At 47.6% G+C, this 57,671-nt stretch carries 44 protein-coding genes (2 of these 44 only partly in view); 21 read left to right on the top strand and 23 right to left on the bottom strand.

Annotated elements, in window-relative coordinates; all coding sequences use genetic code 11:
* Positions 1-3,286: the 5' portion of a PAS domain S-box protein gene (locus NDI48_02655; GenBank protein ID MEP0830102.1), read on the bottom strand. The gene continues 1,463 nt to the left of window position 1, outside the view; only the first 3,286 of its 4,749 coding nucleotides appear in the window; its start codon is at positions 3,284-3,286; its stop codon lies beyond the left edge, outside the window.
* Positions 3,287-3,562: 276 nt separating this feature from the next.
* Between NDI48_02655 and yidD the strand changes: the two genes are divergently transcribed.
* Positions 3,563-3,853 (top strand): membrane protein insertion efficiency factor YidD, encoded by a 291-nt coding sequence (gene yidD / locus NDI48_02650; GenBank protein ID MEP0830101.1) that lies wholly within the window; start codon positions 3,563-3,565, stop codon positions 3,851-3,853.
* A gap of 292 nt (positions 3,854-4,145) precedes the next feature.
* On the opposite strand, the gene NDI48_02645 is transcribed toward yidD, so the two are convergent.
* The 3 genes from NDI48_02645 to NDI48_02635 form a co-directional block, all read right to left on the bottom strand.
* Positions 4,146-5,648 carry an aminotransferase class V-fold PLP-dependent enzyme gene (locus tag NDI48_02645; GenBank protein MEP0830100.1) on the bottom strand — a complete coding sequence of 501 codons (1,503 nt, stop codon included), beginning with the start codon at positions 5,646-5,648 and terminating at the stop codon, positions 4,146-4,148.
* Positions 5,649-5,790: 142 nt separating this feature from the next.
* Positions 5,791-6,330 carry a gamma-glutamylcyclotransferase gene (locus NDI48_02640; GenBank protein MEP0830099.1) on the bottom strand — a complete coding sequence of 180 codons (540 nt, stop codon included), beginning with the start codon at positions 6,328-6,330 and terminating at the stop codon, positions 5,791-5,793.
* 699 nt (positions 6,331-7,029) lie between these two features.
* Entirely contained in the window at positions 7,030-7,407 is a 378-nt protein-coding gene (locus tag NDI48_02635; GenBank protein MEP0830098.1) for a hypothetical protein, read from the bottom strand.
* 424 nt (positions 7,408-7,831) lie between these two features.
* On the opposite strand from NDI48_02635, the gene NDI48_02630 reads away from it, so the two are divergent.
* A complete protein-coding gene (locus NDI48_02630) occupies positions 7,832-10,588 on the top strand; it encodes a bifunctional acetate--CoA ligase family protein/GNAT family N-acetyltransferase (GenBank protein ID MEP0830097.1) in 2,757 nt (918 codons plus the stop codon).
* Between the two features lie 201 nt (positions 10,589-10,789).
* Here NDI48_02630 and dtd read toward each other — a convergent pair whose 3' ends face one another.
* The 3 genes from dtd to NDI48_02615 form a co-directional block, all read right to left on the bottom strand.
* Entirely contained in the window at positions 10,790-11,245 is a 456-nt protein-coding gene (gene dtd / locus NDI48_02625) for a D-aminoacyl-tRNA deacylase (GenBank protein ID MEP0830096.1), read from the bottom strand.
* Between the two features lie 163 nt (positions 11,246-11,408).
* Positions 11,409-15,029 (bottom strand): PAS domain S-box protein, encoded by a 3,621-nt coding sequence (locus NDI48_02620; protein ID MEP0830095.1) that lies wholly within the window; start codon positions 15,027-15,029, stop codon positions 11,409-11,411.
* Between the two features lie 711 nt (positions 15,030-15,740).
* On the bottom strand, positions 15,741-16,880 hold the full coding sequence (locus tag NDI48_02615) for a GTP-binding protein (GenBank protein MEP0830094.1): 1,140 nt from the start codon (positions 16,878-16,880) through the stop codon (positions 15,741-15,743).
* A gap of 334 nt (positions 16,881-17,214) precedes the next feature.
* On the opposite strand from NDI48_02615, the gene cysS reads away from it, so the two are divergent.
* The 3 genes from cysS (at position 17,215) to NDI48_02600 (ending at position 19,808) form a co-directional block, all read left to right on the top strand.
* Positions 17,215-18,678, top strand: a complete 1,464-nt coding sequence (gene cysS / locus NDI48_02610; GenBank protein ID MEP0830093.1) for a cysteine--tRNA ligase — start codon at positions 17,215-17,217, stop codon at positions 18,676-18,678.
* 110 nt (positions 18,679-18,788) lie between these two features.
* Positions 18,789-19,142, top strand: a complete 354-nt coding sequence (locus NDI48_02605; GenBank protein MEP0830092.1) for a hypothetical protein — start codon at positions 18,789-18,791, stop codon at positions 19,140-19,142.
* A 21-nt stretch (positions 19,143-19,163) separates the two neighbouring features.
* On the top strand, positions 19,164-19,808 hold the full coding sequence (locus NDI48_02600) for a Fic family protein (GenBank protein ID MEP0830091.1): 645 nt from the start codon (positions 19,164-19,166) through the stop codon (positions 19,806-19,808).
* 264 nt (positions 19,809-20,072) lie between these two features.
* Here the strand turns inward: NDI48_02600 and NDI48_02595 are convergent, their stop codons facing one another.
* The 4 genes from NDI48_02595 to NDI48_02580 form a co-directional block, all read right to left on the bottom strand.
* A complete protein-coding gene (locus tag NDI48_02595; protein MEP0830090.1) occupies positions 20,073-20,906 on the bottom strand; it encodes a DUF3153 domain-containing protein in 834 nt (277 codons plus the stop codon).
* A gap of 239 nt (positions 20,907-21,145) precedes the next feature.
* Entirely contained in the window at positions 21,146-21,676 is a 531-nt protein-coding gene (locus NDI48_02590) for a hypothetical protein (protein MEP0830089.1), read from the bottom strand.
* A gap of 229 nt (positions 21,677-21,905) precedes the next feature.
* Positions 21,906-22,796 (bottom strand): metal ABC transporter permease, encoded by an 891-nt coding sequence (locus NDI48_02585; protein MEP0830088.1) that lies wholly within the window; start codon positions 22,794-22,796, stop codon positions 21,906-21,908.
* A gap of 66 nt (positions 22,797-22,862) precedes the next feature.
* Entirely contained in the window at positions 22,863-23,612 is a 750-nt protein-coding gene (locus NDI48_02580; GenBank protein MEP0830087.1) for a metal ABC transporter ATP-binding protein, read from the bottom strand.
* Positions 23,613-23,663: 51 nt separating this feature from the next.
* Between NDI48_02580 and NDI48_02575 the strand changes: the two genes are divergently transcribed.
* The 6 genes from NDI48_02575 to NDI48_02550 all read left to right on the top strand — a co-directional run bounded on the left by NDI48_02575 (position 23,664) and on the right by NDI48_02550 (position 33,424).
* Entirely contained in the window at positions 23,664-24,713 is a 1,050-nt protein-coding gene (locus NDI48_02575; protein ID MEP0830086.1) for a zinc ABC transporter substrate-binding protein, read from the top strand.
* Between the two features lie 206 nt (positions 24,714-24,919).
* Positions 24,920-25,108: a hypothetical protein gene (locus tag NDI48_02570; GenBank protein MEP0830085.1), complete on the top strand. Its 189-nt coding sequence runs from the start codon at positions 24,920-24,922 to the stop codon at positions 25,106-25,108.
* Positions 25,109-25,111: 3 nt separating this feature from the next.
* A complete protein-coding gene (locus NDI48_02565; GenBank protein ID MEP0830084.1) occupies positions 25,112-30,913 on the top strand; it encodes a PAS domain S-box protein in 5,802 nt (1,933 codons plus the stop codon).
* 234 nt (positions 30,914-31,147) lie between these two features.
* Positions 31,148-31,384: a hypothetical protein gene (locus NDI48_02560; protein MEP0830083.1), complete on the top strand. Its 237-nt coding sequence runs from the start codon at positions 31,148-31,150 to the stop codon at positions 31,382-31,384.
* A 46-nt stretch (positions 31,385-31,430) separates the two neighbouring features.
* Entirely contained in the window at positions 31,431-31,766 is a 336-nt protein-coding gene (locus tag NDI48_02555) for a divalent-cation tolerance protein CutA (GenBank protein MEP0830082.1), read from the top strand.
* Between the two features lie 338 nt (positions 31,767-32,104).
* Positions 32,105-33,424, top strand: a complete 1,320-nt coding sequence (locus NDI48_02550; protein ID MEP0830081.1) for a serine hydrolase — start codon at positions 32,105-32,107, stop codon at positions 33,422-33,424.
* Between the two features lie 733 nt (positions 33,425-34,157).
* Here the strand turns inward: NDI48_02550 and NDI48_02545 are convergent.
* The 4 genes from NDI48_02545 to NDI48_02530 all read right to left on the bottom strand — a co-directional run bounded on the left by NDI48_02545 (position 34,158) and on the right by NDI48_02530 (position 36,720).
* Positions 34,158-34,451 (bottom strand): hypothetical protein, encoded by a 294-nt coding sequence (locus tag NDI48_02545; GenBank protein MEP0830080.1) that lies wholly within the window; start codon positions 34,449-34,451, stop codon positions 34,158-34,160.
* A 487-nt stretch (positions 34,452-34,938) separates the two neighbouring features.
* A complete protein-coding gene (locus tag NDI48_02540; GenBank protein MEP0830079.1) occupies positions 34,939-35,301 on the bottom strand; it encodes a transposase in 363 nt (120 codons plus the stop codon).
* A gap of 195 nt (positions 35,302-35,496) precedes the next feature.
* Positions 35,497-36,000 (bottom strand): winged helix-turn-helix domain-containing protein, encoded by a 504-nt coding sequence (locus NDI48_02535; GenBank protein ID MEP0830078.1) that lies wholly within the window; start codon positions 35,998-36,000, stop codon positions 35,497-35,499.
* A 441-nt stretch (positions 36,001-36,441) separates the two neighbouring features.
* Positions 36,442-36,720 carry a hypothetical protein gene (locus NDI48_02530; protein MEP0830077.1) on the bottom strand — a complete coding sequence of 93 codons (279 nt, stop codon included), beginning with the start codon at positions 36,718-36,720 and terminating at the stop codon, positions 36,442-36,444.
* Positions 36,721-37,036: 316 nt separating this feature from the next.
* Between NDI48_02530 and NDI48_02525 the strand changes: the two genes are divergently transcribed.
* Positions 37,037-37,354 (top strand): hypothetical protein, encoded by a 318-nt coding sequence (locus tag NDI48_02525; protein MEP0830076.1) that lies wholly within the window; start codon positions 37,037-37,039, stop codon positions 37,352-37,354.
* Positions 37,355-37,443: 89 nt separating this feature from the next.
* On the opposite strand, the gene NDI48_02520 is transcribed toward NDI48_02525, so the two are convergent.
* Both NDI48_02520 and NDI48_02515 read right to left on the bottom strand, forming a co-directional pair.
* Positions 37,444-38,004 (bottom strand): single-stranded DNA-binding protein, encoded by a 561-nt coding sequence (locus tag NDI48_02520; GenBank protein MEP0830075.1) that lies wholly within the window; start codon positions 38,002-38,004, stop codon positions 37,444-37,446.
* A 375-nt stretch (positions 38,005-38,379) separates the two neighbouring features.
* The gene (locus NDI48_02515; protein ID MEP0830074.1) at positions 38,380-40,926 is read right to left on the bottom strand and encodes a mannose-1-phosphate guanyltransferase; all 2,547 of its coding nucleotides are present in this window, start codon (positions 40,924-40,926) and stop codon (positions 38,380-38,382) included.
* A 558-nt stretch (positions 40,927-41,484) separates the two neighbouring features.
* On the opposite strand from NDI48_02515, the gene NDI48_02510 reads away from it, so the two are divergent.
* Positions 41,485-41,673 carry a hypothetical protein gene (locus tag NDI48_02510; protein MEP0830073.1) on the top strand — a complete coding sequence of 63 codons (189 nt, stop codon included), beginning with the start codon at positions 41,485-41,487 and terminating at the stop codon, positions 41,671-41,673.
* A 32-nt stretch (positions 41,674-41,705) separates the two neighbouring features.
* Positions 41,706-42,518: a cobalt-precorrin-6A reductase gene (locus NDI48_02505; protein ID MEP0830072.1), complete on the top strand. Its 813-nt coding sequence runs from the start codon at positions 41,706-41,708 to the stop codon at positions 42,516-42,518.
* Between the two features lie 125 nt (positions 42,519-42,643).
* Here NDI48_02505 and NDI48_02500 read toward each other — a convergent pair whose 3' ends face one another.
* The 5 genes from NDI48_02500 to tig all read right to left on the bottom strand — a co-directional run bounded on the left by NDI48_02500 (position 42,644) and on the right by tig (position 48,664).
* A complete protein-coding gene (locus NDI48_02500) occupies positions 42,644-43,696 on the bottom strand; it encodes a hypothetical protein (protein MEP0830071.1) in 1,053 nt (350 codons plus the stop codon).
* 315 nt (positions 43,697-44,011) lie between these two features.
* On the bottom strand, positions 44,012-44,869 hold the full coding sequence (locus tag NDI48_02495) for an alpha/beta hydrolase (protein MEP0830070.1): 858 nt from the start codon (positions 44,867-44,869) through the stop codon (positions 44,012-44,014).
* Positions 44,870-44,988: 119 nt separating this feature from the next.
* Entirely contained in the window at positions 44,989-46,329 is a 1,341-nt protein-coding gene (clpX, locus tag NDI48_02490; GenBank protein ID MEP0830069.1) for an ATP-dependent protease ATP-binding subunit ClpX, read from the bottom strand.
* A gap of 10 nt (positions 46,330-46,339) precedes the next feature.
* Positions 46,340-46,945, bottom strand: a complete 606-nt coding sequence (gene clpP, locus NDI48_02485; protein ID MEP0830068.1) for an ATP-dependent Clp endopeptidase proteolytic subunit ClpP — start codon at positions 46,943-46,945, stop codon at positions 46,340-46,342.
* A gap of 270 nt (positions 46,946-47,215) precedes the next feature.
* Positions 47,216-48,664 carry a trigger factor gene (gene tig / locus NDI48_02480; GenBank protein ID MEP0830067.1) on the bottom strand — a complete coding sequence of 483 codons (1,449 nt, stop codon included), beginning with the start codon at positions 48,662-48,664 and terminating at the stop codon, positions 47,216-47,218.
* Between the two features lie 759 nt (positions 48,665-49,423).
* On the opposite strand from tig, the gene NDI48_02475 reads away from it, so the two are divergent.
* The 7 genes from NDI48_02475 to NDI48_02445 all read left to right on the top strand — a co-directional run bounded on the left by NDI48_02475 (position 49,424) and on the right by NDI48_02445 (position 57,197).
* Positions 49,424-50,467, top strand: coding sequence for an aspartate-semialdehyde dehydrogenase (locus NDI48_02475; GenBank protein MEP0830066.1), 1,044 nt, complete (start codon positions 49,424-49,426; stop codon positions 50,465-50,467).
* Between the two features lie 168 nt (positions 50,468-50,635).
* Positions 50,636-51,520, top strand: a complete 885-nt coding sequence (dapA, locus tag NDI48_02470; protein ID MEP0830065.1) for a 4-hydroxy-tetrahydrodipicolinate synthase — start codon at positions 50,636-50,638, stop codon at positions 51,518-51,520.
* Between the two features lie 349 nt (positions 51,521-51,869).
* A complete protein-coding gene (locus tag NDI48_02465) occupies positions 51,870-53,630 on the top strand; it encodes a ribonuclease J (protein ID MEP0830064.1) in 1,761 nt (586 codons plus the stop codon).
* 710 nt (positions 53,631-54,340) lie between these two features.
* The gene (locus NDI48_02460) at positions 54,341-54,718 is read left to right on the top strand and encodes a Mo-dependent nitrogenase C-terminal domain-containing protein (GenBank protein ID MEP0830063.1); all 378 of its coding nucleotides are present in this window, start codon (positions 54,341-54,343) and stop codon (positions 54,716-54,718) included.
* Positions 54,719-54,777: 59 nt separating this feature from the next.
* The gene (locus tag NDI48_02455; protein MEP0830062.1) at positions 54,778-55,548 is read left to right on the top strand and encodes a hypothetical protein; all 771 of its coding nucleotides are present in this window, start codon (positions 54,778-54,780) and stop codon (positions 55,546-55,548) included.
* Positions 55,549-55,612: 64 nt separating this feature from the next.
* Positions 55,613-55,864: a hypothetical protein gene (locus NDI48_02450; GenBank protein MEP0830061.1), complete on the top strand. Its 252-nt coding sequence runs from the start codon at positions 55,613-55,615 to the stop codon at positions 55,862-55,864.
* 76 nt (positions 55,865-55,940) lie between these two features.
* Positions 55,941-57,197 carry a murein transglycosylase A gene (locus tag NDI48_02445; GenBank protein MEP0830060.1) on the top strand — a complete coding sequence of 419 codons (1,257 nt, stop codon included), beginning with the start codon at positions 55,941-55,943 and terminating at the stop codon, positions 57,195-57,197.
* On the opposite strand, the gene NDI48_02440 is transcribed toward NDI48_02445, so the two are convergent.
* Positions 57,187-57,671, bottom strand: partial view of a recombinase family protein gene (locus tag NDI48_02440; GenBank protein MEP0830059.1) — the end only. The gene runs 826 nt beyond the window's last position; only the last 485 of its 1,311 coding nucleotides appear in the window; the start codon falls outside the window, past its right edge; the stop codon is at positions 57,187-57,189. The genes NDI48_02445 and NDI48_02440 overlap by 11 nt on opposite strands.

Below are 57,671 nucleotides of genomic sequence, written 5' to 3'. Positions count from 1 at the left end.
CCTTCAATCTAAAATTCTCAGGCGGATTTCCACCGATTGCACCCCCACTTTCCACCCACATTCTGCCACCCATCATTTCTGCAAGGCGTTTACTAATCACCAGACCCAAACCGGTCCCCCCATATTGGCGAGAAGTCGAGGAATCAACTTGACTGAAAGACTTGAACAAGCGGTCTAGGCGATTGGTGGGAATGCCAATTCCCGTGTCTTTAACGGCGAATTGGATTTCGTGGAAGGTTGCAGGTGGCACATTCGCAGATTGATGGGAATGTTCAATCTCAGCGACACTTCGGCTGGTTTCGCTAACGTCCCCCGGCGCTAACAAGAGTTTAGCTGTTACCGAAACCATGACTTCCCCAGCCTGGGTAAACTTCACAGCATTAGAAAGTAAATTTACTAAAATTTGGCGCAGTCGGGTGACATCTCCAATACTCGTGTGCGGAGTGCTGGGGTCGAGCAAATAGGCTAATTCTAGATTTTTCTCAGCGGCGTTAGCTGTTACTAAGTCGAGGGATTCCTCAATACAGGTTCTGATGTCGAAAGGTTGTTCCTCCAAATCCAGCTTGCCGGATTCGATTTTAGAAAAGTCCAGAATATCGTTAATGATGGTGAGTAAAGCATCACCACTACTGCGGATGGTTTCGGCAAAGTTGCGTTGCTGAGGCGTCAGTTCTGTATCGAGTAACAATCCGGTCATGCCAATTACGGCATTCATCGGTGTGCGAATCTCGTGGCTCATGATTGCCAAAAATTCGCTTTTTGCCTGAGTAGCTGCTTCGGCAGTTCGTCTGGCTTGCTCTAAGGCAATATTTTGTTGGGTTAATTGTTCTCGTTGGCGAGTTTCTTGCTGTAGGAGATTCGCCTGAGCTAAAGCAATTCCCACTTGGTCAGCAACAGCTTCAAGTAACTTGATTTCCTCTTCACTCCAGTAGCGGTAAGAGTCGCACTGATGGATTGAAATAGCACCATTCGGTTGCCCCTGATAGGAGGTACGAATGGCCAGCATAGATTTTACTTCTAGTTGACAATAGGTAGGAACAACGGCTTGCAACCTTGGATCGGCGCAGATATCATAAACCGGAAGTGCGCGGTCTCGTAGTAGCAATTCTTCAAAATAGGGGGTGCCAGCAATCGGAATTTTCACATTAAGACCCGATCTATATGCAGGTTCTAAGTACTCAGCGACGGCAGGAATTTCTGGGGAAGGGTCGGCAATATAAGTCCGAAGTATACAGCGATTCACGCCAAATGCCTGACTGATTTGAGTGGCGGTTGTCTGAAAAATTTCTTGGCTATCTAAGCTTTGACGAATTTTTTGAGTAATTTGCTTAAGCAGTAAGGCTCCCTGAAATTGCTGCTGCAAAGCAAGTTCTGCCTGCTTGCGTTCAGTAATATCAATGGATACACCTAGGACAGCGACCTCTTGAGAACCCGCGACAAAAAAGGGGATTTTTGTAGTTTGAATAATCCGAATATGCCCTTGATCATCCGTCAGGAATTCTTCAGGAATATGTTTGGGCTGTCCGCTTTGGATGACATGCAAGTCCGCTTCTCGAAACTGGTGAGCTTCTTCAGGGGATTGGGCAAAGTCTTCATCCTTGTGCGTCAGTAATTCCTCGACTGAAGTACCGTAAGCGTCTGCCAGCGCTTTGTTGGCAAGAATAAATTGTCCGTTTTTGTTTTTAGCAAAAATCAAATGGGGTACTAAATCAATCACTTGACGCAGCTTTATTTCACTCTCTTGTAACTGTGTCTCTGCCCATTTGTTATTAGTAATATCTCTTAGGGTGCCAGAGGTGCCAGTAATGGTGTGATCAGAATCTAAGGTTAATTGAGCATGAACTTCGATCCAACGAAAGCCACCATCTTTAGTGAGATATCTAACTTCATGCCGACAAAACTCTTTTTTACGCTCAATTAGGGGTTGAAAGAGTTCAATATTCCGTTGGCGATCTTCAGAATGGATATACTCAATAAAATTAGTGCCAAGGCTCTCTACTATCGAGAAGCCAGTAATTTCTGTCCAAGCCGGATTGAGAAATGTCCACAAACCAGTGGCGTCGGTTTGAAAAATGACTTCTGTAACATTGTCAATTACAGAGCGATATTTCTCCTCACTTTCCCTTAGTGCAGCTTCGATTTGCTTACGTTCGGTAATATCGCGCTGAACGGAAACCCAATGGGTAAAACAACCCCGCTCATTGGCAATCGGTACAATATTTAGCTCCACCCAGAACTCAGAGCCATCCTTGCGGTAGTTGATCAGCTCAATTCTGACCGGTTTTCGCTGGGAAAGTGCCGTGTGAATACAATCAAGCTGAGAGCGATCTGTGTTGGGGCCTTGAAGGATACGTGGTGTCTTGCCAATCACCTCTTGGGGCTGGTAGCCCGTCATGCGAGTAAAGGCTTCGTTGACATATACGATACAAGGGCCTGGTAGATTGATTGGCTCCGTATCCGTAATAATAATCGCGTCGTTCGCGTTGACAACAACCGACTCCAACAAACGTAGGCGCTCCTCTGACAACTTGCGATCGGTAATGTTTTCGACGGAGCCTTCGTAGTATAGTAACGTTCCCTGAGCATCGCGAACAGCACGGGCATTTTCTAAAGTCCAAATGATGCTGCCGTCTCGACAATAAACCTTTTTTTCAAACCTCGATACTGTGTCATGGGTCTCCATCAAGCGAATAAATTCGCTGCGAGTCTCCGGCTCAACATAAATTTGCCTTGCAATGTCCGTGATCGACGATACTAATTGTTCAGGAGAGGAGTAACCATAGATTTGGGCTAATGCTGGATTAGCACTAATATAGTGCCCATCCGGTGTAGTTTGAAAAATGCCCTCTATAGCATTTTCAAAGATGCTACGGTAATTCGCTTCAGCTTTTTGTTGAGCTTCCTCAGCTCTTTGGCGTTCAGCAATCTCCTGCTGTAAATATTCATTGGCTTTGGTTAATTCTGCTGTACGCTCTTCTACAAATTCCTCAAGATGGCGGCGGTATTGTGTTAATTCCTTTTCGGCTTGCTGACGTTGAGCAATTTCGCTTTCTAGTTTTCGATTAGCCGCTTCCAGTTGTGCGTTGAACAGAAAGTTTTGTCGCTGGCAAACCCAATAGACCAGGATGAGCGCAATTGAATAGTAAGCTAGGTCTATGAGTAAGTCTGATGTGAGTGGCATCCCCACGAGCTTGGGATTCCAGAGGACGCACATCTTGTGGAGCATAGAAGCTACCTCTAAATCCGTGTGTCCATAAACAAAAAACGAGATTGAACTAAAAACCATATTTCACCTTTCCCTGATCAGAACTTCGTTTTGTCAAAGGTCAATTGTGTTGAGCACAACAGATGTGTTGACTTTACACAAAGGTCAATGGTTTGCAAGACCGTATTTTCACGGATTTTGGCGATGGCTCGTCTCCTAATTTCTAGAAGAAATACGGTGGTCAAAAAGAAGCGACTGTACTAAAGCCGCTTGGCAAAGATAAATAATCCTTTGGATAGAGATGGCAGAATTTTTTTTGGGATATAACGTCACGGTAACGTTTTTCAAAAAAACTGCGTGATTAGTAGTAGCGTTGAACCTCTAGCCCAAAAATTGGCGATAGACTCTATCTCCCTGTATCAGACTTATATTTCTCCTCGCAAGGGCTTTTCTTGTCCCCATCGCCTTTTAAACAATGGCGAGTCTTGTTCGATGTACATTAAGCGCTTGCTGGGTGAGGAGAGTTTGATGTCCGCGATTCAACTCTCCCGTCAACGTTTCAAGGCTTGTGTTGCAGCGAGTCAAACGCTTAAAACAACCAACGCGAGTTCAGGGTGTATCATAGTTCCCTGCTGTTTACCGATATGAATGACTCTAATCCTACCCTCGCTGTTAAAACACGACGGAGCTGATGAGGGAAAGGTAAAAATTAATGTTCTATTAGTTTTTATCGCAATAGCCAGATAGAGCTGTGAGCCTATCAAATTAGCCGACCATGACTTTTCATTAACACCAAGAAAGCATCCCTAATAAGTCATGCCTTTAATCCCTCTCTCGCATGACCTATTTAGGGATGCACCTTACCCAAGAATTAATACAGAATTAGGCTGGCGTTAGCCCCAAGAGTTGTCAATAACGCCCCGTTGCCAGCCACTGTAACCTACAGCAGGCCATGGACGACTTTTAAGTGCCGCTCACCCGTGGAGCTGTTAGTCGTTGGCTCTGTGTCAAAACCCGGCAGATCAGAGAAGTCGAAGCGGAAACCGCGAGGCAAATAATCGCCTGTATTGGCATCTTGCTCGTAGTCGCCCTGCCACTGCTTCTGGGCAATGCGGGAAACGGCTTCTACCAGAGTTTCCATTTCCTGTTCCGTGTTGTGGATTCCCAGACTGGCGCGGACAGCCCCTGGAACATTGTGGCGATCGCCCCGTACTGTTGTGTCTTCTTCCGAAGGACAGGAGCAAGTTTCTTCTACTCCCAGAAGGCGCTTCATTAGGGGTTGGGCGCAGAAGCAACCATTGCGTACTGCAATGCCCCACTCGTAGGAGAGAATGGCAGCCACTAAACCATGAGGAACTCCATCGACGGTAAAGGTGACAACGCCCACGCGCTTGTCTGTCCCATTGGGGTCGCGGGAGCCTAAGATTTTAACTTGGGGAATGTGAGACAGCTTTTCTAAGAGGACAGAGGTGAGATGACGCTCGTGAGCCTCTACTTTATCCATCCCCACCGCTTCGAGTACCTGAACGGTGCGCGCTAGCGCTAACATTCCTAAGATGTTGGGCGTTCCTGCCTCATTGCGATCCGGGGGCGCAGCCCAAGTAACGGTGTTAGTACTGACTGAAGCCACAGTTCCACCACCGGGTTGGTAGGGTGCAGCGGCGGCGAAGATATCGCGCCGTCCGACAACGGCTCCGACTCCTCCAGGAGCGTTCATTTTGTGACCACTGAACACCAGGAAGTCAATGTGACCTGGATCGGTATGGGGTCTCATGTTCACGCGGCGGTGAGGCACCAACTGAGCACCATCCACAACCATTAAGGCTCCATACTTGTGAGCTAAGGCGGCAATTTCGTGGATTGGCAGCACGGAGCCGAGGATGTTGGAGGCACCGGTCATCGTCACAACCCGGACTCTGCCCTTGGCGGGGTCTAAGCGGCGTTCTAGCTCTTGGAGGTCAATTTGTCCCTCAGCGTTGATGGGGAGGTGTTCCACCTTGGCTTTGTTACGCCAGGGGAGGTCGCTGCTGTGGTGTTCGAGGATTGTGGTGAGGACGCGATCGCCAGGAGCAAAGGAGATGGTGTTCGCCAGAAGGTTCATTCCTTCAGTGGTGTTACGCACAGGGATAACCACATCCCGCTCACAATCCCAACCGACAAACTCTCCCACAATGCGCCGTGCCTGTTCGTAGCGCTCTGTACAAAAATGGGAGTCAAAACCGGTACCGCGATGAATGTTGGAGTAGTAGGGTTCAATGTCTCGGATAAAATCGCTAACCACTCGGAAGGGTTTGGTGCTGGCTCCATTATCCAAGAAGATTTGAGTAATATGGCGACCATCGAGCAGAGAAACAAAGTGGTTCGCACCTAGCACTTCTGGGCATTGAAAAGCCTCGCTTTTGGGTTCGATAGCCTTGATGTCCTGTCTCTGGATTAACTGCATTGAATACTCCTTGGTCGTTTTTCTTGGGTAAATGAAAGACGGTCAATCTTATGAGAAAACGGTCAGCGATTCTAAAGGCAGTTTGTGCGATTGGGACAGAGGCACAAGGCTAGAACTGCCTACACTACAGTTCAAGAACTGATTAAGCGGCTTGCAACCTCCGGCTTCCCAATTGCTGCTGTTGTAGCTGGTGCATGTGGTTAAACAACTTCCAGCAATATTGCTCTGGCAGTCCAGAGGTAACCGCCCCCCGGAGAACAACGTTGAAGTACCAATCGCCCGGAGCAACTTCTTCCGAGAGTTTGTCAATCACCACGTAGGTACGAACAGTTTTGTAAAGTTGACCTTGGCATACGACCTCAATCATTTCGTGCTTATATCGACCTTCGTGGACACATTCGCGCCGATCTAGATTAATACTTTGTCGCCAAGGCAACTGATAGAGAACTCCTTCCACAGAGCTATTGGGGTCTTCGACAACATCGAGTACACCACAATCGCGCTTTTCACAGTAGCAATAGAAACCCAGTCGATAGCCTTTGAGGGTTGCAGGACCCACTACATAATCATGTGTGTTCTCGCCCAGTGAGCGCTTGAGGTCTACCGGACACATGCAGGAGCCATAAGCAAAATAGTAGAACGTTGCCATATTCTTTTTGCTCAAAATTTTTAGGTCCGACATAGTTTTTTGAGTGTTAGGAGAAACAACAAACATTGGTTATGGCAAATCTTCGACTGGTGCCTTAGTTGCTACTCTGGAATTTCATTGCCTAAGTTCTTGTGTAGATATTGGCATAGTCTCCCTATAGCTTGTCTAGCTTCAGCGGCGCTATTTACCGAAGTTTTATATTGCCCCTCTTAGCTTTGAACCTCAGGATATGGCTGGATGGCTGAATCTAGCTAACGTTTCGTCTCTGTTTAAACCCAGCCATTTATCAAGTATTTGTAAAGGCATTCTAGGGGTTTAGGATTTTCTATTTTGAATCGAACCAAACCTTTTCTCCCTTGAGCCGGAATTAATTTTGGCCACTAAAAAATGACACGACGGCGGCGAAGCTATACGGCATCACATCGCTGTCTCCGTGTCATGATTTGACTGGCAAGTATTGAATTGATCAACTAAATAGATGAGATAGATTAGCGTTACTGAGTCAAAGGCTATCTAGCTGATCAATAATACGAAGAGTCTGTGTAAAAAGACCTCTGAGAAATGGCGGAAAAATTTGGGCCAAATGGCTGAACTTTAAGAATTAGGGAGGGATCAGGTAAAAATGTAGCAAAATACACTGAATTCCGGGAAGGGAGGTGGATTTGCTGTCCTGGATTTGAGTCGAGAAATTCTGTTCCTTTCCCTACAAAAGTATCGTGACAGCGAAGAAATTCAGAATTGAGAATCCAACGGTTCACAAAAATCGTTGATGTCTTGGCTAACAACATACATCAGCACAGGCGTTGCCAGGATTGACGGTAGCAGAGGTGTCTCTGTTAAGTATCGAATCATCGGTGCATAAGAGCCATTGAGCAAGTCGCCGCGAAATTCCTTCTGGCAAATCACAGCACGGCATTTCCGAGCTAAAGCGTCTAACCACTCGGCATTATCTCTTTGGGGTTGCTGTCCGGCGCGGATGGCTAACGCGATCGCAGCATCTTCTAAATCTCCCTCGCAATCTTCAATCGCATCCAGTGCTTTCATGGCTTCGGGATTATTGGCTAACTCAGTGCGAAACTGGGCAATTTGTTGAGAAGTAACGGTCGTCATAGAGTCTTAGTGACAATAGGCTAGGGATTGAGGATTGTGGAACAACCGGAGATGAGAGCGAGGAGGGAATCGGGTAGCTCAAAGCTACTGTGATAGCGGAGGGGGACATCGTCCGGTGGTAAACCTTTGTTGATAATTCTAGGTTTAACTGGGCAAATTCGCCTGATTTTACCTGATCACTCAAGCTCCAGTCCTGACTTTTGCGATCCTCTTCTCTAACTTGTCCACGGCGTAAATGCCGTTTTCTCCAAGATGATGCGCCATTACTCTTGCCAAGGCGAAGTAAGCATTTTTACTGGCCTGGATAGAAACTGGGAGTAAATTAGAAATAGGACAGCGCTACACAGAATCAATGATCCGTCACTAGGGCAGGTACAGAATCGAACCTTACCGACTGACTGAGAAACAAGTTCAGGTATGAACGATGTCAAAAACCTTAATGCAAACTACCGATCCAGCTCATGACGTTCTGCGCTATGAACGTCAACCTCTCGATGCAATCTTTGCCCCCAAGCACGTCGCTGTGATTGGTGCGACGGAAAAAGCAGGCAGTGTTGGACGTACTCTCTTATGGAATTTGATTAGCAATCCCTTCGGAGGAACCGTTTTCCCTGTTAATCCCAAACGCCCTAGTGTTCTGGGAATCAAAGCTTATCCCAGCATTGCAGCGGTGCCTGAAACCGTCGATCTAGCCGTCGTGGTCACACCGGCCCCAACGGTGCCTGGTGTGATTGGCGAATGCGTAGCCGCAGGGGTCAAGGGAGCGATTATCATCTCGGCTGGCTTTAAGGAAGTCGGAGAACAAGGAATTCAATTAGAGCAGGACGTTCTTAAACAGGCACGTCAGGGCAGAATGCGAATTATTGGCCCCAATTGCCTGGGTGTGATGAGTCCCGTCAGCGGTCTGAATGCCACCTTTGCCAATGCGATGGCACGACCGGGTAACGTGGGGTTCATCAGTCAAAGTGGCGCTCTGTGTACATCGATTTTGGATTGGAGCTTCCGGGAAAATGTAGGCTTCAGCGCCTTCATGTCCATCGGCTCCATGCTGGATGTTAACTGGGGTGACCTGATTTATTACTTGGGCGATGATCCCGCCACCCACAGCATTGTCATTTACATGGAATCCATCGGCAATGCGCGGTCATTTTTATCCGCCGCACGGGAAGTGGCGCTCACGAAACCGATTATTGTGATTAAAGCCGGTCGGACTGAAGCAGCAGCCGCCGCTGCCGCTTCTCATACGGGGGCGCTAACTGGCAGTGATGAAGTGTTAGAAGCCGCGTTCCGTCGCTGCGGCGTATTGCGGGTCAACATGATTGACGATTTATTTAACATGGCGGAGGTATTAGCCAAAGCGCCACGCCCCAAAGGCAAACGCTTAACCATTATCACGAATGCAGGTGGCCCTGGGGTATTGGCAACCGACGCGCTGATTTCGGAAGGGGGTGAACTTGCGCCCTTATCACCCCAAACCATGGACGAACTCAATCAGCTATTGCCAACCCATTGGAGTCACAGTAACCCTATTGATGTTTTAGGGGATGCCGACCCCAATCGCTATGCCAAAGCCTGCGAGATTGCCCTGAAAAATCCTGACAGTGATGGACTCCTCGCCATCCTCACTCCGCAAGCCATGACTGACCCCATCCAGACAGCGAAGCAGTTTGTGGAACGGTTGCAGGGAAGTACTCTTCCGGCGAAACCCATCCTTGCGAGTTGGATGGGGGGAGCTGAGGTGGCAGGGGGGGAAGCAATGCTCAACGAGGCGAGGATTTTCACCCTCCCTTTCCCGGATACCGCCGCCCGTGTGTTCAACTACATGTGGCGCTACGCTTATAACCTGCGGGGTATCTACGAAACACCCGTCCTAGAAGGAAGAGCTGATGACAAGGCTCCAGACCGAGTTCGGGCGACAGAGATTATACAATCGATCCGAGCATCGGGTCGGACTCTGCTGAGTGAGTTTGAATCGAAGCAACTCCTGAAAGCTTATGGCATTCCCACGGTTGAAACTCACATTGCCCAATCTGAAGCGGAGGCGGTACAGTTAGCCCAGGAGATGGGCTACCCAGTGGTCTTGAAGCTATATTCCGAAACCATCACCCATAAAACCGATGTCGGTGGCGTGAAGCTCAACTTGGCGGATGCCGATGATGTGCGTAAAGCTTATCAGGCGATTGAGTCAGCGGTACTTCTGAAAGCTGGCGCTGAGCATTTCTTGGGTGTGACGGTGCAGCCGATGTTGAAGCTGGAGGGCTATGAACTAATCCTCGGCAGTAGTCCAGATCCTCAATTTGGGCCTGTACTCCTGTTTGGCACGGGTGGGCAGTTGGTTGAAGTTTTTAAAGACCGAGCTTTGGGGTTACCGCCGCTGAATACAACATTGGCACGGCGGATGATGGAACAAACCAAAATCTACACGGCTCTCAAAGGCGTGCGTGGACGACCGCCTGTGGATTTGGCGATGTTGGAGCAATTACTAGTTCAGTTTAGTCAGCTTGTGGTTGAACAACGGTGGATTAAGGAGATTGATATCAACCCCTTACTCGCTTCCCCGGACGGATTCATTGCTCTGGATGCGCGTGTGGTTTTGCATAGCCTGGATGTAGAGGAGGACAAGCTACCTCAGGCGGCGATTCGTCCCTATCCGATTCAGTATGTGTCTGACTGGACGATGAAGAATGGCACACCGATCAAAATCCGCCCGATTCGACCTGAGGATGAACCCCTGGTGGTTAAATTCCACGAAAACTTGTCGGAAGAAAGTATTTATTCTCGCTACTTTCACTTAATGAAGCTGCAAACACGAGTGGCTCATGATCGACTCTCCCGGATTTGTTTCATTGACTACGATCGCGAACTTGCTCTAGTGGCAGATTATACAGACCCCGCAACGGGCGAACATCACCTTCTGGGTTTCGGTCGCTTGAGCAAATTGCATGGGAGGGATGAAGCTGAGTTTTCTATGTTGATTGGCGATCGCTTCCAGTGTAAAGGGTTGGGTACGGAGTTCTTGCGTCGTCTGCTCGAAATCGGTCAAGACGAAAAATTGCAATACATCACGGCTGAGATTCTGTCTGAAAATCGAGCCATGCAGCACGTTTGTCAAAAACTCGGCTTTCATCTTGAATCCACCTCTGAGCCATCAATCATGAAAGTAGTTTACAAGTTACGCTAATCCTCGCGAATCGAGTGTAATTTAGGTGACTGAGGGGAATAACTAGGTATATATTCCTATCAACTCTTCCTCAGTCCCCTTGACCACGAACAAAGAAGTAATAGGTCATGGGTAATAGGTAATAGATAATTGGGAGAAAGTTTTACTTATTACCCATTACTTATTACCTGATTCCAAGCAACTTAAAAAGCGATAAATTTTCTAATCATGCTCTCGTTCTAAAAGTAGCGTTACAGGGCCATCATTTTCAATGGAGACTTGCATCATGGCTCCAAACTGTCCTGTTTCCACCCGTAAACCACTTTGCCGTAACCTCTCAACAAACTTTTCGTATAGCTGTTGTGCGACATCTGGCGCTGCTGACTGACTGAAAGAAGGGCGACGTCCTTTACGGCAGTCACCGTAGAGGGTAAACTGACTGACGACTAAGAGTTCACCTCCAATCTCCTGCACAGATTTTTCCCAACGGTCAGCAATACCTTCATCACCCGGAAATAGCCGTAAATCCAGGCATTTTCGCGCCATCCAGTCGAGTTCTGTTTCGGTATCCGTGTTGGCAATCCCTACCAAAAGATTCAATCCTCTGCCGATTTTGCCAATCACAACATTGTCAACTTGAACTTGAGAAGATTTAACTCGTTGGATGATCAAACGCATAAGAGGGAATGGGGAATTTTCGAGAAATAACGGTTCACTTTTGACTCAAGGTGTCTGAAATGTCATTGTGGGCAGAAACATAAATTTTCTTTTCAATATTCAACCCTCATCCTAGAAAAGCGGGGCGCAATAATTTCATATTTCATCCTTTAGTTAACGGGTGTCAAAACGGTAACTCGATCACAAACTCTGTCCCTTGTCCATCCGGTGTATGATAGTATAATTCACCTCTATGTTTTTTTACCACAATCGAGTGGGAAATCGACAACCCTAAACCCGTACCTTTGCCAATGGGTTTTGTGGTAAAAAACGGGTCAAACACGCGCAGGTTAACATTTTCTGGAATACCAATTCCATTGTCGGCGATGCGAATCACCACCTTGTCAGTGAAATGGATAGGGAATTGACCATGGGCCATTGACCAATGGGAATGGGTTATTGGGCATTGACCCTGAGAATTTTGAGTGTTTACTGGCGTTTTACGGCTGCTCAAAACTTGTGTACAAATCCGAATTTGAGGAGTTAGAGAAGCATCTTTTTTCATCCTGCATTCAATGGCATCAATGGCATTACTCAAAATATTGATAAATACCTGATTTAGCTCGCTAGGGTAGCAATCCACCAAGGGAAGGTTACCGAATTCTCTAATGACCTGAATAGCCGAGCGACTGGACTGTTCTTTCAAACGGTTTTGCAAAATCATCAAGGTATTATCAATTCCCTGATGAAGGTCAACTTTCTTACGTTCAGCTTCATCAAGACGCGAGAAGTTCCGCAGAGATAGGACAATTTGTTGGATGCGCGAGGCTCCTTTCTGCATGGAACGCAGCAATTTGGGGAAATCTTCTTTGATAAAGTCCAGGTCGATGGCGACAATCTCGTTTTCGATTTCAGCAGGAGGCGTCGCATAGTACTTTTGGTAAAGGGATATCAGATGCAGTAGATCATCGGTATATCCCAGCGCTGGGGCAACATTGCAGGAGATAAAGCTGGTGGGATTGTTGATTTCATGGGCAACACCCGCCACGAGTTGACCCAAACTCGCCATTTTTTCAGTTTGCACCAACTGAGTTTGGGTGTTTTTCAGGTCGTGCAGTGCGATTAACAGTTGCTTGGCTCGTTTCCGCTCACGCGCTTCACTGCGGCGCAAGTTCTCTTCGACTCGCTTGCGCTCCACGAGTTCGGTTTGCGCTTGTTCAAAGAGAGTGGATTGCTGGATGGCGATCGCCAATTGTACGGACAACTGGCTGAGACACTCGATCTCAAAGGAGTTCCACCCCCTCGAATCCCTACAGTGATGAGCAATCAGCAGTCCCCATAAGGTTTCTCCTTGCAATAGAGGAACCACTAGGTTGGCTTGAACCTCTAACTGGCTGAGGAGATCGATATGGCACTGGCTTAAACCCGCCTGATGAATATTATCCACCGCTCGTATGCGACCTTGTTGATATTGGGAGGCATACGTTTGGGCAAAACAGTTGTCTTGAATGTCAAGTCCAAACAGGGGTGTCCAATCCTCGCCAACGGACTCAACCACTATCACTCCACTCCAATCCGGGTAAAAGCGGTAAATTACAGTTCGGTCCGTTTGGAGAAACTGCCGCACTTCCTCCACTGCCGTTGTCAGGACTTCTTTGAGGTTCAGAGTGCGGCGAATGCGCGCTCGCATCGCCCCTACCAAGTGTTCTCGCAACACTTGCTGCTTTAATGCCGCTTCGGCTTGTTTGAGTTCGGTGATGTCCCTGTGAACGCCGATATGGTGAGTTAATTTTCCGGCGGCATTTCGCACCGGGGAGATTGAGAATTCATTCCAAAACAGAGAGCCGTCTTTTCGGTAGTTCCGTAACACAACTCGACATTCTCGCTCCTGTTGCAGCGCTGTTCGCAGCTCAGCCAGAGCGGGTTGTTCTCGATCTGTCCCTTGCAAGAAGCGACAATTTTGACCCATCACTTCCTCTACCGAGTAACCTGTGATTCGCTCAAAACCAGGATTGGCGTAAACTAAGGGGTGATTAGAGTCAGTGGCATCCGTAATCACAATGCCGTTACTCGATGCTGCGATCGCTCGTTCTAAGAGGCGTAAACGATCAATTGTCTGCTGGCGCTCAGTAATATCGTCTGCAATTCCTAATACATATTGCGGTCTGCCGACTTCGTCAAAGATAGGAATTTTTTTGACATGAAAGATGCGTTGCCCACGATGGGTAGGAATCGGTTCTGCGGGGTTATCAATTAGCTTACCCGTTAAGAAAGCTTCTTGGTCTTGAGCCTTCGAGAAATTCGCGTGATTTTCTGAGAATAAATCATAATCACTCTTGCCAATTACCTCATTCGTACTGTAACCGATCAGTTCAGTCAGGGTCTTGTTCCAGAACACAAAATGCAATTTCTGGGCATCTTTGGCAAACACGCCCACAGGCAGATTATCCAGCAAAGAGTTGAGGAATTGTTGGGTGCGATGAAGTTCACTTTCCGCTTGTTTGCGCTCAGTAATATCAAAAATCACGCCATCCAGACAGAGTAGTTCTCCTTGAGTTGTAAAGATACCCTGACCCTTTTCATAAACCCATCGGATGCTGCCATTCCCATGAAGAATTCGGTATTCCAAAGAGAATGGCTGTTTAGTTTCTAAAGCCTCCTGAATGGCACGCTCGACCGATTCAACATCTTCAGAATGAATAATACTATTTAAATTTCGCTTGTGATTAGCGATAAAATCTGAAGCTGGATAACCGCTAATTCGCTCAATATCTCGGCTGAGAAATTCCATCGTCCAATTAGCATCACACTTGCAGCGATAGACAGCACCAGGAAGATTGCTGACTAAGGTACGAAATCGTGCTTCACTACTTTGCAAGGCTGCTTCTGAATGCTTACGCTCCGTGATATCACGGGCAACGCCATAGATTAAACCTTCCTGAGAAAAAGACACCGTTGTCCAAGAAAGCCACCGATAAGAACCATCTTTACAGATAAAACGGTTTTGAAATTTCAGCGAGGGAATGCTACCATCCTTGAGTTTTTGCACGGCACGTCGGCTGGCTTTTCGATCGTCTGGATGAACCAATTCAAGAATAGGTTGGTTGAGCAGCTCGGAGATAGTATAGCCAAGCGTAGTTTCCCAAACCGGATTCAATCGCTTGAAATAACCATCAACACCAGCAATACAAAGTAAATCGAGGGAGAGGGTGAAAAAGCGGTGTTCTTCTTGGCTGATGAATTCTTGATGTGAGGGTTGAGGTGCGGTTGGAGTAATCGCATCTGGAAACTCAGAGATCGCGCAGCGATATTTCTGTTGATTTCTTAGCAGAGTTTCTCGCATTTGCTGATGGGCAATAGATGCGATCGCGTCCCGTCTGGCGATTGCATAGCGTAAGGAATCCATCAAGTGAATACGGCTGACGTTCCCTTTCATCCAACAATCTTGTACTCCGGCGCGAATACATTGGAGAGCGAGTGGTTGATCATCGTCTCCTATGATCACAATAATGGCAGGGCAAGCTCCATTTTTGGGGTGGCTAATGTATTCGTGAATTATAGTCAGAGGATGTAGATCAGGGCGCTCAGGAAGTGACAAATCGAATAAAACAACATCGAAATTTTCCTGATTCAACGCTTCTATCGTTTCAGTGATACTCTTAACATGGGTTAAGAAAATATTTTCTCCTTGAGCTTCTAGCAGTAACTCTAACTCTTGAAGCTGTTTTGCCTCAGTTAGGTTGTCTTCAACCCAGAGAACTCTGAAAGCATCACGGTTGAGCGTTGGCTTCAGCGTTGATGTCATAATAGCGAAATTTCAAAATTAGGTAGATAGCAAGTACACGCTTGATGTTTACTAACTAAAAAAATGAGGGAAGTCTTACTGATAGAATCCCCGTGCACCCCTACAACGTAACAATTTTCACGCTTCAAAGCTCAATCTAGAAGGCTGACTCGACTACTCTTCGGGAAGTTGTGTCAGTCAATCAGCACCTCAAGTTTATTATTTCCCTAAACTTAAATCGCCTTCTTATCGGTTAGCTAGCTCCAGAGCTCCATTATCTCCCTTGATGGGTGTTAAATGAAGCAACTGTCAGCTACATTAAGCCTTTTCAATTTCGACTCTCCTAGGAAGAGCTAGTCACTGTAGACGACCTCTGACAAACGTCTGTTCAAATCTTATCCTCTGTTTATACTCTTGCACTAGACCCCCTCAAAAAGTAAGTGTTTCGGCGTTGAAGTATTCAGGAGCACAAGCGAGAGAGGACGGATAGAATATCCGATGCTGTAATCTACTGCTTTAGATATAAGTTTTTATGCAGATATAATGCTAACAATAACTGCATTTTTGGGTTGTTAACTTCGCGATGACTGTCGGGCAAGGTGGGAGAAAGTTAGCTCAATTTGGGATTAATATTCAGTGATTATGAGTGATTATCAGCTCCATTGAGCCTATAGATCCACTGTAGGGACACACAGATGTCTGTCCCTACAAGGCCGAACGCAGGACTAAAAATTATTTTCCAAACCCCTTACCACGATTGACGGAAGGTAAACAAACGCATTTTTCAATTTGCGCCCGCAACGTCTGGTGATCCAAATCCTGACCAATCAGAACCAGTTGGCTTTTCTTCGGTTTATCGTTCCATTCATCATCTTCAATCGTGAACCGCTTACCACTGAGGTGGAAGATATGGCGATGCGGACTCTCATCAAACCACAGAATTCCCTTAGCCCGGAAAACATTGGACGGCAACTGATTGTCTAGGAAATACTGAAACTTCCGGATGGCAAGAGGCTTATCACTTTCAAAAGAAAGCGAGGTAAATCCATCATTTTCTAGATGATTGGAATGATGATGATGCTCATGGTCGTGATGTTCATGGTCATGATGATGATGCTCATGCTCACAATCAGGGCCATGCTCATGGTCGTGATGCTCATGGTCATGATGCTCATGGTCATGGTCATGAGCCTGCTCAGTTGCCTCTGACCCAAAATACTTATCCGTTTCAAACAGACCGACACTGAGAATTAAAGGCAAGGGTACCTGAGATTTTGTCGTGCGGAGAATCCGCGCACCGGCTTTGATTTCGCGAATCCTAACCTCCAGGGCATCAACATCTGCTTCATCCACTAGGTCTACTTTATTCAGGAGAATGATGTCACCATAGGCAATCTGGCTATAGGCGGCTTCACTGTTAAATAAATCCAGACTGAAATTTTCGCAATCGACCACCGTAACGATGGAATCGAGACGAGTCAAGTCTCGCAGTTCCGTGCCCAAAAAGGTCAGCGCCACAGGTAGAGGGTCAGCCAAACCCGTCGTTTCTACCACCAGATAATCAATCTTGTCTTCGCGTTCTAAGATTTTGTAGACGGCTTCTGCTAAATCATTATTAATCGTGCAGCAGATACAACCATTACTCAGTTCCACCATGTTCTCGTCGGTGGTGACAATCAGTTCATTATCGATGCCGATTTCACCAAACTCATTCACCAGCACAGCCGTCTTCAGACCCTGCTGATTTGTCAAAACGTGGTTGAGCAGAGTGGTCTTGCCGCTACCGAGAAAACCCGTAATGATGGTGACCGGCAAGCCATGTTTCGAGGCGTCCATTGGCTGAGATTGTTCGGAACTAACTGCTGATTGCATAACCTTGCTGTCGAAAGAGTCAGAATATAGAGAGAATCGCGTATAGAGGCAATTTACATCGGCGGGAGGATTTTAGCCTCTGTCTTGCACGCCCTATCCGTCAGGGATGGTTTAATCCCTAGCTAATAGCCCAAGCCTGCCAAGAGGACGAAATAGAGTTCTTGTCTCCACTAAAGTGGATTTAGGCTATTAGCTCGGAAAGTGATTTCCGGGCGGTTCCGGGCAGGATGCTGGGCTGATTGAGAACGATTCAATCTACCCGTTTTACCAATATCCCTGCCTCCCCCATTATTGCCGATCTATCCTGAGTACTGATTTCACTTTTTACTGTGCCATGGCCTTAAATCTTTACAACACCCTGACTCGTCGCAAAGAACCTTTTGAACCGTTGGAAACTGGCAAAGTACGGATGTATTGCTGCGGCATCACGGTGTATGACTATTGCCATTTGGGTCATGCCAGAACCTGCATCGTTTGGGATACGGCAAGACGTTATCTGCAATGGCGCGGATATGACGTTCAGTATGTCCAGAATTTCACCGATATTGACGATAAAATCCTCAACCGGGCGCGGCAGGAGGGAACCTCTATGGAGGAGGTTTCAGAGCGCTTCATCCAGACCTATTTTGAGGATATGGAGCGGCTGAATGTGAAAAAAGCCGATGCTTATCCCAGAGCTACTCACACCCTGGATGGGATTAAACGGCTGATTTACGACTTAGAGCAGAAAAACTATGCCTACCCAGCAGCGGGTGATGTCTACTATGCGGTGCGTCAGTTCTCGGAGTATGGCAAGCTTTCGGGACGCAAGTTAGAAGACATGCTCGCAGGAGCAAGCGGACGAGTGGATGTACAAGAAGAGGAATCCAAGAAAAAAGACCCCTGTGACTTTGCTCTGTGGAAAGCGGCAAAACCAGGGGAACCTGCGTGGGAATCGCCTTGGGGTGAAGGTCGTCCGGGTTGGCATATTGAGTGCTCGGCGATGATTCGGGAACAGTTAGGTGAAACCATTGACATTCACACGGGTGGAGCCGATTTGATTTTCCCTCACCATGAGAATGAAATCGCTCAATCTGAAGCCGTAACCGGTCAGCCCTTAGCGCGTTACTGGCTACACACCGCCATGGTGAAAGTGGAGGGTGAGAAGATGGCGAAGTCTTTAGGCAACTTCATCACAATTCGAGATTTGCTGGATAGGCCGGTTGACTCTATGGCGGTGCGGCTGTTTGTGCTGATGGCACAATACCGCAAGCCGATTGATTTTTCTGATGATGCCATAGAATCCGCCACTAATGGTTGGAATACCCTGAAGGAAGGGTTGCTATTCGGCAACCAATATGGTAGGCAATTGGGTTGGACGCCAGAAGCCGTCAGGGCGAACGGCGATTCACCCCTACAACCTGCCTTGGTGGAACGATTTAATCTGGCAGTCGATGATGACTTAAATTTTGCTGGGGGTTTAGCGGTTTTGTTTGAAGTGGCGAAAGACTTACGCCGCGAAGGGAATCTCTTGGTGCATGAGGGCAAAACTGAAACATCGCCTCAAGAGTTGCAGGTTGTGTGGCGAACATTGGTAACTCTGGCGGAGGTGTTGGGTTTGGCAGCCCAACCAGAGGTACAGGAGGCATCGGCGGATGGGTTAAGTGATGCGGAGATTGAAGCGTTCATTCAGCAGCGTGCTGATGCACGCAAAGCCAAGAACTTTGCTGAGGGCGATCGCATCCGCAACGAACTTCAAGCCAAAGGCATTACCTTAATCGATAAGCCCGGTGGTGTGACAATTTGGCATCGTGAGTAACGATGTAGGGGCACGATATTGTCGTGCCCTGATGATGGCTCTGTGCCAGAATGAACACTATAGAGCGCACAGAGTGGACAAAATGCTACACCAGACAGGGAGCTTAAATTATGCGTAGAAATTTTAGTCCAGAGAACGATTTTGCCCATCGTTTAGGTCTTAGCTACATCAAAGTTTCTCGCCAAAATCATCAAAATTTCGACACCAGAGCCAGTCTCAGAAGAATTTATGCTCAAAGATTTGGTATTCACCCCGCTGTAACCATCTCTTCACGACTGAAGCAACTCAAAGAGGAGGTTCCAGAAATAATAAAAAAACTCCATTCGTTTCAACCGATTTGTTGTTCAGGGAACCAACGCAAACTTGCCCAAAAAGCGCTCATTTCCTTAAGGAATCGCCAACAAGAAGATATGAGAAATCTGGCTAAAAATTTAGCCGATGATGTTGCCGACGCTGTTGATTAATTCCGCTTGAATATAGACCGGATGTATCCTCCTGATTGTCCAGCGTGGGAATATGCCGATCATCCCAAACGGGAGATCATCCTTAAAGAAAGAACAGAAGATATCGTCGTTCAGCTCTACCAGCAAACCCTAGATTTTGTCGAAAGCGCGGCTGACACGCGAGCCATTCATGGATACCTTTTCAGCCTTTTAGTACCCAGGGAATGTATTTACTATGCCGGTCATTATCGCGGCGAAGATTTTCCCTGTCTGAAAGAATATTATGTCGGTTCAACAGAAGGCTTGGATGTCGGTTTTCCTCCTTTTCTAGTTGAACAGAGAATGGAGAAAATTGCTCAGTGGGTTCGAGAAGGGATGAAACTATTAGAGTTAACCCATCAACTCCCAGATACTCAAATTTCACCCGAAGATAAACTGCTCAATACAGTAGCCTTTGCCTGTGCGATTTTTGATGACGTGCTGCGAGTTCATCCCTATGCCAATGGGAACGGACACATCGCCAGGTTTATTCTCTGGGCTATTTTAGGTCAGCATGGTTACTGGCTCAAACAATTTCCGATTGAACCTCGACCTAATCACCCGTTATACACTTGGGCGATTAGCGAATATCGCAGGGGAAATAAGGAGGCATTAGAAAATTATATTTTGATGTGCATTGCAGGTTGAACTCATATTTAAACCTCCTTTAATATTATTTCCGTTGGCACCGGACTTAACGGAGATTAGAGTGCAAAAACTCTGCGTTCCTCTGCATGACTCTTTGCGGTCTCTGCGTTAAAAAAACTATTATTCCAATGCCAACGGATTCCATATAACTTGTACATCACATGCCGCTGCTTCTACCAGTAACCTGCGGCATGTGGGCTACAGCTCTATCGATTTAATGATGGTTGGAACAATCCTTGGTAACCCATGAAAACACCATTGATCTCACGACTGCACTTTGGAAAAATTAGGCGATGCAACGGGTTGAGCCATTGTCCAAGGAAAAGTTTTGTACTTGAGATAGAAGCCACCCAAAACCAAAAGTATAATCGCCACAGTTCCGACACCCAAAGGACTCGGAAGCCAAAAGACAGCTTCTAAATGATTCATCTGTCCAGGTTGGAGTTTCCACACGAGCTGATGCCCATTTTCATAGACGGCTGGGGGGATGGCGTTCTCTCCCTGATTCACACTGCGTGCGCCCCAAGGGGTTTCTAAACTAAACTGCAAATCTAACAGAGAACTAGGACTAACAATTACATTTCCGTTGCTGGAGAGAACACCTAGCGATCGCAAATCTAGGTCGTAGCTTAACTGATTTCGTTGCACTAAGAACCAGTTGCCCTGATTCAAATGAAATTTAGAATCTAAAGTGGGTAAATTGAGTGGCACGCCAGCCTTAGCGGGAGACTTTTTCTGGGCTCCCGGATTAAAAAATTGATTAAACTTGGACTCTAATTCCGTACCATTGCTAAACGGAATCGTCACCTTAATTTCTTGCTCAGAAAGACGCTGGGTTTTCCCGTCAAGCTGACGTGCCCTCTGCTCAATGCTTTTGAGCCATTCTTGCGCCTGTTCGTTACTAAAGCTGGTCAACTGTTCCCCTAGCTTGATATGCTGCACAATCGCGCCGTGATGCTGACCCTCGAAGTTGACTCCGACATTATATTCAACACAGCCAGAAAGTAACAGCGCTGGCAGTAAAATCACCCAGAGAACCCGTAAGCGCCCTAAAATTTGACGCCAAAACGGCAATAGATTGACAACTGCTGGTTTCACAAATCTCTCTCCTGACGCTAAAAGCCGATCTTTTAAGTTGATTGAGTGGATTTAAATTACAGCCTTCCCGGTACAAGATTACTGTAGGAACGGCTGGATTGGAGCGCTCTTGACGACCAATTTTAGAGGTTGGATATATGGAGGTATTGATACACAGTTGCACTCAAACGTAGTACTTTATTTTTCCTCTCATCCCCCATTTCCCCATCTCCCCTCTTTTGTTTGAGCTCGTTTAAGCCTCAAACTCCGAGCCAAATTAACCCTCCTACTGTCAGAATCAGGGCAATCAGAGCCACCCAAATAAATTGATTATCTTTGGTGTTGACTTGGCTCAGGTCAATTGGTTCTGGTTCGAGTTTGTCTTTGCGATCGCGTTTGCTACTACCACTCGCACTTTGGCTGCCGCGACGAGCTTCAGGATCACTTTCTGCGATCGCCCCTAAGTCCGGGATTTGCGTCATCCATTCTGCCGGTCGTTTGAGCTCAGGGGCTTGCAGAATATAGAGTAAGCGTTTGCCTTCTTTGCGCGTTTCTATATCGGGATGACGACTCAGTTGCTGACAAAGAGCGATCGCTTCCGGTTTTTTCCCCGCCGCTTCATACGCCGTCACTAACCACATCTGCGCCTCTCCCCCTAACCGAGAGTTTCGGCTCGTCAAAGCACAGGCGGCTTCTAAATGCTTGACAGATGCACGATACTCACCCCGTTCAAATGCGACTTTTCCGGCCTGATACTCAATTTGGAATTTTTCTTTGTTTTCTGAACTCACGTTTCGACTCGCCAATCCACTCACGTCAAACTGCTTTAGTTTTATTGTCACCGTTACCATGACACAGTGCATCACTCAAACTGGATATCTGGACGACTAGGTTTGAATGCAACTGCGTATGAGGAGTTAGGGGAGAATTCCTAGCGTCTCTCAAGAGTAGGAGAGAGGTTTGGAGAGAGGTTCCCCTCATTCCGTGAAAACTTAGATCCCGTTTGAGAGCAACTTCGTATCACTTGTGACCGAGCTTAATAAATGGCAACACCCGCCCAATCCAAGCGGAACGATTTCCTCTCTCTGGCCGTGTCAAAATACCTTGTGAAGGACTAAACAGCAGTGCTAACACAAATAAACTAAACGTTACCAATACAATGGCTGGGCCGGAAGGAATATTGAAGTAATAGCTGACATAGACTCCACTAATCGTCGCCATCACTCCTAAAATTGCGCCTAATCCCATAACTTGGTGTAATTCTTTCACCAAAAGATAGGCGGTAATCCCAGGGCCAACCATCAGAGAAATCACCAAGACAACACCCACCGTTTGCATACTGGTCACAATGGTGAGAGTAATTGCAGCCATTAAGCCAAAATTTAGGACATTAACCGGATATCCCAAGGCTTGAGCGCCCTGTTTATCAAAAGTATAGAGGAGCAATTCTTTATAAAATAATTTGATTAATAACAGCACAATGAAAGTAATAATCGCCGTGCGTTGAGCATCAGCGATTGTGACTCCAAGAATATCACCAAACAGCAGACTATCGAGGTCTAATTTGCTTTTTAATAAGGTAATCAAAGTGATGCCCAATGCAAAAAAACTGGAAAAAGTCAAGGCCATGGCTGCATCCGCTTTAACACGGGATTGAGTGCGAATCCAGGCAATGACAAAGGTACTTAGAAGACCTGAAATGAAAGATCCCAGTAAGATATCAATCCCCCAAGAAAAGGCGATCGCCAATCCCGGTAAAACTGCATGGGCAATGACATCCCCTAATAAAGCCATGCGCTGGACAATGAGGTAAGTACCCACCACTGGGCAAAGAATGCCAGTGAAAATACCTACCGCGATCGCATTTCGGATGAATTCATAGCCTAGCGGTTCTATCAACCAATGCAACATGTCGATTTGGGATTTGAGATTATTAATACTCTTGGGCAACAGCCAATAACTTCTGACTGTTGATTCTTAACAAAAATATAACGTTTCTGAACCTTGATGGAGAAGTTGTGACTGTAACCCTTCTCCATAAGCACGTTGAATATTGTCTAGCGTCATGACATCTTGAGGAGAACCCGTGGCAATCAACTCTCGATTTAACAACATGAGTTGGTCATAATGACTTAAGGTTTTTCCCCATTCATGAGAACTGACCAATAGAGTTTTTCCTTCGGACTTCAGTTCCCTAAAAATCTGAAAAAGAATTCTTTCTGTCTTTTGATCTACACCCGCTAGAGGTTCATCAAATAAGAACAGTTCCCCTTGCTGTGCCAACGCCCGCGCAAAAAAAACTCGTTGCTGCTGTCCCCCCGAAAGTTCCCCAATCTGACGGTGGCGTAATTCCCACATCCCCACGCGCTGGAGGGCTTCGGCGACAATTTGTTGAGATTGACGAGAGGGTGAGCGAAACCATCCCGTATGTGCAGTACGGGACATCAGGACGACACTCCACACCGTGACGGGATAATCCCAGTCAATTTGCGATCGCTGCGGCACGTAAGCACACCGACATAACTGCTGTTTGAGCGCCTGCCCCTTGAACTTCACGACTCCAGTCATGGCAGGCACTAATCCCAGCATCGCTTTAATCATGGTACTTTTACCCGCACCATTCGGCCCCAACAATCCCACCAATTGCCCCGGTGCTAAACGAAAGCTGACGTTTCCTAAGGCTCGAATTCCTCGATAGTTGACAGCTAAATTCTGAACTTCTAACATTAACGATCTGAATGAGAATCATTATCATATTAGCTTGTTCAACCGTGAGTCATGTTAAAAAGCTTTTCTCTCAAAACCCGTTGTATAGGAAGTGCAACTGTTTTAACGCTGGCACTCGCCGGGATGGCTTGTACCTCGAACCAGCAAACGACAACTTCTGCCCCCAACACCACCTCAGCAACCACCCCGGCACCCGTAGACAGCAACCGACCCAAAGTTGTTGCCACCAGCAGTGTCCTTTGTGATATTACAGAAAAAATCGCTCAAGGTAGCGTTGACCTAACTTGTTTAATTCCTGCGGGGACAGACCCCCACGCTTATCAACCGAAGCCCAGCGATCGCAAAGCCATTGAGCAAGCGAACCTAATTCTCTACAATGGCTACGGTTTTGAAACTGACTTAATCAAGCTAATAGAGTCAACCCAAAATTCTATCCCCAAAGTTGCTGTGGGTGAAATTGCCGTTCCTAAACCCCTCAAAGGTGAACCGGACGAGCACAAGCATAGCGCAGGGGAAAAAGCAGAAGCCAATCAGGAGCATGGGGAATTCGATCCTCATGTCTGGCATGATGCCAAAAATGGTGTGCGGATGGTTGAGGCCGTTCGGGCTCAATTGGAAAAGATATCTCCGAACAAGGGAGAAACATACAGCCGCAATGCGGAGAAAATGACCCGTGAACTCACGCAACTCGATAGCTGGATTCAATCGCAAATTGGCACGATTCCCGTCCAACAGCGCAAGTTAGTCACCACCCATGATGCCATAGGATATTACGCCGCCGCTTATGGAATTCCCATGGAAGGGGCGTTGCAGGGTATCAGTACTGAAGAAAAACCAACAGCAGGACGGGTAAAAGAATTAGTGAGTGACATTAAGCAGGCGAATGTGCCGACGATTTTTGCAGAAGCGACAATTAATCCAAAGCTGATTGAAACGGTTTCCAGAGAAGCGAAAGTCAAAGTTTCAGAACAAAAACTATGGGCTGACGGACTCGGTGAAAAGGGAACCCATGCTGACACTTACGAAAAAATGCTCATTGCTAATACTCAGGCAATTGTTGTAGGACTCGGAGGCAAGTACACAGCCTTTCAGGTTCAATAGTTTTTTCTCTGGGAAAGGGCTCTACTGGGGCCACTCAATATCAGCGAAACTCAAACAGAGCCGACGCTTAAGACTTATCAGCTTCAATATACAAATACATGGCCTCATCCAGCGAAAGATCCTTCCTTTGAAATAGCAAGTTTGAGCAAAAAATCGCATACTGTATCTACCATTAGGGAAGAGCGAGTGATGCAAAAACCATAGTTGTGGTGGGATGGCAACTAGAGATCGGTAACTTTATTCAAGAACTGCGACAGGATTTGGGACTGACGCGGGAGAAGTTTGTTGCTACGTTAGACGCCCACGAAAGCGAGTACAGGAACGTTGCGATCAAACTCTTTGTTCCTCGGTGTGCGTCCCTGTGTCCCCGCGTCTATTTTCAGAGAGGAGCATAGACGGTGACTCAACAAGGGGAAGTAATGGCACTGAAACAGGTTTTCGCTGGGGGAGGGGAGACGGGTGCTATGATGCGATCGCTCGACTGGTCAGCTACCCCTCTAGGTGCCGTCGAGCAATGGCCGCAGAGTCTGAAGACTACGGTGCGAATTATGCTCACCTCCCGCCAACCCATGTTTGTCTGGTGGGGCGAGCAACTGATTAACCTTTACAACGACGCCTATAAATCCATTGTCGGCGGCAAACATCCGAAAGCACTGGGACAGTCGGCTTCTGAGGTGTGGCACGAGATTTGGGATCAGGTCGGGCCTAGGGCCGAATCCGCGATGCTCAAGAATGAGGGCACTTACGACGAAGCGCTGCTGCTAATTATGGAGCGCAACGGCTATCCGGAGGAAACCTATTACACCTTCTCATACAGTCCGGTTCCTAACGATGGGGGTGGTACAGGTGGTATCATCTGTGCCAACACGGACGACACGCAGCGCATTATCGGCGAGCGTCAGTTAGCACTATTGCGGGAATTGGCGGCGAAGACAGCAGACGCCCGAACCTTCGATGATGCCTGCACACGGAGTGCAAAATGTCTAGAAACTAACCCCTACGACCTACCCTTTGCGATGATTTATCTGGTCGATCCGGGTCAGGAGTGGGTTTATTTGGCTGGGACATCGGGCATCGAGCGAAACCACAGAGCCGTTGCTGAACGCATCTATCTCGATTCAGATTCGCCTTGGCCGTTTGCAGAAGCAATCGCAACGCACAAGCCATGCCTGGTTGGCGATTTGGAAGCCTTGTTGGGTCGCTTGCCGACGGGGGCTTGGCAGCGCTCCCCGCATCAGGCGGTCATTGTGCCCATCGCTGCCTCCGGGCAAACAGGGCAAGCTGGTATCTTAGTGGTCGGTTTAAACCCGTTCCGACTCTTCGACGATAACTATAGCGGATTTATCGATCTGGTTGCCGCTCAGATTGCGGCTAGCATTGCCAACGCTCAAGCCTACGAGGAAGAACGCAAACGCGCAGAAGCGTTGGCTGAAGTTGATCGCGCCAAGACCATCTTCTTTAGCAACATCAGTCATGAGTTTCGCACTCCGCTCACCCTAATGCTAGGCCCCCTGGAAGAGATGCTGGTCAATTCCGCCACACTCTTACCCAGCGAACGCTCTCACCTCGAAACCGCTCACCGCAACTCCCTGCGCTTGCTCAAGCTAGTGAATACGCTGTTGGACTTCTCCCGGATTGAGGCAGGACGAGTCCAGGCGGTATATGAGCCAACAGATTTGGCGATGCTTACTGCTGATTTAGCAGGGATGTTTCGCTCCGCGATCGAACAAGCTGGAATGCGCCTCGGTGTGGACTGTCCTCCACTCCCTGAACCCATCTATGTAGACCGGGAAATGTGGGAAAAGATTGTTCTCAACCTACTTTCCAATGCGTTTAAGTTCACCTGGCAGGGAGAAATTACGGTTGCCTTACGTTGGGCGGATGACCATATTGAGCTAGAAGTCCGAGACACCGGTACTGGGATTCCCGCCGAAGCGATGCCGCAGTTGTTTGAGCGCTTCCATCGGGTGGAAGGAGCAAGGGGGCGAACCTATGAAGGGTCAGGCATCGGTCTGTCGTTAGTGCAGGAATTAGTCAAACTGCATGGCGGCACGATTCAAGTGAGTAGCGTTGTTGATCGTGGGAGTTGCTTTACCGTGCTGATGCCCACAGGCTACGCCCACATTCCGACAGAACGCATTAGTACATCTCGCACCCTTACTTCAACCGCAATGGGGGCTGCAACCTATGTGGAAGAAGCCTTGCGCTGGTTGCCAGAGGAAGAGATCAGGGGAAGTAGAGTAGCAACAGAAGTCGGGGGAGAATTATCCTTTGTTTCCTCCTGTGCTCCCTTTTTATCCTGTACTCCCTCTGCCCATATTCTTTTGGCTGACGATAACGCAGATATGCGCGATTATGTAAAACGCCTGTTAGTCACTCAAGGGTATGAAGTGGAAACCGTAGTAGATGGAGTGGCGGCTTTAAGGAGTATGAGTCAGCAGCTTCCCGACTTGGTTTTGACGGATGTGATGATGCCAAGGCTGGATGGTTTGGGGTTGTTGCGATCGCTGCGGGATGACCCCCATACCCGGGAAATTCCCATCATCCTCTTGTCTGCCCGTGCTGGGGAAGACTCTCGGATTGAAGGGCTCGAAGCTGGAGCGGATGATTATCTGATTAAACCCTTTTCGGCTCGCGAGCTGCTGGCACGAGTCGAGGCAACCTTGAAACTGGCTCAAATGCGGCAGGAAGCAACCCGTCGCGAGGAAGTTTTACGAGCTGAGATCCAGTCCGCCAAGGACGCTCTGGAGAACGTACTATCCAGAATTGAGGATCAGTTTTTAGCATTGGATCGGGATTGGCGTTATACCTATGCCAATGACCGGGTCGTGGAAGTCACAGGCAAAAGCCGAGAAGAACTCCTGGGTAAAAACATTTGGGAATTATATCCCGATACCATCGGTAGCGAGTTTCAAATTGAACTACAACGTGCCGTAGCCGAACAAATTCCCCTTCAATTTGAATACTTCTATCCATCAATGAGCCGATGGTTCGAGAACCGGATCTATCCCTCATCGAATGGGCTGTCTATTTTTGTTGCCGATATCACTGATCGCAAACACGCACAGGAGGCTCTGCAACAACGAGAAGCCGAATTGCAACTGATTACAGATACCGTTCCAGCTCTGATTGCCTATATTGACGGCGATCGCCGTTATCGCTTCGCCAACCGTGCTTTTACCGGCTGGTTTGGAAAACCTGTAGAGGAAATTATCGGTCAGCGCGTGGAAGAATTGGTCGGTGAAACGGCATATCAGTATCTACGCTTTGATATTGACAAAGCCTTAGCCGGAGAACCCGTTACGAGCGAACTATGGGTGCCCTTTAGGGAGGGAGGTTCCCGGTATGTTCGCCGACAATATATTCCTGACATTGACAGCCAAGGAGAGGTCAAAGGGTTGTTTGCGATGATTACTGACCTCACCGACCTCAAACAGACTCAGGAGGCATTCCGCGCTAGTGAGGAGCGGTTCGGGGCGATCGTGAACCAGGCAACGGTCGGGATTGCACAAATGGATTTAACAGCTCAATTCGTGCTGGTCAACCAAAAATATTGCGATATCGTCGGTTATCCGATGGCAGAACTGCTACAGAAGCGGAAGCAAGATATCACTCATCCGGACGATTTGCCCTACAACATGGAGCTTTTCCATCGCTTGATCACGCAAGGGGAGAGCTATGCGATCGAGAAGCGCTATATCCGCAAAGACGGCTCTGAAATTTGGGTGAGCAACAATGTAGCAGCGATTTGTGATGCGTCTGGGAAACCGGAATCTGCAATCTCCGTTGTGGTCGATATCAGTGAACAAAAAGCCGCGATGCGCCAACGCCAGCAAGCCGAAGCCGACCGGGAACGGGTACTCCAGGAATTGGCGATCGAACGTGCTCGGTTTGAGGCTGTATTACGACAGATGCCTGCGGGCGTGATGATTGCAGATGCCGCATCGGGCAAATTGGTACTCACGAACAAACAAGCCAAACAAATTGTTGGCTATGACTACGAACAATCGCTGCAATTGGGAGAGTATGACCAGATTGCACCGTTTCAGGGCTTGCGTTTAGACGGTCAACCTTACAACGCCAAAGACTATCCCCTGATGCGATCGCTGCAAACGGGCGAAACCATAACCAACGAAGAAATCGAGCTATACCGAAGTGATGGTTGTCGCATCTTTATGAATACGAACTCAGCTCCCATTCTGGACGGCGAAGAACAAATTGTGGCGGCGGTTGTGGTCTTTCAGGATGTGACCGATCGCAAACAAGCTGAGGTGGCACTACGCCAAAGTGAAGAACGCTTTCAAGCGTTTATGAATAATAGCCCAGCCGCTTCTTGGATTACGGATGCAGACGGGCGTATAATCTACCTCAGTCAAACCTATTCCAGCATTTTTGACTTTCCCAAGGATAACGTCATCGGCAAAAGCGTCTTCGATCTATATCCGGCTGAAGTCGCCGAGCAATTTCTCACTAACATTCAAAAGGTTGCCCAAAGCAATCAGGTGATTGAAGCGCTCGAAACGGCCCCGCGCTGTGATGGTACGCTCGGTGATTTTCTGGTGTACAAATTTCCCATTGAAGATGTCTCTGGGCAACGCCTAGTCGGAGGGGTTGCCGTTGACATCACCGATCGCAAACGAGCTGAAGAAGCCTTGCGTCAGAGCGAGGAGCGTTATCGGTATTTAGCCGAATCTATCCCGCAGTTGGTGTGGACTACCAACGCCGAAGGAATACTACTCGATGTCAATCAACGCTGGTTCGACTTCACGGGATTAACTTTGGCAAAAGTACGAATCGAAGGTTGGAAAACGCTCGTCCATCCCGATGACCTCCCAAGTCTGGTCGAGTACTGGAGAGCCGCCCAGCGAGATGGCAGCCTCTATCAAGCCGAAGGTCGAATGCGACGGGCAGATGGGGTATATCGCTGGCATTTGCACCAAGCCGTACCCGTGAAGAATGAATGGGGTCAGGTGATCAAATGGTTTGGTACGGCAACAGATATTGAAGAACAAAAACGCCTAGAACAGCAGCGCGAACTTCTCCTACAACAGGAACAAGCCGCTCGCGAAGCGGCTGAACAGGCTAACCGGATTAAAGATGAGTTTCTAGCCGTACTCTCTCACGAATTGCGATCGCCCCTCAACCCTATCCTCGGCTGGTCAAGATTACTGCAAACCCGAAAGTTTGATGCCGATAAAACTTCTGAAGCCTTGGCAACTATCGAACGCAATGCCAGGTTACAGGCTGAATTAATTGAAGATTTGCTCGATGTCTCCCGGATTTTGCGCGGCAAACTCAGCTTGAATATTACTCCCGTCGCTCTGACATCCACCATTCAAGCCGCGATGGAAACGGTACGTCTAGCGGCTGAAGCTAAATCCATTCAGATGTGTACACAACTTGCACCCCAGGCGGACGTCGTTTCAGGGGATGCCAGCCGCTTACAGCAAGTCGTTTGGAACCTGCTCTCCAACGCGATTAAGTTCACACCCCCAGGAGGACGGGTCGATATCCGGCTAGAGTGCATTGGTTCTCACGCCCAAATTACCGTCAGCGATACGGGTAAGGGAATTCCGGTAGACTTCCTACCCTATGTATTTGACTACTTCCGCCAAGCCGATGCTACTACCACCCGCAAGTTTGGCGGGCTGGGGTTAGGGTTGGCAATTGTCCGTCACCTAGTCGAACTGCATGGGGGAACCGTTCAGGCAGATAGCGCTGGTGAGGGGCAAGGAGCCACCTTTATTGTTAAAATCCCTCTCCTGCTGTCTCAACCCCAAAACGAGCAAAACAGCGAACAGCCTGAGCCATCTTTGGATTTGCAGGGCATAGAAATTTTAGTGGTCGATGATGATGTCGATACACGGGAGTTTGTCGTCTTTCTGCTGGAACAGTATGGAGCGCAGGTAAGAGCCGTTGGCTCAGCCCATGACGCACTTGCGGCTTTAACTCAATCTGTACCCGACTTGCTGTTGAGCGATATCGGGATGCCGGATGTGGATGGATATATGCTCATACAACAAGTGAGAAGCTTACCGCCAGAGCAAGGAGGGCAAATTCGGGCGATCGCTCTTACCGCCTATGCGGGCGAAATCAACTATCAGCAGGCGCTATCAGCAGGGTTTCAAAGCCATCTGTCTAAACCTGTAGAGCCAAACGAGTTAGTTGCTCTTGTCACCAAGCTAGCTCAACGTCAGTAGCTCACAAACTCGACCTCTGGCAAAACGTGGTCTTTGAAGCTTGTTTATACACCGTTAGCGATTTTCCTGGGAGCGTAGGAAGCGCACTTAATCTTTGGTTGAATGTCACAATGGTCTGTATAGTAAGACACATCGGACTCAATTTATCCTTGAGGGGTGTACCCAAAGGTTGATTAATATTTTCTACCAGCTTCCCTAGAATCTGATTGCAACCAGAGAGTGTGTTTGAAAGCAATGCAATTAGATACAGGATTTATTTTTACAGACCCCAAGACCGATTTCACCTGGGAAATTTCCCATCCTTGGCTAAGTCGATGGCGGAAGCAGCAAGTTGGCTGGATTTGTAAAAGGGCAGGCTTCAATCCATTACAATATCCAGTCTCTAACTGGTACGAGCATGACATCATCACATGTATTCAAGCCAGTGGCGTCAGCAACAATCCAGCGTCGGGGTACTCGCTCATGGGATAGACAAGGCTGATACAATCCTGAATGTTTTGGAATTGAGTGCTAACGAATGGAGAGCGATTCTGCCGCAACAGGCTATGGTGTTGTATTAGTAACCGCGTCTTCCCAGGAAGAAGGAAAAGCGATCGCGCAAGCTTTAGTGGAAGCTAAACTAGCTGCTTGTGTCACTCTCATGCCCGTGCATTCCATCTATACCTGGCAAGGTCAAGTGATGGACGAACAAGAGTGGCAAATGGTGATTAAAACCGAATTAGCCCAATTCCCTGTATTAGAGAACAAGATTCGAGAATTGCACTCTTACGAAGTCCCTGAAATTATTGCATTGCCTATTGTGGCCGGTTCGGAGCCTTATTTGCAGTGGATTTCCAACTCATGTAGCGGCTGATTCGTAAAACATCATTCCTTTGGGTTGTCTAGCTTTTTGCCGTTTGTAGAGGTCTTGGAGCGTATATTGTGGCAAAACTGACTTAGCTGCATCACGGGCTTCCTGCCCAATTTATGATTGATAATAATTTCTTATTAATTCTTGCTAACTTTCCCCACCTCCTGGAATTTTTACGGCTATTTTTCAGGAAAGTCCTGAGCTTACTGAGTCACAACGGAAAGAAACGTTTCAGAAAGATTCTCATCTGAGTAATAATCTTTAATCGGTCAAGACAGCATTCTTGGTAATCAACGTTTTGACCAATAGAACCCAGACCCAGGAATAAGGAAACAATATTAGTGAAAGTACGCTGGCTCTTACCCGGCATAATGGGCGCTTTTGTACTCTGCGCTCCCGCTCAAGCAGGTAGCTTAGAATCTTGGAACTTCAATCGCCCTCTTCGTCAACTCAACTTGACGACAGATGAGGGAGTTCAACCCAGAGTCTTTCTGATGGCGAACCCCACTCGCCTTGTGATTGATCTTCCGAACATTACTCTAGAACGCTCTCAAACTAATCAAGGGGTAGACCTCTCGATTAAGGAGATACGGGTAGGACAGCTTGACCCCCAAACCACCCGGATGGTGGTTGAATTAGCTCCTGGCTACACCTTAGACCCCAAAAAAGTCCAGGTTCGTGCAGATTCCTCCACACGCTGGGTTCTCCAGTTACCTAATGCTGAGCGAACTACAGGTAATAACCCCCGTGAATTGGGTTCAACTGATTCTACAGGTCAAACCCAACAGGCTATTGCTGTACCCCCAGCACCTGCCTCACGGTTTGGCGGAGTGGTTTCTTTAGGGAAGGAAATGCCAGGACTTGAGCCTCAAATTCAATCGTTGATGGCTCGCTATAGTTTTCTCCAGACGGGTATGTTTTTCTTGGATCTGGATACGGGAAACTATTTGGACATCCGTGGCGATCGCGTTTTTCCAGCCGCCAGCACCATTAAGCTACCCATCCTCATTGCCTTTTTCCAGGATTTAGACGCGGGGAAAGTGAACCTGAATGAAACCCTGGTTATGCGGCGGGACTTGATGACCAACGGGTCTGGAACGATGCAGTACCAAAGAGCGGGTAAAAAGTTCAGTATCCGAGAGACGGTGACCAAGATGATTACGATTAGCGATAATACCGCTACCAATATGATCATCGATCGCTTAGGCGGAAGAGCAAGACTCAATCAGCGTTTCCAGAGTTGGGGACTGAAGGACACGGTGATCCGCAATATGCTCGGTGATTTTAAAGGCACCAATACCACCAGTCCTAAAGACTTAGTCCGATTACTCTCACTGGTTGCCGATCAGAAGTTACTGGCTCCATCCAGTCGGGAGCAGGCTTTAGAAATATTACGTAATACCAAAACGAGAACACTGCTACCTGCCGGTTTGGCTCCTGGTGCTGAGATTGCTCATAAAACTGGAGACATCGGTTTTCTGATCGGGGATGCAGGAATGATTGAGATGCCGAATGGCAAGCGCTATTTGGCCGGAATTTTCGTCAGACGTCCCTATAAAGATGTCAGGGGGCGAGATTTTATCCGTCAAGTTTCCCAAATCGTCTATAACTATCTGGATCATCAGACGGCAGGACTTCCCATGAATTCATCGTCACGCTGAAACGATTACTGCAAGTAGGGTGCGTCAGAATGTACCCTACTTGTGCAGCGTGGCGGAAATAACTATCCAGTTGAAAAAGGTTAAAAAGCTTGCTGTACAAGCTTTCTTTCCTTCTGCCTTCTGCCTTCTGCCTTCTGCCTTCTGCCTTCTTGCACTAGTTTTCTGATTTGGGAATGTCACAAGAACGCCCTACGGACATTCTTCTGCTTTGAATTTATTACGCCATGTTAATAAACTAACAATCATCTAATTGACCGATCTCAAGAGCAGAAATGGCTTTTGTGATAGGCATTTTACTCATTTCAGTCCTGCCTGTTCAAGCTCTAACGGCTTAATATCCCCCTTTCAAAGTAAACTTCCGTGTCATTTACTTCTGCCTTGAATAGGGAGTGGTAAATTAGTAATTGAAGCTGGAAAGCTTCTCTGACAGATACTACAGCGCAGTCCACATTAGATTCAAGGAGTAAAAAACGCTGTTTCACTTAAAGTCTGTCTCATCAAAAAACAACATCAACACTCAACAGAACGCTAATATTTCCTAAGTTAGTGAATGGAGAGTTATGCACTTGACGATGTTATTCAGTGCAACTCTATTTAGTATTACTTAAGATAGGAAGTCACTTAGTATTCCAGCTTGAGTGTTGTTGTTGTTTTAAAGCTTAAACATAAAATTTAAAAAGCGCCCCTATTGAGGAGACGCTTGATTAGCTATAAATTGAACGTGAGACAACGTTCACCATGTGGTACTCACTCGACTATTGTTCGGGCAATAATCCGAACAGTTAATGGCAGACTCGGTATTGGCGACGGAGGGATGCACCGTACACTTCAGACGGTAATCTGCTGTGAAAAACTGACAATGGCTACAGGGAATTTGATGCATACGTTTGGCAATCGTAACGCTGTGTGTGACAGTTGACCAGATGGTTAAACCGACCAGAAGGATTAACCCCCAAGTTAAGCAAAAGCATATCGGCACCAAATAAGGCTGGATGGCGTACACCAGTGGCTGTAGCAATTGAAACATGGCTTGATTGTTGGTAGAGGAAGCAATGAATATCAATTAAATTAATTTAATTCATAAGTTTTTGCAATAAGCTATAGTAGGATTCGGGTTCACTTCGTCGCTAAAAGGGCAACTGAAGCAGCTAAAGTGTATTTGGTTGAGCCTGATCTTTGCAGCGATCGCACCTAATACCAAGTTGCGGTCAAACGTAGTAAACTTGCAAGAGTGCATGATTATTGATAAAAGCAGTAAGAGCAAGGGTTCAGGGCGGGTGCGATCGCAAAAAGCACGCTTGAACTCACTATTCCTACTGAACCCGACAATAAGAAAAAACACCTAACCCTGCTCCGGGTTAATCATCAAAGCGAGCGTGGAGTATGGCACACAGGAGTAGGTGAAAAAGTAAGCCAGGAAGGCAAGGCTTAGTGGTCGGTGACAACTGTTCCTGCATGGAAGCAATTGACTTTGCCTGCACTCGCTACGCCTTAAGTTCTCGTTCATGCTCAAGTTAAACAGGGATTCTCAAATGAGGAAAAAAAGTCAGCGATCGCAGCCGTTCCGGTTCAGCTAAAAGCTCAACTAGCCCAAGATTAAGTTCATCTTCAACTTGGGAAAGAGACTTAAATATCCGCTTATAAAAATGCTTTTCTCTAATCTCATCCCACAGGTGTTCTACAGGCATCAACTGAGGGCTATAAGACGGTTGATAAACTAGACGAATATTTTCCGGGACTTTGAGGCTGTTTGACCGATGCCAAGCGGCTTTGTCTACTTGCAGAATAATGAAATAATCAGCAAACTCTACCGAAACCTGCTGTAAAAACAGATTCATCATCTGTGTATTCACGTAGGGTAAAATTAAACAGGTCATTTGACCCAAAGACGGTGCTACAGCCGCATAAGCATAAACATACTGTCAGACCTGCTGTTTCGCGACAGTGGGACGGAGTCCTTCTGGGCACCAGCAAGAACGTATCTCCCCAAGCCGACCAAATCGCCCTTCATCTCCTGCCATGATTAGCAGGGGTCTAGTATCTAGAGGGTCTCTAGGCAAGATTAATTTGTTCTACCTGATAGGCAAAGTTTTTTTAAACTCCTCTTGGGCTTGGTTGTTACTTTTGGGATGTACGGGGCGCGGCACTATTTTCCGCCACTGGTGTCGCTCCAATAAGCGGTAAATTGTCGTTTTATGGACTTTGAATCCCACCAGCTTCTCGTAGGCGAGTTGAATCTCTTTGGTTGTCGCAATCTGTCCTTTGGCTGCTTTTTGCTTAAATGAGTCTATCAGTTGTTTTTCTTGTTCCCAACTCAGGTAACTGTTGCGTCTCCCTCCGCTACCTGGTCTCTTGAGCGCCTCTTCTCCTTGATTGTTGTAGCGTTGGATTACTTTATGCACGAATCCTTTAGACACGCCTACGTGTTTGGCAATATTTCTTGCCGAACGCGGGTCTACCATCCCGTTATAAATTACTAACCACCTTTGTTTCTCCCAATGTTTCTTTGCCGTTTTCAGCTTCCACTTAACCGTTTGTATCTCTAAGTGTGGGCTGGTACAGGTCACTGGGTTCATTAGTCATCCTCCCTTCAGGAAGCGCTCTGCCTCGCGCCATTGAGAGTCTTTTTGTGGAAGAGCGCTTTTCTCAAAAGCCACGTACTCTTGCAAGTCTACTATGTTTGACCGCAACTTGGTATAAGCTTCAGGCATCGGCGTTTGAGCTCACAGACGGCTCAACAAAAGAATAAGAATTGTAACCGACGGCTAAGGCTTCGGAGCTGATGTTGAATTTAAATGATGTAGGAAGATTCTTGAAGTGTCCTCTTCTCTTAAACATCGCTCTAGGTGCATTCAAATATTAAAAACAGTTATTTGTAATTGATCTAGTCAAATAATCTGCTTTGCCAGATTTTTAGATAGAATTTTCAGGCAGCCCTAGAGTGAAGTGACTCTCTTGGGTGCCCCGGCGGACTTACTTGTTGTATAACAAGCTACCTTTTGGCTTCCGATAGACCATTAAGCACAGCATTGAACAATCAATGCCTCGATTTGGATACCTAGAGGTGATGTTTTCAGCGTGAGTACGGATGAAAATTCATTCACGACTTTCAGCCGTCTCCGATATACAGCATGTAGCAGTCGGTCGATTAACTCTCTCTCTTCGTCAGGGAGTGACTCTCCTAACAAAGCCGCCATCAGCCTATAGCGGTCTGCCAAGGTAATTTTTCCAGAGTAACTGACTTGAGCGAATAACTCAGGCAGTGCATTCGGTAGGAGAGAAACTGGAGTTAACATCTGGAGTAACAACGATTCAACATCTCCGAACATACTTGCTCCTGACACGAGAAGAAAACAGCAAAATCCCCTAAATCAGAACATGGGGCCACTGATCAATCTCCGTAATTTCTCGGAACTCCTCTGGCGCAACCAATGAAAAAAGAGAGCGGGAGAGGTTGGGTAATTCCCAGATCCGAAAAAACAGACCTTTAAGGAGTTGCTCTTGTCCACCACGCTCTGCTAAAAACTAAGGAAAAAGTTGAAAAACCCTTTCCAGGGGAGGAAACTTGATCATGGCTGATGGGTTGCATCTATGTATACAGGGAGGTTAAGTATGGGCATCGAAATTTTTTACTGTAACCAAATCCCCATGTTTGATTTAGCAGAACTAGATTGGCTCATACAAACTCCTGAGCGGGACTGGGAACTCGAAGAAGAATTAGGTCAGGTAGTTTGGAGGGTAGAATACGATGCCGAACATCCCGACATGCAGTACTATAATCGCGACGAAACATGTCTCCGAGTAGGTTTTGTCGGGGTAATCTTTGAAGATGAGGCGACCTTAGATGACCGCTGTGCCATCTTCCCTAGTTATTGCACCAGCTTACTCCCTTCCGAGTTGACGTATCTTCAAAATAGCCTAGTGTTTTAGCCAGGTTGAACTCTTAAGGGAATTTAACGGGTGAGCGCACTAACTTTAACTTAGGCAAATAGGCCGTAGCTTGTTTCCCACTCATTCGGCTAGAAGGGAATATCATCTAAATCTTGTGAGTTATCTGGAGTTGGAGTGGTTGAAGTGCGAATGGCGGGGGTTTCATAAGTTGGCTCAGTCACTGAAGAAGTGTAGTCTCTCTCCAAATCGCGAGTATTAGGCATCGGCGCTGATTGCCGAGGTGACCTTAAAGGTACCACCACATTATTGGATTTTGGAGAAGAAACAGGTGCTGAAGCCTCAGAGGTTGTCGCAGGTACAGCGACATGAGGTTCAAATAAAGTATCAGCGCCCAGTTTGTAAATGCGGGAGACGGTCAATTCCGCTCGTTTTTCCTTAAACCCTTCTGATCGCTCCACGGTATTCATGCCCAATCGACCTTCGATGACGACGCGATCGCCCAGGGCATAGTTTTCCTTAATGGAATTAGCCAAATTTCCCCAACCGACCACTCTTAACCGTGCAGGTGGGTCTTCAGCCCGTTGACTGGGAAACTCGACCAGCATCTGGGCGATAGGCGTTTGGCTATCAGCCGTGTAACGAAGTTCTGGATCTTGAATGATTTGTGCCATCAAGATGCAGCTATTCATCGTGAAATCCTCCTTGGCGCTCTTGGTGATCGACCGGCTAGGCAAGAGTTCTACATGCTTTCCGAGTCAAGCTAGTTGCTAGGTGCTCAGTGGAAAGCCGTGAAACCTCTCCCCCTTAATGTACAAGTAGCAGGTCAAAAAAATAAAAGGAGTCTGCACATGTTTCAGCCTCCTCCTGATCCATCATAGAACAAGCGTACCAAAGGTGTTAATCGAGTGGTGAATTGCGGACTGGGAAAGAGTGAAAAAGGGTTGATTCAATATTCACTCTTGCTTTCTTTGGGAGCTTATCCTTCACTCTTGTGCCCAATTCCCTGGTGTATCAGGCATCCTATCGCCATGGTGGCGACAGGATAGCCAGAGAAATAGACCGTTCTATGTTGTCATCGCTTCAACTTTGGGCGGTTCTACCACACCCTGTTCGTGTTCCACAAAGTCTTGAACGTAATTACGATATTTCCTTAAACTGTCATCAACCCAATCTCGGTCATCGCTGTTGGCAAAGATGTGTACCAGGGGTTCGCCAGCATCCGGTAAAATCAACACCCAACTATCTGTTTGGTGGTTGACAATTTTCACCCCATCGATTAGCTCTAAGTTCTCATTGGGATGAGTTTCCACCAGATGGCGCATAAGGGAACCTTTCACCGTCCAAGGACAGCGCACTGTGTGGGTTTTGTGGCAAACGCGGGGGAGATCGGTACGAATTTGACCGAGCGATCGCTCCTGTATGGTTAGCATCTCAATCAACTTAGCCATACAGAACATCGCATCAAAGCCAGGATGGAGATGTGGGAAAATAAAGCCCATTTCTCCACTACCGCCCAACACAACATTAGGATTGGCTTGAGAGGCTTCCATCAACGCCGTTGGATTCGCTTTAGTCCGAATCACTTTGCCATCATGACGGCGAGCAATTTGTTCAACGGCACTCGATGCCTGTACGGGTACAACCACTGTGCCTCTGGGATTGGCGGTGAGCATGACGTTGACCATCAGCGCGGTTAAAACCTCGCCCCGAATCGGGATGCCTGATTCATCCACCAAAATCAGCTGTTCTCCATTCGCCGACACCTGTGCACCAAAATTCGCTCTCAGTGCTTCGACAACATGACCCAACTGCGCGAGCAATCCCTCCCGTTCGTGGTTTGAGAGTCCCATTTGGTTCAAACTGGCATTGAGAACAACCGCATCACAACCAAATTTTCCTAGCAATTGCGGGAGTACCGCCCCCGAAACCGAGTAACCGTAGTCAATCACGACCTTGGAACCACTGTTGCGAATTGCTTCAATATTCAGATGTCGGGTAAACCCAGTACTGTAGAGATCGTTCACTTGACTGGGGTAGCCCACATTACCAATTTCATGAATTTGCGATCGCCGCAAGTCTTCCTTGAAATAAGCCCCTTCGATTTTCTTCTCCTGCCCCTTGGAGATATTAATTCCCTGGGAGTTGAAAATTTCGATCAGAATGTAATCCGGACGGTCTGGGTGGACTCGAACGTGAATGCCCCCAACCACCGAAAGTGTGGGTATCACCAAGCGAGCAATGGGAATGGCTGTGTGTTCCAGATTCTGGACATGGACTCCCACAGACATCAATCCAGCAATTAAAGCCCGCGACACCATGCGGGAAATACTGCGTTGATCGCGGGATATCGCGACTTGGGAACCTGGTTTTAAGGTTGAGCCATAAGCCGCCCCCAACTTAACCGCAAATTCTGGAGTAATGTCAATGTTTGCCAACCCTTGAACACCGCGCTGACCAAACAGATTCCGTTGAGCCGTTTGACCCCAAATCAAATTAATATTCAATGTGGCTCCCGATTCAATCCGCTTACAAGGCCAGACGCGCACACCTGGACTGACTAATGCTTCTTCACCGATGGTAGAGAGGGGGCCAACGACGGCACCTTCCAAGACATGAGCGCGACGGTCTACCCTCGTGCCTCGGCAAATCACACAGGCACGCAGATGTACTTCCTCACCAATGATTGCGCCATTCCAGAGAATGGGACGCTTCAGATCAGCATCTGCGCCGACGGTGACATTATCACCAATCACCGTTCCCGCTTCGATCGTTACTCGTGGGCCAATACGGCAGTTGCTGCCAATCAGTGCCGGGGTTTCAATCTTGGCTGTCGGGTCAATGTAGGTATTCTGACCGACCCATAATCCTGGCTTTTGCTCAGGGTAAGCAAAGTCTAGATCCACCTGTTGGTGTAAAGCATCGTACTGGGCTTCGCGGTAGGCATCCAGGTGACCGACATCACACCAGTAACCCTCTGCAATGTAGCCATACATTGGCTCATTTTTGGCTAAGAGCAACGGAAACAAATCTTTGGAAAAGTCACATTCCTCATTAACGGGCAGGTAGTCTAAAACTGATGGTTCCAGAATGTACGTCCCGGTGTTGACCGTATCTGAAAAAATTTCACTGGTCGAAGGCTTTTCTAAAAACCGTCGAATACGCATTTCCTCGTCGGTGATCACGACCCCAAACTCAACTGGATTGGGAACGCGAGTCAGAACTAGAGTTGCTTTTGAATTCTGGCGTTTATGGAATTCAATCGCTGCGCTTAAATCAAAGTCAGTGATACTATCGCCGCTGATCACTAAAAACGTGTCATCCAGTAATTCGGCAATATTTTTGACACAACCGGCAGTCCCTAGAGGCTGGTCTTCCTCAACGGCGTAGGTCATTTGTACGCCAAAATCACTGCCGTCTTGGAAGTAGTCTCGCATGACATCGGGGAGATAGTGCAGTGTTGCTACAACCTCCGTGATGTGATGTCGCTTGAGAAGGTTGATAATGTGTTCAGCGATGGGTCGATTTAGGATCGGGACCATCGGCTTGGGAAGATCGCATGTCAGCGGCCTCAGACGTGTTCCTGAACCGCCAGCCATCAGCACTGCTCGCATAAGTCCTCCTAATTTGCGCGCTTCACGGTGTAATATCGTGAGATTCTAAGTTTTGTTACCTATTCTTAATAGTCTCCTATATCTTGAGAATTATGGTACCCCTCCACAAGATCAACTCGTCAGAAAATTAGTGACTTTTACTCTTGACAAAAATAGAACTAATGTAATATGTATTCATTTTGTTTTGAACAGTTATATATGTATATAGCTGTTTACCAATAGCTGCCTTCCTCGTTGAAGACTTAACGATCCAGTGCTACTGGTTTGAGAGTCAAGCTCTAATTAGCTCATAAATAAATAATATGTTGGGGTTGCTTTGAACATCTGGGTGACGCCGCAAGGTTCGCCTAGATAGACTAGAACTAAATTAATGCTAATTTGAGCTGTAAGGGGAATCAATTGCGTGGACTCTTCTACACCCTGAACGCGTGGCTGTAGAGGTTTCCAGATGGAAATAGGCTTGCAGCAGGGTAGCAGGCGTGAGGGAAGCGGAAATTGACGGTCAAACAGCTTTGACGCGGTGAACCTTAGTCAGTTGTTATAGGGGTTGATTGCATTATGAAACTATTTATTTTGCTGGGACTGGGAATTTACGGGTACGGCATCTGGAAGTTCTGGAAGGGGTTTGAACGAACAAACTTCTCCCGCAGTTTGCCTAACCGGGTTGCCTTGTCACTGTTGTGGCCGGCCTTGATTATTGCCAATAAGTCTTATCGCAGAAACTTTACCAAAGCCCTGAAAGGGTAAGCTGTGCCGTGACTCGTTGAGCTGGACTGATATTGCTAGACCCTAACGATCGCGCATTGGGAGGCTATTTTTTGGGTAATCGCCTCTGGCTGATTGGCGGTACGAGTGAAAGTGTTGCTTTGGCTGGCGCGATCGCCTCTCTGGGTTTGTCCTGTACGGTAACGGTGACAACAGTCTCCGCCCAGATGCTTTATCCTAAACTTCCAAGCCTCACAGTTCAAGTTGGGCGTTTGGATGTTGAGCAGTTAAATCATTTTTTCCAAGAGCAACAAATTGCGGCTATCCTCGACGCCTCTCATCCTTATGCTGTAGAAATTTCCCAAATGGCAACAAGGGCTGCGGCTCAGCGAAAAATTCCCTATCTGCGCTTTGAACGCCCAGTCGTTGACCCTCAAACTGACCATTCAAGGGTCATCAGGCTGGAAAGCTTTGAGACTCTTTTAGCTGGGGACTACCTCCTCCAACAGCGAGTACTGCTCACCGTTGGTTATAAAGCCTTACATCTATTTCAAGGGTGGCAAGATAGGTCTACCCTATTTGCCCGGATTCTACCAGCCCTCACGTCCCTGGAAGCGGCGATTGCGGCTGGATTTACTTCAGATCGGATTATTGCCATTCGTCCTCCTGTCTCCGCTGAGTTAGAAAAGTCACTCTGGCGTCACTGGGAGATTTCGCTGGTGGTAACAAAGGCTTCTGGTGTGGCTGGAGGCGAAGAGATTAAGCGAACCGTTGCCGCTGAATTGGGTATCCCTCTAGTCGTCATTGACCGTCCTGTGGTTGACTACCCTCAGCAAACCAGCGATTTTTCTTTAGCCTTGGAGTTTTGTCGCACTCATGTGAGGTAGCCGCCTCGTCTGATTGGAAAAAAACGAACTACAGAGGCGTAGAGAACGCGGAGGAAAAGAAAAGAGAGAATTTTACACGTATGTTGTTTTGATAGGTAGAGTTAACGAACAGCTACAGGTTTTGTTTAAGCCCGATATTCTGACCAACGACGTTGCTCCACAACTTCAAACAGTTTAGTGCGATCAGACATCCAGAGGTTTTGCAACTCTTGACTAAAACCAGCTAGAATCCAGGGTACTCGATTGATTATTTCAAGGAGAATTTGCTCAACGTTCTGCTTATTTCCGGGAATTTCTATCGATTCTCCTTGACGATTGATGATAATCGCAGCATAGGTTTTTCCTGTAGGAATCCCATTCGTCCGGTGTTGGGTAACTTTTTCGTAAATCCAAACAATTTGCTCCAGCTTCATGATATCTAGACCGAATCTCGTCTGTCTTAGCAGCCATGATGCTGTAATCTGTAGCGACCCCAGGGAAAATTTATTGATGTCCGATTGAACTTCCGAGTCAATTTGGGCAGCGGTGCTTTCTGGGTAATCACTTAATTTTGTTAGAGATTTACCAATGGGATGCAATTCAGGAGCAGACCGCCGTTTTAATACCTTTTGCAGATTCCCAACTCCAATCACTAAACAAGGAATTCCAACCGCTAAGCCAATATATCCAGGGAAGCGGAAATCATCCTCTTGCAGCATATAAGGAAGAAATACACCTTTTAAGTTGGGATATTCAGCTTCGGTTTTATCAATGAGTTCGCTCTGAACATTGTCTGGTATATTCACCAAGTCGCCTGTAAATTTGGTGTTATCCGCGTTCCCAACTTTTGCCTTAACTACCAGTATTTTTTGTCCGACTTTTAGGGCAACATAGTCGGCAGAGATTTCTTCACTGGTAATATTTCCCGTACTTTTGCTAACTCGCTGAGTGATTTGCTGCAACCCAGTTTTGAAGGATTTGTCTCCCTCAACTGTGAGGAAGTATTTTTCCTCTGTATCGGGATTTTGAATCGATAAGAGTGCTTGCTTGTCTATAGGAAAGGGGCCGAAGCTAAAGTTGTGCCAATATCGCGGACTCATTAGTCCTACTGCGATCGGCACCAACAACAATCCTAAATTCGTTAATAAGAGATTGCGATCGCCCCGTCGAATTTGCTTGCCAATAAAACCATCCCACATCGGAATTCTCCCTTATTTCCCAATGAACCTATCCGCTCGCTCTTGTTAGCTAACGTCTTGTATCTCTGAGTCAGGGGAACTTATGCAGTTGGGTTTCTGGAGGCGTCTCGATTCTCCTGTAATCAATCATTTACCAATACAGGATTCACTCAGAACGAGCATCGAGGTTCTTGATATTCGGGTTTTGTCCCCAAATTGCTCCAAATCGATCCGGAGGTGGTCGCCAGTTTTGGAATAAAGGAATGGTAGATGCACCCTGATTAATATCCCCAGCCCTGTTAAGGGCTGGGGATTTCTTTATTTTTGCCTCTTTGCTCAAGCGTTTGCTGGGGAGCCAACGCCCAGAAATTCCTGCACTCGCTCTAAATAAACGTCCGGCTTCTCCAGCATGGGGAAGTGAGCCGTGTCAGAAATTTCAAAATACTCAACTTTTTCATTGAGCTGAGCCGCCCGACGCCCCAGTTCTGCGGGGATAATTTTGTCATGTGTACCCGCAACTAAGAGCGTTGGCACGCTGAGTTGAGCAAACTCTTGGGGCATCACCTCAGCCGCATATTTGCTCACGGATGTCAACATTGTTCCCAACGCCGCTTTGTAATCCGCCTCTAAGAAATCCTCTAAAAAAGCACGGCTCAAAGCCACAGGCAACGGACGGTGCAAAAATCGCGCCATGAACATCGCACTGGCAAAAGGAACTCGCAAGAACCAACGGGGACGGAACTGAACAACGTACTTGCCAAATTTATGGAAGGCGGAGAAGGATTTCTCGTCGTATTCAAATATGCCACTACAGGTTAAAACCGCTCGCTCGACTCGCTCTGGATAACGGTTGAGAAATAGCACAGCAGAAGACGCCCCCATGGAGTGAGCCATGATGTAGACGCGACGTAGCTCTAGAGTATCTAGCAACGCCGCTAAATCTTCAGCGTAATCCTCCATTTCATAGAGCAACTCCTCAATTGGCTCTTGGGGTAACTTTGAGCGACCAAATCCGCGTAGATCGTAGAGCAGGCAGTCAAATTGCTCGGACAGGGTGAGCGCGGTACTTTCCCAGTACCGAGCCGAACCGCCCCAGCCATGAATGAAAACGATGACTGGCTTAGTTTGAGAGGCTGTGGGTTGGCGTATCCACTCGTAGTAGTGTTCGACGCCACGAACGTTAATCACAGGCATATTAAACGATTTAAGTAAAATAAGTCATAGGGGCGTATAGTAATACGTCCCTACAAAAATCTGCTATTAAAAATTTTCCTACGCTCTGGCTCGAATCTCCTAGCCAAATCTCCTCTTTTTTAAGCGGATTCTGGTTTCGGTAGGGAAGAGGGATGTACCAATAGTTCTGCTGTGGAGCGTTTTTCCACCATTTCCCGCGTAATCATACAGCGAGTGACATCCTTACGAGAAGGCAACTCGTACATCACGTCTAGCATCAATTCTTCCACAATGCCGCGCAATGCTCTAGCCCCCGTTTTCCGGCGGTAAGCTTCTTGCGCGATCGCCCGAATCGCATCTGGTTTAAACTCCAATTGCACGCTGTCCATCTTCAGCAGTTTTTGATACTGCTTCACCAGCGCATTGCGGGGTTCCGTCAAAATTTCCATCAACGCTTCTTCATCCAATGGGTCAACGACCGCCACCACAGGCACGCGTCCAATGAACTCTGGAATCATGCCAAACTTCACCAAGTCGTCCGGCTCTAAATGCCGTAACACATCAGCTGTGCGCTTGTCTTTGGACTGACCCTCTCCAGGTTGAATAAACCCGATGGAGCGCTTGCCAATCCGCTGCTCGACCACCTTCTCCAAACCAACAAAAGCTCCCCCGCAAATAAACAGGATGTTGCTCGTGTCAATTTGAATGCAATCTTGATAGGGATGCTTACGACCCCCCTGTGGCGGTACATTGGCAACCGTCCCTTCTAACATCTTGAGCAAAGCTTGCTGGACGCCTTCCCCAGAAACATCCCTGGTAATGGAAGGGTTTTCACTTTTACGAGCAATCTTGTCTATTTCATCGATATAGATAATCCCACGCTGAGCTTCCTCCACATCGAGGTCTGCCACTTGCAGCAGCCGCAGTAAGATATTCTCGACATCTTCCCCGACATAGCCGGCTTCCGTCAGCGTCGTGGCATCGGCGACCGCAAAAGGTACATCCAATACACTCGCTAACGTCTGAGCCAGAAGGGTTTTCCCGCAACCGGTCGGCCCCATCAGGAGAATATTGGACTTTTGCAGCTCTACCACATCCTCCAACCCCGCCTTGCCAGTGCCCTTAGACTGAATAAAGCTCAGGCGCTTGTAGTGGTTATAGACGGCAACCGAGAGAACTTTCTTGGCGTCGTCTTGACCAATAACATGCTCATCCAAGTACTTTTTCAATTCCCTGGGTTTGGGAATTTGATTCAACGAGAGACCCGAAGCACGAGCGCGACGCTTCTGCGGGGGTTCTTTGGGGGGTACGGGTTGGGGAGCTGGCCCACTCGAGTCGAGCAACTCCTCATCTAGAATTTCGTTACACAGGTCAACGCATTCATCGCAGATATAAACTCCTGGCCCTGCAATTAGCTTACGCACCTGCTCCTGAGACTTGCCGCAAAACGAACATTTTAGATGGGAGTCGTATTTAGACATATGAAGCCTCTTACTTGATAGGAGTGACAGCTGCTTCCGACTTGGGAAGATTCTGCCTGGTGATGACCTGATCGATCAAACCATAGTCTTTCGCCTCAGCCGCTGACATAAAGAAGTCGCGCTCAGTATCTGCTTCGATTTTTTCGAGCGACTGACCCGTATGATGAGCCAGTAACTGGTTCAGCGTCCGCTTATGGTAAAGAATTTCTCTAGCTTGGATTTCAATATCTATCGCCTGTCCCTGTGCACCACCCAAAGGTTGGTGAATCATGATTCTGGAATTGGGCAGAGCCATCCGTTTACCGGGCGCTCCGGCGGTCAGGAGAAATGCTCCCATGCTGGCAGCTAAGCCGAAGCATATGGTAACAACATCTGGACGAATTTGCTGCATGGTGTCATACATCGCCATCCCTGCTGTTACTGAACCACCGGGCGAGTTGATGTAGAGTTGAATATCTTTTTCGGGATCTTCGGCATCTAAAAACAGGAGTTGGGCAATAATGGAGTCAGCGACAGTATCGTCTACCTGCGTCCCCAAAAACACGATGCGCTCTCTTAAGAGCCGTGAGTAGATGTCAAAAGCGCGTTCCCCTATACCGGACTGCTCTACCACCATCGGGACGACGTTGCTAGGGCCAAGAGAGCCAATGTCAAAGGAACTTAAGCTCGTGAACTGGTAGCCGTTGGACTGAGATTGCAGCATAGAACAGACGTTAAAGCATTTTAGTTAGCCGTGGTGCTATCTTGCCCCTGCATAAAAGGGGGAATATAACAACTATTCTTCTAGTGATCATTATGCCTCAATTGGCAGACGACTGACGGTCTGAGGCATTGGATTTGGGCTTGGGGATCGGGAGAGATAGCCCTCCCATCCTCCATCTTTTCTCTATTCAGCGGGTTCGGCTTGTACGTCAATCGTCTGGGACGCGGCCTCAATTTCCGGTTCTTGAGCGACCGACGCTGTTGGAGACTCAATTTGAGTTTCTTCTCCTTCTGTTTCTTCTGTTTCTGCTGGCGTCAAGGAACCTTTGGGTACCAATTCAATCGTGGCGTGTTCTTCGAGCCACTTAATCGCTTTCTCTTTAATTAAATCGGATTCAACGACCTCCCGCAGTCGCTTGGGATCGACATCTTGTCCAGAAAGCTGTTCCAAGACTTCTTTGGATTTGGCTTCAATCTCTTCGGGTGTAACCGTGAGAGATTCCCGTTTCGCAATTTCCTGAAGAGCCAGGGATTGCTTGAGGCGGACAACGGCATCGGGGCGCGATCGCTCTTTGAGCTGTGGTAGTGTTTCGGCATTAAACAGCTTGCGTACATCCATCCCATAGCTTTCCATCTGGATCGCCGTTTGGGTCAAAAGAGTTTGGACTTCCTGCTCAATCATCGTCTCCGGCAGATCAATCTCCACTTTCTCTAGGAGTGCCTCTAATAAAGCTTGCTCCTTACTCGTCGCTGTTTCTCGATCCGCTTTTTCCTGAAACTGCTTTTCTAAGGATTCCCGTAGTTCTGCCAGCGTTTCTTTTTCGCTAACTTCTTGAGCAAAGTCGTCATCTAACTCTGGTAACTCTTTTTCCTTGAGTTCTTTCAGGGTGATGGTAAAAAGGGCCGGCTTGCTGGCTAAATCTTCTCGCGGGTAATCTTCCGGAAAAGTGAGTTCGACTTCTTTGGTTTCTCCAGGGTTCATGCCCACTATCCCGTTAACGATCCCCTCCAAAAACCGTCCTTCTCCGAGTTCAATTTGAAAGTCGGTGGCTTGAGCCCCTGAGATTTCTGTGGCTTCTTCTCCCTCGCCCGTATATCGACCACTGTAATCCACCACCGCCACATCTCCCAGCTGAGCAGGGCGTGATTCTACGGGGATGAGAGTGGCTTGCTCGACGCGACGCTGTTCTAAGAACTGCTCCACCGCCTCTGGCTCAGGCTGAGTCTCCTCGGCTTTAACACTCAATCCACTGTACTCTCCTAAGTTAATTTGGGGTGGGACATCAACAGATGCCGAAAACGTTAGTGGTTGTCCCGGCTGAAATCGACTAATTAATTCCTCATAAGTGGAGGTGAGCTGGTAGTTTCCCAGAGCCTTGATCGATTCTTGCTCAATCGCTTGTTTTAGACCATCTTGAACCAAATCTTCGAGCGCGGCTTCTTTAATTCGTTGGTGTCCCAGCCGTTGTAGCAAAATTTGACGGGGTACCTTGCCTTTGCGAAACCCAGGAATGTTGGCAGAACGTGAGAGGTTTTGCACGACCTTTTCGTAGGCTTGTTTGGTCGTTTCGGCGGGAATTTCAATCTCCAGACCGATCTGGCTCTTGGGGAGCGGTTCCTGAGTAACTTTCATGGACGCTTTCGTTTCAGACAACTGTTATATAGATTTTGTAAGGAATTAGGGCGGATATTTCAATAGATGCTTAAGCAACCAAGTCCTTTAAGGGTGAAGGCGGGTCTCTCGTGGTATCCTAGTTCCATCCAACCCGTTAAGTATAAGCATCAACCGTTTTTCCTTTGCGATTGCCCCTTTGGGACACCGCCAAGGGTGATCGTCTTTAAGACAACGCTCTAGGCAGTGCTTGTAGTTTCCGTATCTGATGATAGTACATAGGAGCGGGTATTAGCGTTAGCATGACGCATAGATTCAGCCGAACGTAGCGAACTTTACTTTGAGCGCCAAAGCGACTATAAGTAGCTACTCAATCGGGGTCTAGAGCATAAGTCGAACTATTAAGCCAAGTCTAGCCGATCGCGTAGCATCAGCCTAGACTATAAGGAATCACAGCTATTCCTTTCACGGCAGGCGAAGGGGTCTTGGGGTGTAACCGACTCAAGGGTGAAGGCTCTCTTCAGGCCAATAGCTCTGACTATCCCTCAGATGATAGAGTGAGAAACCGGACTCAAGCGTGTTAAGACAGGTAATAGCAATTTATTAAATTTCATGCCATTTTTAAAACGACGGTGCGCTAGAACGAAACCAAGTTATTAATGTAAGAGTATCCAGTAAACTTAAAAAAAATTAACGACCTATAAAGCCTCAATCCAGTCCGTGTGACAAGTATCTCTTTATTAAGTTATTAAGCTCTTTATTAAGGTGGAGGAAATTCATTTGTCTAATCCAATTCGCGTGGCTATTTTAGGCGCGACGGGTGCAGTAGGCACAGAATTACTGGAATTACTGCAAAGCCGAAACTTCCCACTTGCTGAGTTAAAGCTTTTAGCCTCACCCCGCTCGGCTGGGCGTACCCTGTCCTTCCAGGGAGAAGAACTGTTAGTAGAGCCTGTATCCGAGCAATCGTTTGAGAATATCGATGTAGTTTTAGCCTCTGCCGGAGGGTCAACGTCGAAAGCTTGGGCGGCCAAAGCTGTTGAGCGCGGCGCGGTCGTGATTGACAACTCTAGTGCCTTTCGCATGAATCCAGAGGTGCCCCTGGTCATTCCAGAGGTGAATCCTGATGCCGCAGCGATGCATCAAGGCATTATCGCCAACCCTAACTGCACAACGATTTTGATGGCCGTGGCGGTTTGGCCGTTGCATCAAGTTCAGCCCGTGCAACGAATTGTTGCTGCCACGTATCAATCGGCGAGTGGGGCTGGGATGAGAGCCATGGAAGAACTCAAGACCCAGGCGCAAGCCATTTTGCACGGGGAAACCCCGATCACAGAAAGCTTTCCTTACCCATTAGCCTTTAATCTATTCCCGCACAACACGCCGCTGAATGAGCAGGGGTACTGCGAGGAAGAGATGAAGATGGTCAACGAAACGCGCAAGATTTTTAATGCGCCCCAGCTCAGAGTTAGCGCGACTTGTGTACGGGTTCCTGTACTTCGTGCCCACTCAGAAGCGATTAATCTAGAGTTTGCACAACCCATGTCAGTCGCCAAGGCAAGAGAGGTGCTTGCCAATGCCCCTGGAGTGCAACTGGTGGAAGACTGGCAAGCCAATTACTTCCCAATGCCGATTGATGCCTCAGGTCGTGATGAAGTTCTAGTGGGTCGAATTCGTCAAGACCTTTCTCATCCCTGCGGTTTGGAACTTTGGCTGTGTGGCGACCAAATTCGTAAGGGTGCTGCCCTGAACGCGGTACAAATTGCGGAATTGTTGGTTGCGCGAAATTTACTTCGATCGGCAACAACAACAGTGACTCATTAACAAACTGGCAAGTTGAGGGATTGAAAGTTGCTAGGGTGGCAAGTTGAAAGTTCCAAATTGAAGAAATTAATCTTCAACCCTATAACCTTCAACCTTCAACCGTCTAACTGACACTTATGGCAACGGCTACGCCGAGCAAACCTTTGACCAAGGAGGAATAAAAAAAGGGTGGTCAATTTTGGACGTGTACTAACGGCGATGCTCACGCCCTTCAAGGAAGATGGCAGCGTCAATTATGAAGTCGCTGAGCAATTAGCCGCTCATTTAGTGAACAATGGCACAGATACCCTTGTCGTTTGCGGGACTACGGGGGAATCTCCAACCCTCACTTGGGATGAAGAGTACCAGTTATTTCAAGTGATACAGAAAGCCGTAGCCGGAAAAGCTAACGTTATGGCGGGAACTGGGTCAAATTCGACTCAAGAAGCCATTGCCGCGACGCAAAAAGCCGCTAAAATAGGGCTAGATGGATCGTTACAAGTCGTTCCTTACTACAACAAGCCACCACAGTCAGGACTGTATCATCATTTTCAGGCGATCGCGCAAGCCTGTCCTGACCTTCCCTTGATGCTTTACAATGTTCCGAGCCGCACCGGTCAAAATCTCCAACCGGAGACCGTTGCCCGCTTAGCCGAAATCCCCAACATTGTGGCACTCAAAGAAGCCAGTGGTAATCTCGACCAGGCCAGTCAAATTCGGCGTTTGACACCACCTGATTTTGCCCTTTACTCTGGAGATGATTCCTTTACCCTAGCCATGCTGGCAATTGGAGGCACTGGAGTTGTCAGTGTTGCCAGTCATTTAGTGGGTCAAGATCTGCAACAGATGATCCAATCGTTTGAAGCGGGGAAAATCGTTAGAGCAAGGGAAATTCATCTAAAACTTTTCCCCTTATTTAAAGTCTTGTTCTGCACGACCAACCCGATCCCTCTCAAAGCAGCGCTGAAACTGCAAGGGTGGGACGTAGGTTCCTCACGTCCTCCTCTATGTGACCTGTCAACTGAGTTTAAAGAAGAGTTAGAAAAAGTTCTGATTGAACTTGCTTTGCTTTAAAAAGCTCGGATATTACTATCTACAAAATTTTCACCATAACCCCATAAACGGAATAAATCTTACCTATGAATGGTTCTTAATAGTCTTAATAGTCCCTATCTTCCCCCGATTCAAAGACTCAAGGATAGGGGACACATAAAAAAAGAACCCATGTGGTTCAGGCATCATCTCCTCTATTCGTAGTGAGACTAGATAGATCATTGGTCGCAGACGAGGGATGGAAAAGTTTTGCATGATGCCGACTGCTTGGCGTCACCATAGATTGTTATCTACCAACTCACTGTTTTTTGAGTTTTGAACGATTTTGAATTCCGTAAACAAAGATAAACGCATACCTCAAAGGAGGCAAATGACTAACAATAAAAAATCTGCATCAGCCTTAAAAATTATTCCCCTGGGCGGATTGCATGAGATTGGCAAAAACACCTGTATTTTAGAGATCAACGATGAAATTATCCTTGTAGATGCAGGGATTGCTTTTCCCAACGATGAAATGCACGGGGTGAATATTGTTCTCCCCGATATGACCTATCTGCGGGAAAATCGCCACAAAATTAAAGGGATGATTGTCACCCACGGTCATGAAGACCATATCGGCGGCATTCCCTATCACCTCAAGCAATTTGATATTCCCGTCATTCATGGGCCACGTCTAGCCATGGCGTTGCTGCAAGGCAAACTGGAAGAAGCGGGAGTCGCCAATCGCACAGTATTGAAGACGGTTAGTCCCCGTGACATGGTACGAGTTGGCACTTCCTTCGTGGTTGAATTTATTCGCAATACCCACTCCATGGCGGATAGCTTTACCATTGCCATCCACACCCCTCTCGGTGTCGTGATTCATACGGGAGATTTCAAAATTGACCATACACCCGTGGATGGCGAATTCTTTGATTTCCAAAGATTGGCAGAACACGGTGAGAAAGGGGTACTCTGCTTACTGAGTGATTCAACCAATGCTGAAGTCCCAGGACACACCCCTTCAGAAAGTGCAGTTTATCCCAATCTCGACCGTGTTTTTGCTCAAGCACCTGGACGGGTACTGATCACAACCTTTGCCTCGTCAGTTCACCGAGTGAATATCATTTTGCAACTCGCACAGAAACACAAACGGGTTGTTTCGGTTGTCGGGCGCTCGATGCTGAATGTGATCGCCCATGCTCGGAATCTGGGTTACATTAAATGCCCAGATAACTTGTTTGAGCCATTACATGCCGTTAGCAACTTACCTCCCGAAAAGGTAGTGATTCTGACAACCGGTTCTCAGGGTGAACCGATGGCGGCAATGACGCGAATTGCCAATGGCGAACACCGACAAATTAAAATCAAGCAGGGCGATACGGTGGTATTCTCCGCTAACCCCATTCCTGGCAATACCATTGCTGTGGTCAATACCATCGATAAGCTGATGATCCAGGGAGCCAATGTCATCTATGGTCGGGACAAGGGAATCCATGTTTCCGGGCACGGTGCACAGGAAGACCAGAAGCTGATGTTATCCCTAACTCGACCAAAATTCTTTGTGCCAGTTCACGGCGAGCATCGGATGCTGGTGCAACATGCCAAGATGGCTCATGCGATGGGTATCCCCACAGAAAATACGGTCGTGATCAACAACGGGGATATCGTAGAAGTAACAGAAAATAGCATTGGAGTCGCAGGCAAGGTGCCGTCTGGGATTGAACTGGTTGATCGATGCGGCATTGTCCATGACAACGTACTCAAAGAACGGCAGCAACTGGCAGAAGATGGTGTTGTTACTGTCGCGGCAGCCGTAGACTGGGAGGGCAAACTGCTCGCCAAGCCAGAAATCCACCTACGGGGGGTTGTCTCGCTGGTTGAGAAATCCCTGTTGGAACAGTTGGTGATTAAGGCCATTGAACGGACATTAACTGAGCGCTGGACAGACTTTGCCAAGTCCTTCGAGGGTAGCGAGTTGGATATCGACTGGGCAGGCTTGCAAGTGCAAATTGAGAATGACTTACGCCGCTTAGCCCGACGTGAGCTTCAGAGTCATCCCCTTGTGGTCTTCTTGCTCCAAGCTCCGGAGGAACCCCCGGTCAAGGTCACGGGGCGACGCCGACGCTCAACGGCTAGGGTGGCTTCCTAGTCTCACTGAGAGATAAGATTAACCCCTTCTCAACAGCCAGGGGTGACCGAGGCTTTAGGAAAAAATGAAGATTTGTAAAGAATCTAGAAAACTGGCTTGAGTCAGGTTCCCTCTGTTCCTCTCTCCTACAGCCCGGTCTACTACAGGACGCGTTTGCTCAGACTGATTTTGTCCAGGAAGAAATATCCCCTGGCAAAGTCAGTCTTTTGTTTTATGATGTTCACTACACAGATCGGTTATCCTGTTAAGTGATGTTACTGAGACTCTCAATCTAACTTCACAGAAGTTCCGTGAAATTACCAAGGTAATTACCTTGTGTTTCAGTAACCATATCAATAACCAGCCCGATCACTTTAAAAGTTTAGATAGATACGTCATTCATTTCCGCCCTGATCAATTAGGTTTTTTTACTTACTCGAACGACTGTTATTCGTTCAGTGCATCTAATCAATTTGGCTTTAAGATAAGCTGCTGATTCAGTAGCTATATTGACCCCAGCCACCTTGACCGAGGGTCAGACCACCCAGAACCGTGACACCTGTAATAGTTACAAACAAGCGTTTGACTCTTTTAGGCGACATGTCCGTCCCTGCTAGAGTATGGCAATTCACCCAAGAGGGTACCGGAATTTATCCGGTATTGGATGCTGAGCGGTTGTAGGTAAATTACAGGCGATCCAGTTCGCTTTTCCCAAGCACAGGAAAGGAACTATGAATGTATCCGAGCATACAGCAAAAAATCTGACCATTACAAGTTGGGTTTGGACGCAGCCAGCTAAAACTTCTTCTGAGCCAACCACCTCGACAAATTTCCCCAAAGCCAAGAAAACCTTTGACCTGCTTCACCCTGTACGGCAGTGGCTTGAGAGCCTTGATGTCAACAGCCCTGAAATGGCACATCGACTGTGCCAACTCATCCCAGCACAGTGTCCCTTTGAACGTGAGATCAAACTATTTGGTCGTACTCTGTTCCATATTCCGCCCATGTGCAAGCTGAATCCGTTGTATGAGGAAGTTGTCGCATTGCGCTTTCGGGCTTTGTGTTACCTCGCCGATGAATGTGGTGAAGATATCTCCGCTTACTGTTAAAATTCCAGTTCAAGGATTTTAGTGGAGGGCGTCGGGAAACCGTGCATCTGTAAGACATCATGGCCATCATTGCCCTGAAAGCCTGGTATCTCCAGCAATATGAACCGATTAAAGAACTGGAGAAACGCCCTCACGACTTGCGTCTGAGCAAAAATAGCTTGCTCAAGTCAGGTTTAAGAGCTGACTTTTTAGACGATAGCCAGGATGTGAAACACTCCCTTTGGTTTGGGCGGTACTTGGAAGGGGAAACCGTCGAATTCTATATCGAAGGCAGTGGTGGTTATGCGATTTCCAACATTGACTTGATTTCTCACGAGATTTACTTCACAAAGCTTGAGGTGATGGCGCAACTGGAACCCATCATTTTTTTGAGCTACCAAAATGAGTACAACGCTTCTAATGAGGCGCTGCGTAATGCCCTCTCGAAGACTCTGGAAACCTTTAACCAGCGCTCTCGCTTACCCCTCACACTGGAAGAATCCCGACGACCTGCCGGTGAACCTATGCGCTTAAGCAGCACCCAAATGCGTAAAATCCGCAAAAGTCTGCTGTTTGTTGCCGATGGGACATCCGTGGCTCAGATAGATGGAGAAAAAACTCCTCTATTAATTCCCAGTCCTCATGTTTGTGTGGAGATGGGCTACGCCTTAACCGCCAAGCGCACCGAACAAATTTTGCTGGTACAGATGGAACGACAAGACTTACCCGGACAATTCCCCTTTGACTTGCCCAGTTACCAGCAGTTGTTGTTTAAACAGGCCAAAGATTTACAACATACTCTGCCGTCGGTGCTGGAAACTTTGCTGCAACGGTATAATTTATTGTCTTGAAGATGTGATTTTCCGCCGCCCGGTCGCTGATAATAATTGGGTTACGGATTAAGGATTGTTTTCCATGCCCAGAACCCCAGATGAGTACGCCGTATACATCTTTTTGTCAAGTGGTCACCGGGAAGAAGTGCGTTTCGCAACGATTCAAGAGTTTCAAAAGTGGTACAGTGGCGAACTAATGCCCAAAGCCACCTCTCAAGACTTCATCAACGTGCCGATCAAAAATATCCAGGGTGAGTACATGGTGCTGCGTCCCTCTAGCGTTACAGCGATTCGCGTGGAACCGGTTTACGCTGGAAGCGTCGAACGCTATTAGTCGGGGTCAAGGGTTAGGGGTCAGGGATCTATTGACCCATGACCAATGACTAGCGGTTTGGCAATTTTTGGTGAGTATGGGAAAAATAATAACTTGGCTCTCCCTAACTGTAGGGATGGCTTTCTTGAGTGCGAATGGTTTAGCCCTCGCCGATGCGCCGCAGCAACCCGTTAACCCGAAAGTGGGTCAGGAAAATGTAGCCCAGCAACCTGTTAATCCAGATGCGGGTCGAGTCAATGTGCCACTACGACCCGTAAACCTGGATGAGAGTCAGGTCAATCTGGGTGCATTGGGTTTAGACGATCAGTTGTGGGGGAGTGCGGGTCAACCGGGGGATCGGCAAGCGCTGTTGAAGTCGCTCGACAACAGCTTACGTTTTTTGGCTTCAGCCAAGGCGGCTGAGGCTTACCGGAAGTATCCGGTACCCGAAATAACACGCGATCGCGTCCGTCGCTCCCTCGTGCGTTTCCGCCAACTCGTTCTCAATTCCCGCTCTCCTGCACAGCTGCAAGCGGCGGTCAAGCGCGAGTTTGTTTTTTACAAGTCTGTCGGGAGAGACGAGCAGGGGACAGTCCTGTTTACGGGATATTTTGAACCGATTTATGCGGCGAGTCGGAGGCGGAGTGCCGAGTATCGCTACCCCCTCTACAAACTGCCTACTAACTTCCCAAGGTGGAAGACACCTCACCCGACCCGTGCTGAGTTAGAAGGGGAAGATGGTTTAGGGACCAACAGCCAACTCAGAGGGGGCGAACTGGTCTGGTTGCGCGATCGCTTAGAGGCGTTTCTCGTTCAAGTCCAGGGTTCCGCCCGTCTTCAACTCCCCGACGGCAAGCAAATGACAGTCGGTTATGCAGGCAAGACCGATTACCCCTATGTCAGCATCGGGCGAGAATTGGTTAAAGATGGCAAATTGCCCTTGGAGGGATTGACACTACAGGTTCTGATCGATTATTTTCGCGCCAATCCGCCTGAACTAAGTCAATATTTACCTCGCAATCAAAGCTTTGTTTTCTTCAGAGAAACCTACGGGGCACCCGCAATGGGTAGTGTTGGCGTACCAGTAACCCCAGAGCGCTCGATTGCGACGGATAAATCCCTAATGCCACCGGGAGCCTTAGCGCTGATTAATGCCCCCATCCCTTACTCCAACCCCATGAATCAGCTCGAAACTCGGATGGTGAATCGCTACGTACTCGATCAGGATACGGGCAGTGCGATTCAGGGAGCCGGTCGCGTTGATATCTTTATGGGAACAGGGCCAAAAGCAGGCGATCGCGCCGGGGCGATTAACGGAACAGGAGAACTTTATTACTTGTTGCTCAAAAAATAAAAATGAGTTTTAGCCACCACTCCTGGTCTTGACGCATGATTTCAATGTGCCGAATAAATTCTCGAAAATAGAATCGGCGCTCGGCTTCCGATAAATCATTCCAAAATTGGGGAATGGAAACAGCTTGGGCGATCGCTTGTAAATTTACAGGGGGTAGTGCGGCGAGTCGGGATCGCAGTTGGGAAATTTCTGCCCGGAGTTTGTAGGCACGTAAATCAGCCGTTTCTGTATCGAGGACACCCGTTGCGGTTAAGGCTGGGAGTTGTGCTAATATTTCCTCATTTTGGGCGATTTGAAGGTTGAGCGATTGTTTTACCCCATCCAAGCTAGGGGTATTCATACTAGCGACGGCACGAGGTAACTCTTGACATATTGACTGAATTGTGAATAAAAGAATTTTTTCGTAAGCGATCGCACGGCACTTGGGACGCTTGGGGCAGCTAATCGGACGTAGGTAGAGGTATTCTTTGTCAG

Origin of the sequence: Microcoleus sp. AS-A8 (assembly GCA_039962225.1) — a bacterium.
Lineage (GTDB): Bacteria > Cyanobacteriota > Cyanobacteriia > Cyanobacteriales > Coleofasciculaceae > Allocoleopsis.
This window is presented reverse-complemented; position numbering and strand designations above follow the sequence as displayed.

What these genes read in the sequence shown, in the direction of transcription:
- NDI48_02645 (MEP0830100.1), bottom strand. Translation starts at nt 5,648, where the DNA reads ATGCAGTTAATCCAGAGACAGGACATCAAGGCTATCGAACCCAAAAGC.
- NDI48_02640 (MEP0830099.1), bottom strand. Translation starts at nt 6,330, where the DNA reads ATGTCGGACCTAAAAATTTTGAGCAAAAAGAATATGGCAACGTTCTAC.
- NDI48_02635 (MEP0830098.1), bottom strand. Translation starts at nt 7,407, where the DNA reads ATGACGACCGTTACTTCTCAACAAATTGCCCAGTTTCGCACTGAGTTA.
- NDI48_02630 (MEP0830097.1), top strand. Translation starts at nt 7,832, where the DNA reads ATGTCAAAAACCTTAATGCAAACTACCGATCCAGCTCATGACGTTCTG.
- dtd (MEP0830096.1), bottom strand. Translation starts at nt 11,245, where the DNA reads ATGCGTTTGATCATCCAACGAGTTAAATCTTCTCAAGTTCAAGTTGAC.
- NDI48_02620 (MEP0830095.1), bottom strand. Translation starts at nt 15,029, where the DNA reads ATGACATCAACGCTGAAGCCAACGCTCAACCGTGATGCTTTCAGAGTT.
- NDI48_02615 (MEP0830094.1), bottom strand. Translation starts at nt 16,880, where the DNA reads ATGCAATCAGCAGTTAGTTCCGAACAATCTCAGCCAATGGACGCCTCG.
- cysS (MEP0830093.1), top strand. Translation starts at nt 17,215, where the DNA reads ATGGCCTTAAATCTTTACAACACCCTGACTCGTCGCAAAGAACCTTTT.
- NDI48_02605 (MEP0830092.1), top strand. Translation starts at nt 18,789, where the DNA reads ATGCGTAGAAATTTTAGTCCAGAGAACGATTTTGCCCATCGTTTAGGT.
- NDI48_02600 (MEP0830091.1), top strand. Translation starts at nt 19,164, where the DNA reads ATGTATCCTCCTGATTGTCCAGCGTGGGAATATGCCGATCATCCCAAA.
- NDI48_02585 (MEP0830088.1), bottom strand. Translation starts at nt 22,796, where the DNA reads ATGTTGCATTGGTTGATAGAACCGCTAGGCTATGAATTCATCCGAAAT.
- NDI48_02580 (MEP0830087.1), bottom strand. Translation starts at nt 23,612, where the DNA reads ATGTTAGAAGTTCAGAATTTAGCTGTCAACTATCGAGGAATTCGAGCC.
- NDI48_02575 (MEP0830086.1), top strand. Translation starts at nt 23,664, where the DNA reads ATGTTAAAAAGCTTTTCTCTCAAAACCCGTTGTATAGGAAGTGCAACT.
- NDI48_02560 (MEP0830083.1), top strand. Translation starts at nt 31,148, where the DNA reads ATGCAATTAGATACAGGATTTATTTTTACAGACCCCAAGACCGATTTC.
- NDI48_02555 (MEP0830082.1), top strand. Translation starts at nt 31,431, where the DNA reads ATGGAGAGCGATTCTGCCGCAACAGGCTATGGTGTTGTATTAGTAACC.
- NDI48_02545 (MEP0830080.1), bottom strand. Translation starts at nt 34,451, where the DNA reads ATGTTTCAATTGCTACAGCCACTGGTGTACGCCATCCAGCCTTATTTG.
- NDI48_02540 (MEP0830079.1), bottom strand. Translation starts at nt 35,301, where the DNA reads ATGACCTGTTTAATTTTACCCTACGTGAATACACAGATGATGAATCTG.
- NDI48_02535 (MEP0830078.1), bottom strand. Translation starts at nt 36,000, where the DNA reads ATGAACCCAGTGACCTGTACCAGCCCACACTTAGAGATACAAACGGTT.
- NDI48_02530 (MEP0830077.1), bottom strand. Translation starts at nt 36,720, where the DNA reads ATGTTAACTCCAGTTTCTCTCCTACCGAATGCACTGCCTGAGTTATTC.
- NDI48_02525 (MEP0830076.1), top strand. Translation starts at nt 37,037, where the DNA reads ATGGGCATCGAAATTTTTTACTGTAACCAAATCCCCATGTTTGATTTA.
- NDI48_02520 (MEP0830075.1), bottom strand. Translation starts at nt 38,004, where the DNA reads ATGAATAGCTGCATCTTGATGGCACAAATCATTCAAGATCCAGAACTT.
- NDI48_02515 (MEP0830074.1), bottom strand. Translation starts at nt 40,926, where the DNA reads ATGCGAGCAGTGCTGATGGCTGGCGGTTCAGGAACACGTCTGAGGCCG.
- NDI48_02510 (MEP0830073.1), top strand. Translation starts at nt 41,485, where the DNA reads ATGAAACTATTTATTTTGCTGGGACTGGGAATTTACGGGTACGGCATC.
- NDI48_02500 (MEP0830071.1), bottom strand. Translation starts at nt 43,696, where the DNA reads ATGTGGGATGGTTTTATTGGCAAGCAAATTCGACGGGGCGATCGCAAT.
- NDI48_02495 (MEP0830070.1), bottom strand. Translation starts at nt 44,869, where the DNA reads ATGCCTGTGATTAACGTTCGTGGCGTCGAACACTACTACGAGTGGATA.
- clpX (MEP0830069.1), bottom strand. Translation starts at nt 46,329, where the DNA reads ATGTCTAAATACGACTCCCATCTAAAATGTTCGTTTTGCGGCAAGTCT.
- clpP (MEP0830068.1), bottom strand. Translation starts at nt 46,945, where the DNA reads ATGGTGGTAGAGCAGTCCGGTATAGGGGAACGCGCTTTTGACATCTAC.
- tig (MEP0830067.1), bottom strand. Translation starts at nt 48,664, where the DNA reads ATGAAAGTTACTCAGGAACCGCTCCCCAAGAGCCAGATCGGTCTGGAG.
- NDI48_02465 (MEP0830064.1), top strand. Translation starts at nt 51,870, where the DNA reads ATGACTAACAATAAAAAATCTGCATCAGCCTTAAAAATTATTCCCCTG.
- NDI48_02460 (MEP0830063.1), top strand. Translation starts at nt 54,341, where the DNA reads ATGAATGTATCCGAGCATACAGCAAAAAATCTGACCATTACAAGTTGG.
- NDI48_02455 (MEP0830062.1), top strand. Translation starts at nt 54,778, where the DNA reads ATGGCCATCATTGCCCTGAAAGCCTGGTATCTCCAGCAATATGAACCG.
- NDI48_02450 (MEP0830061.1), top strand. Translation starts at nt 55,613, where the DNA reads ATGCCCAGAACCCCAGATGAGTACGCCGTATACATCTTTTTGTCAAGT.
- NDI48_02445 (MEP0830060.1), top strand. Translation starts at nt 55,941, where the DNA reads ATGGGAAAAATAATAACTTGGCTCTCCCTAACTGTAGGGATGGCTTTC.